Source organism: Pseudorhodoferax sp. LjRoot39, from assembly GCF_964253035.1.
Taxonomy (GTDB): Bacteria; Pseudomonadota; Gammaproteobacteria; order Burkholderiales; family Burkholderiaceae_C; genus Pseudorhodoferax.
The window spans coordinates 6,610,507-6,666,629 of sequence record NZ_CAXUQL020000001.1; the positions used below are offsets into that span (position 1 = coordinate 6,610,507).

The 56,123-nt window shown below is 68.1% G+C and carries 48 protein-coding genes (2 of these 48 only partly in view); 21 read left to right on the forward strand and 27 right to left on the reverse strand.

The genetic code is table 11. The features are described 5' to 3' along the window. Positions 1-333, forward strand: partial view of a DMT family transporter gene (locus ACSQ4M_RS30875; protein ID WP_436193181.1) — the end only. It extends 585 nt beyond the left edge of the window; the window shows 333 of its 918 coding nt (coding positions 586-918); its start codon lies off the left edge, out of view; it ends in the stop codon at positions 331-333. A 3-nt stretch (positions 334-336) separates the two neighbouring features. Here ACSQ4M_RS30875 and ACSQ4M_RS30880 read toward each other — a convergent pair whose 3' ends face one another. From ACSQ4M_RS30880 to ACSQ4M_RS30905, 6 genes are all read right to left on the reverse strand, one after another. After that, entirely contained in the window at positions 337-1,134 is a 798-nt protein-coding gene (locus ACSQ4M_RS30880) for an SDR family oxidoreductase (RefSeq protein WP_145546265.1), read from the reverse strand. An 86-nt stretch (positions 1,135-1,220) separates the two neighbouring features. Further along, positions 1,221-2,732 (reverse strand): tripartite tricarboxylate transporter permease, encoded by a 1,512-nt coding sequence (locus ACSQ4M_RS30885; protein ID WP_436193182.1) that lies wholly within the window; start codon positions 2,730-2,732, stop codon positions 1,221-1,223. Between the two features lie 10 nt (positions 2,733-2,742). Continuing rightward, complete coding sequence (locus ACSQ4M_RS30890; RefSeq protein ID WP_436193183.1) at positions 2,743-3,231, reverse strand: tripartite tricarboxylate transporter TctB family protein; 489 nt, start codon at positions 3,229-3,231, stop codon at positions 2,743-2,745. Positions 3,232-3,369: 138 nt separating this feature from the next. Beyond that, on the reverse strand, positions 3,370-5,148 hold the full coding sequence (locus tag ACSQ4M_RS30895; RefSeq protein WP_436193184.1) for a GspE/PulE family protein: 1,779 nt from the start codon (positions 5,146-5,148) through the stop codon (positions 3,370-3,372). Beyond that, positions 5,145-5,927 (reverse strand): spermidine synthase, encoded by a 783-nt coding sequence (locus ACSQ4M_RS30900; protein ID WP_436193185.1) that lies wholly within the window; start codon positions 5,925-5,927, stop codon positions 5,145-5,147. Before ACSQ4M_RS30900 ends, ACSQ4M_RS30895 begins: the two co-directional genes overlap by 4 nt. Further along, the gene (locus ACSQ4M_RS30905) at positions 5,911-6,798 is read right to left on the reverse strand and encodes a TatD family hydrolase (protein ID WP_436193186.1); all 888 of its coding nucleotides are present in this window, start codon (positions 6,796-6,798) and stop codon (positions 5,911-5,913) included. Before ACSQ4M_RS30905 ends, ACSQ4M_RS30900 begins: the two co-directional genes overlap by 17 nt. A gap of 161 nt (positions 6,799-6,959) precedes the next feature. On the opposite strand from ACSQ4M_RS30905, the gene ACSQ4M_RS30910 reads away from it, so the two are divergent. From ACSQ4M_RS30910 to ACSQ4M_RS30925, 4 genes are read left to right on the forward strand one after another with little or no spacing between them, the layout of a single operon-like run. Then, complete coding sequence (locus tag ACSQ4M_RS30910; protein ID WP_436193187.1) at positions 6,960-7,874, forward strand: S1C family serine protease; 915 nt, start codon at positions 6,960-6,962, stop codon at positions 7,872-7,874. A gap of 19 nt (positions 7,875-7,893) precedes the next feature. Then, positions 7,894-8,901: an AAA family ATPase gene (locus ACSQ4M_RS30915; protein WP_436193188.1), complete on the forward strand. Its 1,008-nt coding sequence runs from the start codon at positions 7,894-7,896 to the stop codon at positions 8,899-8,901. Continuing rightward, the gene (locus tag ACSQ4M_RS30920; RefSeq protein WP_436193189.1) at positions 8,882-9,859 is read left to right on the forward strand and encodes a DUF58 domain-containing protein; all 978 of its coding nucleotides are present in this window, start codon (positions 8,882-8,884) and stop codon (positions 9,857-9,859) included. Before ACSQ4M_RS30915 ends, ACSQ4M_RS30920 begins: the two co-directional genes overlap by 20 nt. A gap of 26 nt (positions 9,860-9,885) precedes the next feature. Further along, positions 9,886-10,944, forward strand: a complete 1,059-nt coding sequence (locus ACSQ4M_RS30925) for a VWA domain-containing protein (protein WP_436193190.1) — start codon at positions 9,886-9,888, stop codon at positions 10,942-10,944. Here ACSQ4M_RS30925 and ACSQ4M_RS30930 read toward each other — a convergent pair. From ACSQ4M_RS30930 to ugpB, 8 genes are all read right to left on the reverse strand, one after another. After that, complete coding sequence (locus tag ACSQ4M_RS30930) at positions 10,928-11,632, reverse strand: TVP38/TMEM64 family protein (RefSeq protein ID WP_436193191.1); 705 nt, start codon at positions 11,630-11,632, stop codon at positions 10,928-10,930. The genes ACSQ4M_RS30925 and ACSQ4M_RS30930 overlap by 17 nt on opposite strands. Further along, positions 11,629-15,495 carry a non-ribosomal peptide synthetase gene (locus ACSQ4M_RS30935; RefSeq protein ID WP_436193192.1) on the reverse strand — a complete coding sequence of 1,289 codons (3,867 nt, stop codon included), beginning with the start codon at positions 15,493-15,495 and terminating at the stop codon, positions 11,629-11,631. Before ACSQ4M_RS30935 ends, ACSQ4M_RS30930 begins: the two co-directional genes overlap by 4 nt. Then, entirely contained in the window at positions 15,480-17,255 is a 1,776-nt protein-coding gene (locus ACSQ4M_RS30940; protein ID WP_436193193.1) for a patatin-like phospholipase family protein, read from the reverse strand. Before ACSQ4M_RS30940 ends, ACSQ4M_RS30935 begins: the two co-directional genes overlap by 16 nt. A 175-nt stretch (positions 17,256-17,430) precedes the next feature. Then, on the reverse strand, positions 17,431-18,171 hold the full coding sequence (ugpQ, locus tag ACSQ4M_RS30945) for a glycerophosphodiester phosphodiesterase (protein WP_436193194.1): 741 nt from the start codon (positions 18,169-18,171) through the stop codon (positions 17,431-17,433). Continuing rightward, positions 18,171-19,232: a sn-glycerol-3-phosphate import ATP-binding protein UgpC gene (locus tag ACSQ4M_RS30950; protein WP_436193195.1), complete on the reverse strand. Its 1,062-nt coding sequence runs from the start codon at positions 19,230-19,232 to the stop codon at positions 18,171-18,173. The genes ugpQ and ACSQ4M_RS30950 overlap by 1 nt, the downstream gene beginning before the upstream one ends. A gap of 6 nt (positions 19,233-19,238) precedes the next feature. Beyond that, entirely contained in the window at positions 19,239-20,090 is an 852-nt protein-coding gene (gene ugpE, locus ACSQ4M_RS30955) for a sn-glycerol-3-phosphate ABC transporter permease UgpE (protein WP_326533284.1), read from the reverse strand. 1 nt (position 20,091) lies between these two features. Then, a complete protein-coding gene (gene ugpA / locus ACSQ4M_RS30960; protein ID WP_436193196.1) occupies positions 20,092-20,973 on the reverse strand; it encodes a sn-glycerol-3-phosphate ABC transporter permease UgpA in 882 nt (293 codons plus the stop codon). A gap of 75 nt (positions 20,974-21,048) precedes the next feature. Further along, the gene (gene ugpB, locus ACSQ4M_RS30965; protein WP_436193197.1) at positions 21,049-22,356 is read right to left on the reverse strand and encodes a sn-glycerol-3-phosphate ABC transporter substrate-binding protein UgpB; all 1,308 of its coding nucleotides are present in this window, start codon (positions 22,354-22,356) and stop codon (positions 21,049-21,051) included. A 191-nt stretch (positions 22,357-22,547) separates the two neighbouring features. On the opposite strand from ugpB, the gene ACSQ4M_RS30970 reads away from it, so the two are divergent. The 10 genes from ACSQ4M_RS30970 to aspS all read left to right on the forward strand — a co-directional run bounded on the left by ACSQ4M_RS30970 (position 22,548) and on the right by aspS (position 35,307). Continuing rightward, complete coding sequence (locus tag ACSQ4M_RS30970; RefSeq protein ID WP_436193198.1) at positions 22,548-26,399, forward strand: DUF3683 domain-containing protein; 3,852 nt, start codon at positions 22,548-22,550, stop codon at positions 26,397-26,399. Positions 26,400-26,409: 10 nt separating this feature from the next. After that, on the forward strand, positions 26,410-26,823 hold the full coding sequence (locus ACSQ4M_RS30975) for a gamma-butyrobetaine hydroxylase-like domain-containing protein (protein ID WP_436193199.1): 414 nt from the start codon (positions 26,410-26,412) through the stop codon (positions 26,821-26,823). Between the two features lie 110 nt (positions 26,824-26,933). Further along, positions 26,934-27,665 (forward strand): bifunctional demethylmenaquinone methyltransferase/2-methoxy-6-polyprenyl-1,4-benzoquinol methylase UbiE, encoded by a 732-nt coding sequence (ubiE, locus tag ACSQ4M_RS30980; RefSeq protein WP_436193200.1) that lies wholly within the window; start codon positions 26,934-26,936, stop codon positions 27,663-27,665. A 36-nt stretch (positions 27,666-27,701) separates the two neighbouring features. Further along, positions 27,702-28,706 carry a Tim44 domain-containing protein gene (locus ACSQ4M_RS30985; protein ID WP_436193201.1) on the forward strand — a complete coding sequence of 335 codons (1,005 nt, stop codon included), beginning with the start codon at positions 27,702-27,704 and terminating at the stop codon, positions 28,704-28,706. Between the two features lie 48 nt (positions 28,707-28,754). After that, positions 28,755-29,300, forward strand: a complete 546-nt coding sequence (locus ACSQ4M_RS30990; protein WP_436193202.1) for a ubiquinone biosynthesis accessory factor UbiJ — start codon at positions 28,755-28,757, stop codon at positions 29,298-29,300. 34 nt (positions 29,301-29,334) lie between these two features. Beyond that, positions 29,335-30,906: a ubiquinone biosynthesis regulatory protein kinase UbiB gene (gene ubiB, locus ACSQ4M_RS30995; protein ID WP_436193203.1), complete on the forward strand. Its 1,572-nt coding sequence runs from the start codon at positions 29,335-29,337 to the stop codon at positions 30,904-30,906. A gap of 28 nt (positions 30,907-30,934) precedes the next feature. Beyond that, complete coding sequence (locus ACSQ4M_RS31000) at positions 30,935-32,380, forward strand: sodium:solute symporter family protein (RefSeq protein WP_436193204.1); 1,446 nt, start codon at positions 30,935-30,937, stop codon at positions 32,378-32,380. Between the two features lie 67 nt (positions 32,381-32,447). After that, a complete protein-coding gene (locus ACSQ4M_RS31005) occupies positions 32,448-32,786 on the forward strand; it encodes an FmdB family zinc ribbon protein (RefSeq protein ID WP_436193205.1) in 339 nt (112 codons plus the stop codon). 10 nt (positions 32,787-32,796) lie between these two features. Then, on the forward strand, positions 32,797-33,426 hold the full coding sequence (locus ACSQ4M_RS31010) for a DUF502 domain-containing protein (protein WP_436193206.1): 630 nt from the start codon (positions 32,797-32,799) through the stop codon (positions 33,424-33,426). Between the two features lie 78 nt (positions 33,427-33,504). Further along, complete coding sequence (aspS, locus tag ACSQ4M_RS31015) at positions 33,505-35,307, forward strand: aspartate--tRNA ligase (protein ID WP_436193207.1); 1,803 nt, start codon at positions 33,505-33,507, stop codon at positions 35,305-35,307. Between the two features lie 18 nt (positions 35,308-35,325). Here aspS and ACSQ4M_RS31020 read toward each other — a convergent pair whose 3' ends face one another. The 7 genes from ACSQ4M_RS31020 to orn form a co-directional block, all read right to left on the reverse strand. Further along, positions 35,326-36,111: a S1C family serine protease gene (locus ACSQ4M_RS31020; RefSeq protein WP_436193208.1), complete on the reverse strand. Its 786-nt coding sequence runs from the start codon at positions 36,109-36,111 to the stop codon at positions 35,326-35,328. Next, positions 36,111-38,882: an XrtA/PEP-CTERM system TPR-repeat protein PrsT gene (gene prsT / locus ACSQ4M_RS31025; protein ID WP_436193209.1), complete on the reverse strand. Its 2,772-nt coding sequence runs from the start codon at positions 38,880-38,882 to the stop codon at positions 36,111-36,113. The genes ACSQ4M_RS31020 and prsT overlap by 1 nt, the downstream gene beginning before the upstream one ends. 40 nt (positions 38,883-38,922) lie before the next feature. Next, positions 38,923-40,287, reverse strand: coding sequence for a PEP-CTERM-box response regulator transcription factor (gene prsR / locus ACSQ4M_RS31030; RefSeq protein WP_436193210.1), 1,365 nt, complete (start codon positions 40,285-40,287; stop codon positions 38,923-38,925). Continuing rightward, a complete protein-coding gene (gene prsK, locus ACSQ4M_RS31035; protein ID WP_436193211.1) occupies positions 40,284-42,395 on the reverse strand; it encodes an XrtA/PEP-CTERM system histidine kinase PrsK in 2,112 nt (703 codons plus the stop codon). The genes prsR and prsK overlap by 4 nt, the downstream gene beginning before the upstream one ends. A 55-nt stretch (positions 42,396-42,450) precedes the next feature. Beyond that, the gene (locus tag ACSQ4M_RS31040) at positions 42,451-43,827 is read right to left on the reverse strand and encodes a TIGR03013 family XrtA/PEP-CTERM system glycosyltransferase (RefSeq protein WP_436193212.1); all 1,377 of its coding nucleotides are present in this window, start codon (positions 43,825-43,827) and stop codon (positions 42,451-42,453) included. 279 nt (positions 43,828-44,106) lie between these two features. Then, positions 44,107-45,750: a DEAD/DEAH box helicase gene (locus ACSQ4M_RS31045; protein ID WP_436193213.1), complete on the reverse strand. Its 1,644-nt coding sequence runs from the start codon at positions 45,748-45,750 to the stop codon at positions 44,107-44,109. A gap of 216 nt (positions 45,751-45,966) precedes the next feature. Next, positions 45,967-46,551 (reverse strand): oligoribonuclease, encoded by a 585-nt coding sequence (orn, locus tag ACSQ4M_RS31050; RefSeq protein WP_056656580.1) that lies wholly within the window; start codon positions 46,549-46,551, stop codon positions 45,967-45,969. Positions 46,552-46,587: 36 nt separating this feature from the next. Here orn and ACSQ4M_RS31055 point away from each other — a divergent pair, with 36 nt between their 5' ends. Genes ACSQ4M_RS31055 through fghA form a run of 6 tightly spaced genes read left to right on the forward strand, consistent with a single transcriptional unit; the run spans position 46,588 to position 51,414 of the window. Continuing rightward, entirely contained in the window at positions 46,588-47,883 is a 1,296-nt protein-coding gene (locus ACSQ4M_RS31055; RefSeq protein ID WP_436193214.1) for a M48 family metallopeptidase, read from the forward strand. 10 nt (positions 47,884-47,893) lie between these two features. Next, positions 47,894-48,229: a 4a-hydroxytetrahydrobiopterin dehydratase gene (locus tag ACSQ4M_RS31060; RefSeq protein ID WP_056656583.1), complete on the forward strand. Its 336-nt coding sequence runs from the start codon at positions 47,894-47,896 to the stop codon at positions 48,227-48,229. Between the two features lie 3 nt (positions 48,230-48,232). Continuing rightward, positions 48,233-49,141, forward strand: a complete 909-nt coding sequence (gene rsgA / locus ACSQ4M_RS31065) for a ribosome small subunit-dependent GTPase A (RefSeq protein WP_436193215.1) — start codon at positions 48,233-48,235, stop codon at positions 49,139-49,141. A gap of 32 nt (positions 49,142-49,173) precedes the next feature. Further along, on the forward strand, positions 49,174-49,449 hold the full coding sequence (gene frmR, locus ACSQ4M_RS31070) for a formaldehyde-responsive transcriptional repressor FrmR (RefSeq protein ID WP_436193216.1): 276 nt from the start codon (positions 49,174-49,176) through the stop codon (positions 49,447-49,449). A gap of 22 nt (positions 49,450-49,471) precedes the next feature. Beyond that, complete coding sequence (locus tag ACSQ4M_RS31075; protein ID WP_436193217.1) at positions 49,472-50,581, forward strand: S-(hydroxymethyl)glutathione dehydrogenase/class III alcohol dehydrogenase; 1,110 nt, start codon at positions 49,472-49,474, stop codon at positions 50,579-50,581. Beyond that, positions 50,581-51,414, forward strand: a complete 834-nt coding sequence (gene fghA / locus ACSQ4M_RS31080) for an S-formylglutathione hydrolase (RefSeq protein WP_436193218.1) — start codon at positions 50,581-50,583, stop codon at positions 51,412-51,414. The genes ACSQ4M_RS31075 and fghA overlap by 1 nt, the downstream gene beginning before the upstream one ends. 4 nt (positions 51,415-51,418) lie before the next feature. Here fghA and hisC read toward each other — a convergent pair whose 3' ends face one another. The 6 genes from hisC to rimM all read right to left on the reverse strand — a co-directional run. Further along, positions 51,419-52,492: a histidinol-phosphate transaminase gene (hisC, locus tag ACSQ4M_RS31085; protein WP_436193219.1), complete on the reverse strand. Its 1,074-nt coding sequence runs from the start codon at positions 52,490-52,492 to the stop codon at positions 51,419-51,421. Continuing rightward, a complete protein-coding gene (locus ACSQ4M_RS31090) occupies positions 52,489-53,478 on the reverse strand; it encodes a CobD/CbiB family protein (protein WP_436193220.1) in 990 nt (329 codons plus the stop codon). The genes hisC and ACSQ4M_RS31090 overlap by 4 nt, the downstream gene beginning before the upstream one ends. 33 nt (positions 53,479-53,511) lie before the next feature. Next, complete coding sequence (locus tag ACSQ4M_RS31095) at positions 53,512-54,213, reverse strand: CoA pyrophosphatase (RefSeq protein WP_436193221.1); 702 nt, start codon at positions 54,211-54,213, stop codon at positions 53,512-53,514. Positions 54,214-54,310: 97 nt separating this feature from the next. Further along, positions 54,311-54,697 (reverse strand): 50S ribosomal protein L19, encoded by a 387-nt coding sequence (gene rplS / locus ACSQ4M_RS31100; RefSeq protein ID WP_056656603.1) that lies wholly within the window; start codon positions 54,695-54,697, stop codon positions 54,311-54,313. 126 nt (positions 54,698-54,823) lie between these two features. Continuing rightward, on the reverse strand, positions 54,824-55,582 hold the full coding sequence (gene trmD, locus ACSQ4M_RS31105) for a tRNA (guanosine(37)-N1)-methyltransferase TrmD (protein ID WP_436193222.1): 759 nt from the start codon (positions 55,580-55,582) through the stop codon (positions 54,824-54,826). Between the two features lie 20 nt (positions 55,583-55,602). Then, a protein-coding gene (gene rimM / locus ACSQ4M_RS31110) for a ribosome maturation factor RimM (RefSeq protein ID WP_436193223.1) crosses the window boundary here: on the reverse strand, positions 55,603-56,123 show its 3' portion. Its footprint extends 49 nt past the window's final position; only the last 521 of its 570 coding nucleotides appear in the window; its start codon lies off the right edge, out of view; its stop codon occupies positions 55,603-55,605.

Genomic DNA, 56,123 nt, shown 5'->3' on the forward strand with positions numbered 1-56,123 from the left:
GTGGTGTTCGGCCTGCCCTGGGCCGGCGCCTTCGCGCTGGGCGAGGCCCTCTGGATGGACCCTGTGGCCACGGCCTGGGGCTGGCCGCTGGCCGGTGCGCTGCTGTACATCGCGCTCGGCCCCTCGCTGACCGCCTACCTGTGCTGGGGCGCGGGCGTGCGCCGCGTGGGGCCCAGCACGGCGGGCTTCTTCGCCAACCTCACGCCGCTGTTCGCGGTGCTGCTGTCCGGCCTGGTGCTGCGCGAACCGCCTCGGCTGTACCACGGCCTTGCCTTCGCGCTGATCGTGGGCGGCATCGTCGTGTCCTCGCGCAGGTCCGAGGCCGCCCGCTGAGGTTCAGTGGGTGCCGGGGTAGGCGCCGCCGTCCGGCAGGATGTTCTGGCCCGTGATGTAGCTGGCGTGCTGGCTGCACAGGAAGGCGCAGATCGCGCCGAACTCGGCCGGCGTGCCCAGGCGCCGCGCCGGGATGTTGTTCTTGCGCGCGGCGACGATGTCCTCGACCGGCTTGCCGGTCTTGGCGGCCTGGCCGGCCACGGTGGCGCGGATGCGGTCGGTGTCGAACACGCCGGGCAGCAGGTTGTTGATGGTCACGTTGGCCGAGGCCAGCTTCGTGGTGCGCGCCACGCCGGCGACGAAGCCCGTGAGGCCGCTGCGCGCGCCATTGGACAGGCCCAGCACGTCGATCGGCGCCTTCACCGAGCTCGAGGTGATGTTGACGATGCGACCGAAGCCGCGCGCCGCCATGCCGTCGACGGCGCCCTTGATCAGCTCGATCGGCGTCAGCATGTTGGCGTCCAACGCCTTGACCCAGTCCTCGCGGTCCCAGTCGCGGAAGTCGCCGGGTGGCGGGCCGCCGGCATTGGTCACGATGATGTCGAACTCGGGCCGCACGGCGAACACGGCCGCACGGCCAGCCGGCGTCGTGATGTCGGCCGCCACGTGGCGGACCTCGGCGGCGGCCGGGCGCTGCGGGTCGTCCAGCAGCGTGCGCTCGGCCGCCTGCAGCGCCTCGGCACCGCGCGCCACGATCAGCACGTTCACGCCTTCGCGCACCAGCGCCTGCGCGCAGCCGAAGCCCAAGCCCTTGCTCGCGCCGCACACCAGTGCCCACTTGCCTGCAATACCCAGATCCATCACGTTCTCCGTTGTTGGCCAAAGCGGCCGATCATAGAAAAAACGGCGCCCGAGGGCGCCGTCCATGGGAAAGGCCGCGAGCGACGTCAGTCTTCGACGAAGGCCTCTTCGCGCTTGTTCTTGACCGCCGGCAGCAGCACGATGATCACGAGGATGGCAGCGGCGATCAGCAGGCCTGCCGAGATCGGGCGCGTGACGAACACGCTCCAGTCGCCACGCGAGAGCAGCAGTGCGCGGCGCAGGTTCTCCTCCATCATCGGCCCCAGGATGAAGCCCAGCAGCAGCGGCGCGGGTTCGCATCCGAGCTTGGCGAACAGGTAGCCGATGAAGCCGAAGGCGCCCACCATCCAGATGTCCCAGGTGTTGTTGTTCGTGGAGTACACGCCGATCGCGCAGAACAGCACGATGGACGGAAACAGGAACTTGTAGGGCACGGTCAAGAGCTTGATCCACATACCGATCAGCGGCAGGTTCAAGATCACCAGCATGGCGTTGCCCAGCCACATCGAGGCGATCAGGCCCCAGAACAGCTCGGGGTTGCTGGTCATGACCTGCGGGCCCGGCTGGATGTTGTGGATGGTCATGGCACCGACCATCAAGGCCATCACGGCGTTGGGCGGGATGCCCAGCGTCAGCAGCGGGATGAAGGAGGTCTGCGCACCGGCGTTGTTGGCCGACTCGGGCGCGGCAACACCGCGGATGTTGCCCTTGCCGAACGGCACCTCGCCCGGATGCAGCTTGGTCTTCTTCTCGATGGTGTAGGCCGCGAAGGCCGCCAGCAGCGCACCGCCGCCGGGCAGGATGCCCAGGGCCGCACCCAGCGCCGTGCCGCGCAGCACGGCCGGCAGCATGCGCCGGAAGTCTTCCGCCGTCGGGAACAGGCCCTTGACCTTGCCCGTGAACACTTCGCGCTCGTCCGCGGGCTTGGACAGATTGGTGATGATTTCACCGTAACCGAACACGCCCATGGCGATGGCCACGAAGCCGATGCCGTCGGTCAGTTCCGGCACATCGAAGCTGAAGCGGGCCACGCCCGAGTTCACGTCGGTGCCGACCAGGCCCAGCAGCAGACCCAGCACGATCATCGCGATGGCCTTGAGCAGCGAGCCCGAGGCCAGCACCACGGCGCCGATCAGGCCCAGGATCATCAGCGAGAAGTACTCGGCGGGGCCGAACTTGAACGCGACTTCGGTCAGCGGCGGCGCGAACGCAGCCAGGATCAGCGTACCGACCGAGCCTGCGAAGAACGAGCCCAGGCCGGCAGCAGCCAGTGCCGGCCCTGCGCGCCCCTTGCGCGCCATCTGGTAGCCGTCGATCACGGTCACCACCGAGGAGGACTCGCCCGGCAGATTGACCAGGATGGCGGTGGTGGAGCCGCCGTACTGCGCGCCGTAATAGATGCCGGCCAGCATGATGAGGGCGGACACCGGCGGCAGCGCGTAGGTGGCGGGCAGCAGCATGGCGATGGTCGCCACCGGACCGATGCCGGGCAGCACGCCGATCAGCGTGCCCAAGATACAGCCGACCAGGCAGTACAGCAGGTTGGTCAGCGTGAAGGCGACGCCGAAACCAATCGAGAGGTTGTGAATCAGATCCATGGTGTGTGACTCAGCCCGTGATGAAGGTCGGCCAGACCTGGATCTGGAGCTTCAGGGCCCAGATGAATGCGAAGTAGCTGCCGATGGCCAGCACCGTGGCCAGGATCAGCACCGATTTGATGTTGAACTCGTGGCCGGCCAGGCTGGCGATGATGGTCAGCGCATAGATGGCGGCGATCAGGCCCATGGCCGGGACACCCAGGCTGGGCAGGCCGCCCAGCAGGACGCCGAACGCCAGGTTGGCGCCCAGAATGAAGAACACCTGCTTCCACGCCCACTTGCCGATCTTGTCGCCGTCCGGCGTCTCGGTCACCAAGGCGGTGAAGGTGATGATCATGCCGATGATGGCCATGACGATGCCCAGCATGAGCGGGAAGTAGCCCGGTCCCATGCGGGCGCCGTTGCCCACCGTGTAGGTCGTCGCGCCCCAGGCGAACGCGACACCGACGACGGTGAACATGAGCCCGGAGAAAAAGTCTTTCTGACTTTTGATGTTCACAAAAATGCCTCCTCAAACTGCAAAGGTGGCGCATTGTGGGGGCATTCAAACGGCCGAAAGATGTGGATTCCACCTACATGCTTGCTGACGTCCGCCTGACCCTTGGAGGCGCTGCGATGGCCGTTCTGTGAACGATGGTCACGCCGTCGGCGGCGCCTCCAGCGGTGGCGTGGCGCTGAGCACCTCGGCCATGGTGGTCAGCCCTTCGGCCACACGCAGCGCACCCGCCAGGCGCAACGGCCGCATGCCGTCCACCAGCGCCTGGCGGCGCAGTGCCGACGGCTGGCCACCGGCCTGGGCAAGTTTGTCCTTGAAGCTCTCGCTGACGGTCAGCAGCTCGTACAGGCCCATGCGGCCCATGAAGCCGGTCATGCGGCATTCCAGGCAGCCGACCGGCTTGTACGGCGTGCAGGCGCCGTTGATGCGCCAGGGCTGGATCACGCGGTTCAAGGTCTCGGCCGTGGTGCTCTCGTCGGGCGCGCGGCAGTGCCGGCACAGCACGCGCACCAGGCGCTGCGCGAGCACGCCCAGCACCGTGGCGTTGAGCAGGTAGGCCGGCACGCCCAGCTCCATGAGCCGCGTCAGCGCAGCCGGCGCGTCGTTGGTGTGCAGCGTGGAGAACACCAGGTGGCCCGTCAGCGCCGACTGGATCGCCATCTCCGCCGTCTGCAGGTCGCGGATCTCGCCGACCATGATCACGTCCGGATCCTGGCGCATGAGTGCACGCAGGCCCTCGGCGAAATCGAAGTCCAGCTGGGGCTGCACCTGGGTCTGGTTGAAGGCCGGCTCGATCATCTCGATCGGGTCTTCGATGGTGCTGACGTTCAGCGCCTCGGTCGCCACGCGCTTGAGCGTGGAGTACAGCGTGGTGGTCTTGCCCGAGCCGGTCGGGCCGGTGACGAGGATGACGCCGTGCGGCTGGCGCACCAGCGCCTCCCAGCGCTGGGCATCGTGCGGCGAGAAGCCCAGCGCGTCCAGGTCCTTGACGGCGGTGTCGGGGTCGAAGATGCGCATCACCATCTTCTCGCCAAAGGCCGTGGGCAGCGTGGACAAGCGCATCTCGATCTCGTCGCCACGCGGGTTGCGGGTCTTGATGCGGCCGTCCTGCGGCCGGCGCTTTTCCACCACGTCCATGCGGCCCAGCAGCTTGACACGTGCGACCACCGCATTCATGACGCCCATGGGCATCTGGTACACCGGATGCAGCACGCCATCGATGCGGAAACGGATCACGCCCTGCTCGCGCCGCGGCTCCAGGTGGATGTCGCTGGCGCGCTGGTTGAAGGCGTACTGCCAGAGCCAGTCCACGAGTTGCACCACGCCCTGGTCGTTGGCATCCAGCGTCTTGTTGGATTTGCCGAGCTCGACCAGTTGCTCGAAGCTGGCCAGGCCCGCGCTGCCGCCAGCCTTCTGCGCCGCGCGCACCGACCTGGCCAGCGCGAAGAACTCGGCCGTGTAGCGCTGGATGTCCAGCGGGTTGGCGACCACCCGGCGCACGCTGCGGCGCGACTGGCGCTCGACCTCGGGCACCCAGTCGCTGACGAAGGGCTCGGCCGTGGCCACCACCACCTCGCTCGCGCCGACCTGCAGCGGCAGCACCTTGTGGCGCTCGGCGTAGACCGCGCTCATGGTGTCGGCCACCTTGCCCACGTCGACCTTGAGCGGGTCGATGCGCTGGTACGGCAGGCCGGCGCGGCCGGCCAGCCATTCGGCCAGCATCTCGATGTCCAGCGGCTTGCCATCGCGCGCGCGCGCCATCGCCACGCTGGCCAGCCGCACCAGGGCCGGCTGCGCGCTCTCGGCCTGCGCGCAGCGTGCCACGGTGCGGCGGTGTTCGTCGGCCGAGATCACGCCGTCAGCAGCCAGCCAGTCGACCAGCAGGCGCCAGGTCAGCGGGCCGGCGTACGAAGCGGTCATGGCGCAATTGCACCGAACACGCGCAGCCACTTGCGCGCGGGCAGGCCCCAGCGCGATTCGATCTCGGCCGCGCGGGCCAGCAAGTCAGCGCGCTCGGGCCGGCTGGCCTCGCGCTGAGCCAGCACCACGGTGTTGCCCTCGCGCGTGGGCCGGAAGGCCCAGACCGCGCGCTCGCCGAAGGCCTCGGCGATGCGCGCCAGGCTGGCCTCGTAGCTGGACGAGCGGCCGAACAGGTTGACCGTCATGGCGCCCTCCTCGGTCAGCAGGCGGCGGCAGTCGGCGTAGAAATCGGCACTGTCGAGCACGGGCGAGGCGGCCTCCTGGTCGTACAGGTCGACCTGCAGCGCGTCCACCGTGCCGTGCAGCGTGGCGTCCAGCACCGCCAGGCCTGCATCGGCCAGGCGCACCTGCAGACGCGTGTCGTCCGGCGGCAGCTTGAACCAGCCGCGGCAGGCGGCGATCACCTGCGGGTTGAGCTCGATCACCGTGGTGCGCAGGCGCAGCTTCTTGTGGCAGAACTTGGTCAGCGCACCGGCCCCCAGGCCCAGCTGCATGGCGTGGCGCTTGGTGATCCCGTCCGCGGGCACGAACAGCAGCCAGGCCATCATGCGCTGCACGTACTCGAGTTCGATGTCGTAGGGCTTGTCGATCAGCATCGAGCCCTGCACCCATTCGGTGCCCAGGTGCAGCGTGCGCACCACGCCGTCGTCGGCGAACTGCACCTCGGGCAGCGTGGGCTGGGCGCGCCGTGCCTGGGTGGATTTAGTGGCTTTGGTCATCGCCCGCGATTGTGGCCTGCTCCCGCCACAGCGCCCGCAGGCGCGGCAGCGCCACCAGCGCGTTGGCCGTGGTGGCCGCCTCGATGGCAGCCAGTGGCCGGCCGCGCAGCGCCGCCAGTGTCTCGGCGATGCGCGGCAGCTCGGCCGGCGTGTTCAGGCCCTGGGGCCGGCCGGCCGCGCGCTCGGACTGGCGCACATAGAGCCACTGCGGCGGGATGTCGGGCGCGTCGGTCTCCAGGACGATGGACTCCAGCGGCAGCTCGGTGGCCAGCTGGCGCAGCTGGCGCGCGGTGTCGAAGGTCATGGCGCCGCCGAAGCCGAGCTTGAGGCCCTGGGCCAGCACGGCCTGCGCCTGCTGCAGGCTGCCGTTGAAGGCATGGGCGATGCCCTCCCAGCGCCCGCCCGCGCCGACCTCGCGCAGCTGGCGCAGGACCTGGTCGACGCTGCGCCGCGTGTGCACGATGACGGGCAGGCCGTGCCGCCGCGCCAGTTGCAGCTGCTTGCGAAAGAAATGCAGCTGGCGCGCGCGCATGGCCGGCTCGGTCAGTTCGGGCACGAAGAAGTCCAGCCCGATCTCGCCCACCGCCACCAGGCGCGGATCGCCGGCATGGGCCGCCAGGGCCGCGTCCAGGCGTTCCAGGTCGCCATCGTCGGCGCGCGGCACCAGCAGCGGGTGGATACCCAGCGCATAGGCGTCGCCGGTGCGGTGGGCGAAGGCGCGCACGGTGTCGAAGTCGAACACGCCGACAGCCGGCAGCACGCACAGCACCACGCCGCGCTCGGCCGCCTGGGCGCGCGCGGCCAGCGCGCGCCAGTGGTCCCGGCCGAACTCGGGCGCGTCCAGGTGGCAATGGGTGTCGATCCAGGGCATGGCACCACTGTAGCGCGCGGCCCTGGGGACGCCGCACGCCGCTGGCGCCCCATCGCCGTACGTCACCAGGGGGATGCCATCCGGCCAGGGATGCGCCCTGGAATGAACCGTGGTACTGTAATTGCGTAGATCCAGCACAACGTCCCATCAGGTGATCACCAATGCGCAGGCCGGCTCTTTACAGCAGTGCATCCCGTGCCCGACCGGAGCCGCCGGATGCCGACGCTGCCCCCTCCCCTCCCCAGCCCCCTGAAGCCGTGCCCATGGCACAGCCGGCCGCGCGCAAACGCTGGTGGAGCGATCCGCGCCTGCTCTGGACCACCATCGTGCTGCTGGCTGCAGCGGCGCTGGGTGCCGGCACGCTCGCCCTGCGTCCCGGCACGCGAACCTTGACCCAGAAAGACATCGACGCGGCCGTCATGCGCACGCTGGAGACCAATGTTCTGCCCTCGCCGGCTGCCAAGGCCTACGCCGCCATCATCCCCTCGGTGGTGCGCGTGATGGGCTTCGTCAAGAGCAAGGACGGCAAGCAGGACGTGGAGCAAGGCGTGGGCACCGGCGTGGTGATCGTCGACAAGGGCATCATCCTGACCAACCTGCACGTGGTCGCAGGCGCGCAGTCCATCAAGGTCACCTTCTCCGACGGCCTGGAGAGCACGGCGAGCGTGACCGGCACCCAGCCCGAGAACGACCTGGCGGTGCTGCAGGCCCACAAGATCCCGGACGACATGATCGCGGCGACCATGCGCTCCACGGCCGACCTGATGCCGGGCGACCAGGTCGTCGCGGTGGGCTTTCCGTTCGGCATCGGCCCCTCCACGTCCGCGGGCGTGGTCTCGGGCCTGGGCCGCTCGTTCCGCTCGCCAGAAGGCAAGCATGTGCTGACCAACCTGATCCAGTTCGACGCCGCGGCCAATCCCGGGAACTCCGGCGGTCCCCTGGTCACCATGGACGGGCAGGTGGTCGGCATCGTCACCGCCATCCTGAACCCCTCGCAGCAGCGCACCTTCGTGGGCATCGGCTTCGCCGTGCCGATCGAGAACGCCGCTTCCGCGGTCGGCCTGCACCCCTTCTGACAACCCGAGGACCCTGTCCATGAGCGACGCCAGCACCCAGAGCCCAGACACCGCCCAGCTGATGGAGCAGATCCTCTACGAGGTCAAGCGCGTCGTCGTGGGGCAGGACCGTTTCCTCGAGCGGGTGATGGTGGCCATGCTGGCCCAGGGCCATCTGCTGGTGGAGGGCGTGCCGGGCCTGGCCAAGACGCTGACGGTCAAGACCCTGGCCGAGACCATCCAGGGCCAGTTCAAGCGCATCCAGTTCACGCCCGACCTGGTGCCGGCCGACCTGGTCGGCACGCGCATCTACAACCAGAAGACCGGCGACTTCGCCACCGCACTGGGCCCGGTGTTCACCAATCTGTTGCTGGCCGACGAGATCAACCGCGCACCGGCCAAGGTGCAGAGCGCACTGCTCGAAGTCATGCAGGAGCGCCAGGTGACGATCGCGGGCGAAACGCACCACGTGCCCAAGCCCTTCCTCGTGATGGCCACGCAGAACCCGATCGAGACCGAAGGCACCTACCCGCTGCCCGAGGCCCAGGTCGACCGCTTCATGATGAAGGTGCTGGTCGACTACCCGACCGACGAGGAAGAGTTCGTGATCGTCACGCGCGTGACCGGCCCGGCCGTGCAGGTGGCGCCCGTTGCCACGGTCGAGCAGCTCGCCGCACTGCAGAAGGAGTGCCGGCGCATCTACGTCGATCCCTCGCTCGTGCAGTACGCCGTCAAGCTGGTTTCGGCCACGCGCAAGCCCGAGGCGCACGGGCTCAAGGAGCTGGCGCGCTTCATCACCTTCGGCGCCAGCCCGCGCGCCACCATCAACCTGACCGAGGGCGCGCGTGCGCTGGCCATGCTGCGTGGGCGCAGCTACGCGCTGCCCGAGGACATGAGCGACCTGGTGCCCGACGTGCTGCGCCACCGTGTGGCGCTGTCGTACGAGGCGCTCTCCGAAGGCGTGTCGGCCGACGCGCTGGTCGGCAAGATCATGGCCCGCATCCCGGCACCGCCCAAGCCGTTGGAACATGAGAAGCTCGCCGCCTGAACCCAAGGCCGCGCCGCCCGCGCAGGCCGAGCACCTGCTGCGCCGGCTCGAGTGGACGGTGCTGCGCCGGCTCGACGGCCTGTTGCAGGGCGACTACCGCACGCTGATGCGCGGCACCGGCATGGACCTGGCCGACCTGCGCGAGTACCAGCACCACGACGACGTGCGCCACATCGACTGGAACGTCACGGCCCGGCTGCAGCAGCCCCATGTACGCGTGTTCACCGAGGACCGTGAGATGGCGGCCTGGTTCCTGCTCGACCTCTCGCCCTCGGTCGATTTCGGCTCGGGCGAGCAGAAGAAGCGCGAGGTCTCCGCCGCCTTCGTGGCTGTGCTGGCCCGGCTGCTCACCCGCCACGGCAACCGCGTCGGCGCCATGCTCTACGGCGCCGGGCTCGACCAGGTGCTGCAGCCGCGCGCCAGCCGCCTGCACGTGCTGGATCTCCTGCACCGCATGCTCCCCAAGGACGGCCAGCCGACCGAGCCCGGCCGCGTAACGCACCTACACGAGCTGCTGCAGGCCGCCGGTGGCCTCATGCGCCGGCGCTCCACCGTGTTCGTGGTGTCCGACTTCATCAGCGCGCCGGGCTGGGAGAAGCCGCTGGCCCAGCTCGCCCAGCGCCACGAGGTGCTGGCCGTGCGCCTGCTCGATCCGCTGGAGCTGGAACTGCCCGACCTGGGCCTGATCCCGATCCGCGACGCCGAGACCGGCGAGCAACTGCTGGTCGACACCTCGGACGCCGGTTTCCGCAAGCGCTTCGCGCGCATCGCCGCACAGCGCGAGGCCGAGTTGCGCCAGGCGCTCGGCGAGGCTGGCGTGGACACGCTGGAACTGTCCACCGACGACGATCTCGCGGCCGCCATCCTGCGCTTCGCCGAACTGCGCCGCCGGCGCAGCCGGCTGTCCGGCGCCGGCGGCGGCCTGCCCACCCATCTGCGGCCGCTCGCGGCCGCCTGACACGCCCCAGCACGAGGAGAACGCCCATGAACTTCCTCTGGCCCCAGTTCCTCTGGCTGCTGCTGCTCACACCATTGCTGGTGCTGCTCTACGTCTGGCTGCTGCGCCGACGCAAGAAGACCGCGCTGCGCTATGCCAGCCTGTCCATCGTGCGCGAGGCCATGGGCGTGCGCCAGGGCCTCAAGCGCCATGTGCCGCCCTTGCTGTTCCTGCTTGCGCTGTGCGCCCTGATCGTGGCCGCGGCCCGGCCCATGGCCGTGATCAGCCTGCCCTCGCAGCAGGAAACCATCATCCTGGCCATGGACGTGTCGGGCAGCATGCGCGCCACCGACGTGCAGCCCAACCGGCTGGTGGCGGCGCAGAACGCCGCCAAGGCCTTCATCGCCGACCTGCCGCGCCATGTGCGCGTGGGCATCGTGGCCTTCGCCGGCACGGCCCAGGTGGTGCAGCCGGCCACGCTCTCGCGCGAGGACTTGGTGGTGGCCATCGACAAGTTCCAGCTGCAGCGCGCCACGGCCATCGGCAGCGCCATCGTGGTGTCGCTGGCCGAGCTGTTCCCCGATGCAGGCATCGACGTGGGCGCCATGACCTACGGCCGCGAGCGCCCGCGCGGCCAGTCTCTGGACAAGCTGGACAAAGACATCGCAGCCAAGGGCGAGGTCAAGGAGTTCACGCCGGTGGCGCCCGGCTCCTACGACTCGGCCGCCATCATCCTGTTGACCGATGGCCAGCGCACCACGGGCGTGGACACGCTGGAGGCCGCCAAGATGGCGGCCGACCGCGGCGTGCGCGTCTACACCGTGGGCATCGGCACGGTGGACGGCGAGACCATCGGCTTCGAAGGCTGGTCCATGCGCGTGCGGCTGGACGAGGAGACGCTCAAGGCCGTGGCCACGCGCACCCAGGCCGAGTACTTCTACGCCGGCTCGGCCGAAAACCTGCGCAAGGTCTACCAGACGCTGAGCTCGCGCCTGACCGTGGAGAAGAAGGAAACCGAGATCTCCGCGCTGCTGGCGCTGGCCGGCGCGCTGCTGGCGCTGGTCTCGGCCGGCCTGTCGCTGGCCTGGTTCAACCGGGTTCTCTGACGCCGCGCTGCGCCTCCACATGGCGCACCCAGCGCTTGGCACCAAAGCCGGCGCCGACGATGAGCAGCAAGGTGCCCGCGATCAGGGCATAGGTCAGCGGACCGGGGTTGCGCAGGGCCGCGACGATCTGGTCGACGAAGAAGGCCATCACCAGCGTGCCGGGCGCCATGCCGAGGAAGGTGCCCAGCAGCATGTGGCGCAGGCTGATGTGCGAGGCGCCGGCCACCATGTTGACGATGGCGAACGGTGCCACCGGCACCATGCGGATCGCGATCACGGCCAGCAGGCCATGGTCGGCCAGGCGCTGGCTCACGGCGTTCACGCGCGGCCCGCCCAGGCGCTGCACCACCTCGCGGCCCAGCAGCGCCCCGAGGCCGTGGCTGGCGGCGGCGCCGACCAGGGCGCCGGCCATGCAGGTGACGAAGCCAGTCCAGGGCCCGAAGGCCACCAGCGTCACCAGCGTCAGGAAGGTCAGCGGCACGGCCAGCACCAGGGCCAGGCTCAGGCCGGCCACCGCGGCCACGGGGCCGAAGGACGCGCCGAGTTCCTGCAGGCCGTCCACGATGCGGTCCACATCCAGCCATTCGCGCATGGGCGACCAGGTCCAGGCCACGGCCAGGCCGATCAGCACGGCCAGCACCAGCACCAAGGCCCAGAGCCGACCACGCAATCCTCCCGCCGCGCTCACGCACCCTGCTCCATGCTGTCGCGCAGCGCTGCGGCGAGCTCGGCCACATGCCGCTCGTCGAACATCGTGCCATGCATGCCGGCGATCTCCACCTCGCGCAGCTTGCGCCCCATGAGCCGGCGCCAGGGCTTGAACAGCCAGCGGTCCCAGGTGCGCAGGCCGGAGGTGCGCACCAGCAATGTCGGCCCATCGTAGGCCTCGGGCTTGTAGCCGCGCAGCGCCATGACCTGGCTCACGAGGCCGGGGTCGTTGAACATGGCGTCGAGCCGCCGGCCGTTCATGGTCAGGTCCTGGATGTGGAAGTGCCGCACCATCCAGCCGGCCGCGCGCCAGGCCCGGGTGCCACCCAGCACCGAGCTGGGGTAGGTGGTGTCCAGCAGCACCAGGCCGCGCACCGGCCAGCCTCGCTCACGCAGCAGCCGCGCGGTTTCCAGCGCGGCCATGCCGGCCACCGAGAAGCCGGCCACCCAGCCACCGTCGAAGCCCTCGGCCAGCGCCTGGGCCTGGATGCGGTCGGCGTACATGGTGGCGAGTTCGGCGATGGTGCCGATCGGCTGGTCCGGCGGCGGCTGCAGCATGTACAGGCTGCAGGCCTCGCCCATGGCCGGGCCCAGGTTCTGCAGCCGCAGCAGGTCGCCATGGCCCGAGGCGGCCAGGTACAGCGGCACCCGGCCGGTGCCGCCCAGCGGCAGCAGCAGGCCCGGCGTGCTGCTGTGCTGCTGCAGCGCCGCGGCCAGGCTCTCCACCGTAGGATGCTCGGTGATCAGGTACAGCGGCACCTGCCGGCCCACGAGCTTTTCCAGCCCGCTCATCATGTTGACCGCCGCGAGCGAGTCGCCGCCCAGGTCGAAGAAGTTGTCCTGTACACCGAGGGCCGGGACCTTGAGCACGTCCTTCCAGAGTTCCAGCAGCGCCCGCTCGGTGTCGTTGGCCGGGGCACGCGTTCCACCGCTGGGCAGCGCCACCGGGTCCGGCAACTGCTTGTAGTCGATCTTGCCGGTGCCGCTGGAGGGCAGCTCGGGCAGCAGCGTGATGCTGGCCGGCAGCATGTAGTCGGGCAGGCGCGCGCGCAGCAGCGCGTGCAGGCGCTCGGCGCTCTGGCCAGGCGCCTGGGCCCAGGCATGGATGGCGGGCTTGCCGCGCAGCTCGCGCAGCGCAGCGGCGGCCTGCACCACGCCGTCGATGGCCAGCAGCGCGGACTCGATCTCGCCCAGCTCGATGCGGTAGCCGCGCAGCTTGACCTGGCGGTCCAGCCGGCCGACGAAGTGCAGGTGGCCGTCGCTGGCCAGCCAGCCACGGTCGCCGGTGCGGTACATGCGCTCGCCGGCGTGGAACGGGTCGGCCACGAAGGCCTGCAGGTCCAGTTCGGGCCGGTGCAGGTAGCCGCGCGCCACGGCCGCGCCGCCGATGAAGATTTCGCCGGCCACACCCAGCGGCAAGGGGCGCAGGCCCGCGTCCAGCACGTAGATGCGGGTGTCGTCGATGGGCCGGCCGATCGGCAACGCCGCATGGCTGCGCTGGGCCTCGCATTCCCAGGCGGTGGCGAAGATGGTGGCCTCGGTCGGCCCGTAGACGTTGAACAACCGCCCGCCCGTCACGCTGATGAAGCGGCTGGCCAGTTCGGGCGGCAGCACCTCGCCGCCGCAGCAGGCCACGCGGAGCTTGAGACCGGGGCGGCCGGCCGCGGCGTCGAGGAAGCGCGCCAGCGTGGACGGCACGAAGGCCATGAAGGTCACGCCATGGCGCAGCGCGAAATCGGCCAGCATTTCGGGCAGCAACCGTCCCGGCGGCGGCAGCGCCACGCTGGCGCCGTGGATCAGCGGCAGCAGCAGTTCGATCAGCGAAGGGTCGAAAGTGGCCTGGGTGCCCTGGCCGGAGCGGTCGCGCGCGTCCACCGCCCAGGCGCGCGACAGCCACATGAGCCGGCGCGACAGCATGCCGTGCTCGATGGCCACACCCTTGGGCCGCCCGGTGGAGCCGGAGGTAAACAGCACGTAGGCCATGTCCGAGGCGGCCGGCCGGCGTGGCGGCAGGTCGGTCGCATTGACGTCGAACAGTTCGTCGCCCAGCGGGTCCAGCACCAGCGTGTTGCCGTGCAGGCCGCCGAGCCGGTCGGCATGGCGCGGCTGGATCACCAGGACCGCCGCCCCGCTCTCCTGCAGGATGGCCGCGAGGCGGGCCAGCGGTGCATCCACGTCCAGCGGCAGGAAGGCCGCGCCAGCCTTGGCGATGGCCAGCAGCGTGACCACCAGCTCCGGCGAACGTTCCAGCGCCATGGCAACGACGACGTCGCGGCCCGCGCCCCGCTCGACCAGTTGGCGCGCCAGGCGGTTGGCATGGCGGTCCAGCGCCAGATAGTCCAGGCTGCCACCATCCCAGACCAGGGCCACGGCCTCGGGCCGCAGCGCCGCCTGGTACTCGAACAGGTTCACGAAGGGCAACACCACCTGGTGCCAGGCCACGTCCTTGTGCTGGCCCGAGACCACGTGCCAGCGCTCCTCGGGCGGCAGCAGTTCGATGTCGTCGACGCTGCCGCCGGGCGGTGTGGCCATGATGGCCTCGACCAGGTGCCACAGCCGCCGGCCCAGCAGCTCGGTCTCGCCGGCCGAGAAGCAGGCGGCGCTGGCCTCCAGCGCGAGTTCCACGTCCTGGGTCGGGTGGAATTCGCAGACCGTCACGCCCAGCGGGAACCGGGCCACGCCAGAGAACAGCTGGCGCGACTCGACCAGCTGGGCCGCGCCGAAGGAGACGGCGTAGTCCTGCCGCTCGAACGACAGCAGCACGTCGAACAGTCCGTCGCGGTTGGCGCGGATCATCTGCAGCTCGCGGCCGAGCTCGCTGATCGGGTAGCGCGGATGGCGCAGCGCCGCACGCATGGACGCGCCGACGTTGGCGATCAGCTCGGCCACCGGCATCTGCGGCGTGATCTCGATGCGGATCGGCACCACGCCGACGAACATGCCCAGCGTGTCGGTGTAGCGGCGCCCGCCCCGGTTCAGGCTGGGCACGCCGACGATCACGTCGCTGCGCTCGCAGATCCGCGCGAAGTACAGCACCAGCGCGGCCAGCACCAGGTTGAACACGGTCTGGCCCTGCTCCGTCGCATGGCGGCGCAGGCGCTCGTAGTCGGCCCGCGGCACGCGGTGGAAGGCCAGGCTGGCCGGCGGCAGCGTGTCGGGCCGGGCCTGGCTGAAGCGCCGTTCGATCAGCGGCGTGGGCAGCTCCGGGATGCGCTCGCGCCAGTAGCGCTTGTCGCGCTCGAAGCCCTCCGAGCTGCGGTAGGCGTTGGACTCGGCGATGAAGGTGCTGTAGTGCGGCACCGACGACATCGGCGGCGGCTCGCCGGCCAGCAGCGCATTGTGGATTTCGGCCCAGCGGCGCATGACCTGCGAGGTGCCCCAGCCGTCCATCACCAGGTGGTGGAACTGGATGGTCAGCCCATGCAGCTGGTCCGATGCGCGCAGCAGCGCGAAGCGCCAGGGCGAGCGGCCATCCAGTACGAAGGGCTCGGTCATGCGCTGTTGCCACCAGCGGCGCATGGCCTCCTTGGGATCGTCGGCGTCGCTCAGATCCACCACCTCTAGCGCCGGCTCCTCGGTCGGCGCCAGCAGGTGCTGGCGGCCGTCGGGCAGCGGCGCCAGACGCAGGGCTTCGTTCTCGGCGACCAGGTGCGCCAGGGCGCGGCGGAACACCGTCAGATCGAGCAGGCCGACCAGGAAGGCGCCGCCGCCGATGTTCAGGTGGGCGCTGCCGGGCCAGGCGCGCTGGTCGAGCCAGACCTCGCGCTGGCTCAGGGACAGCGCCAGCCCGTCGTTCAGTTCGCTGCCGGCACTCGGTTCGACATGGGCTACAGGCGCGTCCATTGCGCAATCCTCTCCACGGCATAGCGGTAGCCTGCTTCGACGATCTCCGGCGCGCGCTTGTGGTCCATCATGGAATAGTCGGCCACGGGCGGCTCCAGGTAGTGGTCGGCCTGCGCCACGGTCGCGGCGCGCTTGTGCAGGCCGCCGATGTGGCCGGCCCGGTACAGGATTTCGACGATGCCGGGCTGCGTGGGATTGCGGGCCAGCATGCCCTTGAGCGCGCTGCGGCGCGACAGGCGGGCCAGGTCCTGTGCCACGGCCAGGTCTTCCTGCACGTCCACGTCGATGGCGATGATGGTGCCGTTGCCGCGCCGACGCTCCAGCGGGGTGCCCAGGCGCATGCGCATGGCATCCACGGGCACGTTCTCCAGGATGGCGCCGTCCACGAGCAGGTCGCCCTTGTGCAGCACGGGCGGGAACAACCCGGCCGGCGAGTTGCTGGCCAGCACCGCCTTCCAGAGCGGGCCGGTGTCCTGCACCGTGGTGTGGCCCTTGGACAGGTTGCAGGCCGCTGCGAAGAAGGGCCGCCACAGGCTGTCGACGCTGCGCTCGCCGAACATCTTGCGCAGGTCGCGTTCGACCCGGAAGCCCGAGACCAGCGAGATCAGCGGCAGGGTCAGCCGCTCGCCGCCGGCCGCGAAGGCCTGGGTGTTGCGCATGATCTCGTCCAGCGACAGGTCGCAGGCGTATTGCGCGCCAACCAGTGCGCCCATGCTGTTGCCGCCCACCATGTCGATCGGGATGCCGGCCTCGTGCAGCGCGCGCAGGATGCCCAGATGGGCGTAGCCCCGCGCACCGCCGCCGCCCAGCACCACACCGACCGCGGTACCGGTCAGGAAGCGCGCGAGCCGCGCGAAATCCTCGACATGGTCGGCGCGCAGCGGATAGACGCGCTCGCAGGCACGCCCGGCCAGCCAGCGCCGCACCTCATGGGGCGACTGCGCATCGGCCGGGTGCATGACGACCAGGTGCTTGCGCTTGAGCGCATAGCCCGGCTCGCGGGCCAGCTGCTGCTCCAGTTCGCTGACGGCCAGGGCGCCATCGGCACGGGCCACGTAGATCACCTGGTCGGCCTGGCGGAAAGCGCGGCGCGTCCACTCCGTGGCCTGGGCCTCGGCCTCGTAGACCAGGTGGTCGAACTGCTCGTCGAGCGCATCGCCCGGGCCCTCGTCGCCCATGCCCTGTGCCGGTGGCGCCAGGTGCCGTGCGCGCCCGGTCTTGGCAAAGGCGGCGGTCAGGGCCCGCGCCACGGCATCGGCCTGCGCGTCCAGGTGCAGGGGCACCACCACGAAGGACTGGGCGAAATGGCGCTGCGTGACCTGCGCGCCGTGGCGCAGGTGGTTGTAGATCGCCTGGGAGAAGACGCGGTTGACGGCCAGCGGCCGCAGTTGGAGCAGGGCCTCGAAATCGCTGCTGTGCAGCACGGCCAGCGTGGAATCGCGCACCGCCGTCACGTCGGCCGTGCGCGGCTGCTGCAGGATCATGCCGGTCTCGCCCACGCCCTCGCCCACGCTGATCTCGTTGTAGAGCAAGAGGCTGCCGTCGGGGTTGGTGCGCGACACCCGCAGGCGGCCGCTCAGCAGGATCAGCATGCTGTCCGAAGGGGCGCCCTCGCGCAGCACCTGGTGGCCGCCGGGCACGTCCTGCCGCACCAGGAAGCGCGCCAGGTCGTGCAGCACCTCTTCGTCAAGCTGGCCGAAGATGCGGCTGCTCCGCAACACCTGCAGTGCGCGCGCCTGAAACTTCTCTGCTGCGACCATGCGCGGGAACCCTTTCCTCTGCGGAGCGCATGCGAACGGAAGAGATCCCGATCTGTCGATGCGCCAGTACACACTCCTGCACCCGCGCACTACGATAACAAATTAGAACGTTCTTTGGCATGAAAAGTGCGCTATTTATCACGCACTTCTTCACCGTTACACGTACGCCTGCGCTTTAGCGCGATGGGGCGAACAGATCGACGCGATCGGTGATGACGGTGTGCTCGCCGAGTGCGCGCAAGCGTTGCGCCTCGGCCTCGTCGTTGACGGTGTAGCTGGCCATCCGCAGCCCCAGCGCCTGCGCCTGCTGCACCAGGCCGGCCGTCCACAGGCTGTGCCGGCAGACGAGCACCTGGCAGGCCAGGCCGTGCGCGGCCTGCTCCCACCCGGTCGACAACGCGTCCAGCAACAGGCCGCGCGGCAACGCCGGCTGCGCAGCCTGGGCCGCTTGCAACGCATCGACCTCGAACGAGGTCAGCAAGGGCGGCACGGGCTGGCCGGCCCACAGCGCGGCTGCGGCATCGGCCACGGCCGCGCCTGTCGCGGCCGCTGTGCCTGGCGTGGGCTTGATCTCGATGTTGAGCAGCAGGCCATTGGCCTGGCAGAAGCGCGCGATGCCGGCCAGCGTGGCCAGCGGTTCGCCCGCGTAGGCGCGCGAGTGCCAGCCGCCGGCGTCCAGTTGCGCGAGCTCGCCCCAGGGCTTGTCGCCCGCGGGGCCACGGCCGTTGGTGGTGCGCTCCAGCGTCGCGTCGTGCAGCAGGAAGGGCACGCCGTCGGCGCTGAGCTTCACGTCGCACTCGAACATGCGGTAGCCGTGCGCTGCGCCCAGGCGGAAGGCGGCCAGCGTGTTCTCGGGCGCCAGCTTGCCGGCGCCGCGGTGGGCCACCCAGGCGGGGTAAGGCCAGGGCGCGGCCATCACAGCCGCTGCCGGGTCTCGGCGTCGAACCAGTGCAGCTGCGCGGCGGGCACGCCGATGGCCACGGTGTCGCCGATGCGCGGCGCTTCCAGCATCGCGTCCTGTCGCACGGTGAACAGACTCTGGCCGACGCGGCCGTAGACCAGGCGCTCGGCGCCCAGCATCTCGACCGCCTCGACCACCAGCTGCCAGGCGCCGTCGGCGCGCAGCTCGGCATGTTCGGGGCGCAGCCCCAGCACCAGCGTGCCGTCGCGCGGCGCCGCCAGCGGCAAGGCCAGGCGCTGCTCGCCGACGATGAAGCGCGTGCCTTCTGCCCGGCCTTCGATGAGGTTCATGGGCGGCGAGCCGATGAAGCTGGCCACGAAGGTGGTGGCGGGCCGGTGGTAGACCTCTTCCGGCGTGCCGAACTGCTCCATGCGGCCGGCGTTCATGACCATCATGCGCTGGGCCAGCGTCATGGCCTCGACCTGGTCGTGCGTGACGAACAGCGAGGTGATGCCCAGCTCGTTGTGCAGCTTCTGGATCTCCAGCCGGGTCTGCGCGCGCAGCTTGGCGTCCAGGTTGGACAGCGGCTCGTCGAACAGGAAGACCTGCGGCTGGCGCACGATGGCGCGGCCCATGGCGACGCGCTGGCGCTGACCGCCCGAGAGTTGGCGCGGCTTGCGGTCCAGCAGGTGGGTGAGCTCCAGGATCTTGGCGGCCTTGTCCACGCGCTGGCGGATCTCTTCCTTGGGCACCTTGGCGATCTTCAAGCCATAGGCCATGTTCTCGAAGTTCGTCATGTGCGGGTACAGCGCGTAGTTCTGGAACACCATGGCGATGTCGCGCTCGGCGGGTTCCACGTCGTTGACCACGCGCGGGCCGATCGCGATCTCGCCCTCGCTGACCTCTTCCAGGCCGGCCACCATGCGCAGCAGCGTGGACTTGCCGCAGCCCGAGGGGCCGACGATGACGACGAACTCGCCATCCTTGATCTCGGCGTCGACGCCGTGGATGACTTGCAGCGCCTTGGCGCCATGGCCATAGCGCTTGATGAGCTTGCGGATGGAAATGGACGCCATGTGTTCTTACTTCTCGGTGTCGACCAGGCCCTTGACGAACCACTTCTGCATGAGCACCACGACCAGCGCCGGCGGCAGCATGGCCAGGATGGCCGTGGCCATGATGATGTTCCAGTCGGTGGCCGCGTCGCCGCTGGCGATCATGCGCTTGATGCCGATGACGATGGGGTACATGTCCTCCGTCGTCGTGGCCAAGAGCGGCCACAGGTACTGGTTCCAGCCGTAGATGAACTGGATCACGAACAGCGCCGCGATGGAGGTCTGCGACAGCGGCACCAGCACGTCCTTGAAGAAGCGCATGGGGCCGGCGCCGTCGATGCGCGCGGCCTCGACCAGTTCGTCGGGCACGGTCAGGAAGAACTGCCGGAACAGGAAGGTGGCCGTGGCCGAGGCGATCAGCGGTACCGTGAGCCCGGCATAGGTGTTCAGCATGTTCAGGTCCGACAGGACCTTGTAGGTGGGCAGGATGCGCACCTCCACCGGCAGCATCAAGGTGATGAAGATCATCCAGAAGACGAGCTTCTTGAACGGGAAGCGGAAGTAGACGATGGCGAAGGCCGACAGCAGCGAGATCGCGATCTTGCCGAGGCTGATGACCAGCGCCGTGACCAGGCTGACCCACATCATGCGGCCGACCGGCGCGGCCGAGCCCTGGGTGGAGCCGGTGCCGGTCAGCGCCGCGGTGTAGTTCTCCACCATGTGGCTGCCGGGCGTGATCGGCATGGGCACCTGCACGATCTCGTCGCGCGTGTGGGTGGAGGCCACGAAGGCCAGGTAGATCGGGAAGGCGACGATCAGGATGCCCAGCACCAGGACCAGGTGGGACAACAGCGTCAGCAGGGGGCGGCGTTCCACCATGTCAGTAGTTCACTTTCTTTTCGACGTAGCGGAACTGGATGACGGTGAGCACCACGACGATGGCCATCAGCACCACCGACTGCGCGGCCGAGCCACCCAGGTCCAGCGCCTTGAAGCCGTCGTGCCAGACCTTGTAGACGAGGATGGAGGTGTCGCGGCCGGGCCCGCCCTCGGTCGTCGCGTGCACGATCGCGAAGGTGTCGAAGAAGGCATAGACCACGTTGATGACCAGCAGGAAGAACGTGGTGGGCGACAGCAGCGGCAGCTGGATGGAGAGGAAGCGGCGCACCGGGCCCGCGCCGTCGATGGCGGCGGCCTCGATCAGCGCCTTGGGAATGGACTGCAGCCCCGCCAGGAAGAACAGGAAGTTGTAGGAGATCTGCTTCCAGACCGCGGCCACGACGATCAGCGTGAGCGCATTGCCCGAATTGAGCAGATGGTTCCAGTCGTAGCCCAGGCCGCGCAGGCCGTAGGCCACGATGCCGATGCTCGGGGAGAACATGAACACCCACAGCACGCCGGCCACGGCGGGCGCCACGGCGTAGGGGATGATCAGGAAGGTCTTGTAGACCAGGGAGCCACGCAGGATGCGGTCGGCGAACACGGCCAGCACCAGCGACACCGCGATGCCCAGCCCCGCCACGAGCACCGAGAACAGCGCGGTGACCTTGAAGGATTCGAGATAGGCCGCGTCCTCGAACAGCGCGACGAAATTGTCCAGCCCGACCCAGACCGTGGACGTGCCGAAGGCGTCCTCGGTCTGCAGTGACTGCACGATGGCCTGGCTGGCCGGCCAGAAGAAGAACACCAGCACGACCGCCATCTGCGGCGCCACCAGCAGCCAGGGCAGCCAGGCCGAGCGGAACAGCACGCGTTTTTCCATCTTGTGATCGTCCTGGTCCGGTTGCAGCGGCGCGCTCCCAGGCGCCGCGGCGGGCGAGTGTACCTAGTGGCGCGCTCAGCCCTTGTTCGCTTTCTGGAAGCGCTCGAGCTGCTCGTTGCCGCGCTTGACGGCGTTGTCCAGCGCCTGCTTGGCACTTTGCTTGCCGCTCCAGATCTGTTCGGCTTCCTCGTCCACGATGGTGCGGATCTGCAGGAAGTTTCCGAGGCGGATGCCGCGCGACTTGTCGGTGGTCTTGCGGATCATCTGCGTGACGGCCACGTCGGTGCCCGGGTTCTGCTTGTAGAAGCCCGACTTCTCGGTCAGCTCGTAGGCGGCCATGGTGACCGGCAGGTAGCCCGTGCGCTTGTGGCTGGCGGACTGCACTTCCGCGTTGGACAGGAAGCTGAAGAACGCGGCCACACCCTTGTACTCGGCCGGCTTCTTGCCGCCGATGGCCCACAGGCTGGCGCCGCCGATCACGGTGTTCTGCGGTGCGCCGGCCACGTCCGGGTAGTAGGGCAGCGCGCCGATGCCGTAGGCGAACTTGGCGTCCTTGGCCACGCGCGCGTACAGGCCCGAGGAGCCGGTCATCATCGCGCACTCGCCCGAGGGGAAGGAGGCGTCGGGCGTGTTGTTGCGGCCCTTGTAGACGAACAGGCCCTGCTGCGACATGTTGGCCAGGTTCTCGAAATGGCGCACGTGCAGCGGCGAGTTGAAGGCCAGGCGCGTGGCCGTGCCGCCGAAGCCGTTGTTGAGCGTGGCGTACAGCGTGTTGTGCCAGGCCGAGAAGCTCTCCAGCTGCGTCCAGCTGACCCAGCTGGTCGTGAACGGGCACTTGTGGCCACTGGCCTTGAGCTTGGCCGCGGCGGCCACGACCTCGGGCCAGGTCGTCGGCGCCTTGTTCGGGTCCAGGCCCGCAGCCTTGAAGGCGTCCTTGTTGTAATAGAAGATGGTCGTGGAGCTGTTGAACGGGAAGCTCAGCATCTGACCGTTGGGCGCCGTGTAGTAGCCGGCGACGGCAGAGATGTAGGCGCTCTGGTCGAACTTGGCACCCGACTCCTTCATGATCTCGCCGACCGGCTTGATGACGCCCTTGGAGGCCATCATGGTCGCGGTGCCCACCTCGAACACCTGCAGGATGTGCGGCGCATTGCCGGCACGGAAGGCGGCGACGCCGGCCGTCAGCGTCTCGTCGTACTGGCCCTTGTAGGTGGGCACGACCTTGAACTCGCTCTGGCTGGCGTTGAACTGCTTGGCCAGGTCGTTGACCCACTCGCCCAGCGGCCCGCTCATCGCGTGCCACCACTGGATCTCGGTCTGGGCATGGGCCGGCAGCGCGAACGCGGCGGCGGCCAGCGCCGCCAGGGCAAAGGTCTTCTTCATGGATGCTCCGGTAAGAAAGAAAGGCGGCAGGGTAGTGCCGCCATGTGACAGAACGATTTAAGCGCAGTGACTGTCACGCGTGCATGCGGGCTTTCCATGGGCTGGACGGATCGCGGCGTCGATTGTTGCGCTGCGGTAACATCCACCCCCGCCTGCGCAGGGCCGGCGGGCCCCAGCACGCCTCCCCCCCGATGAATGCCCCGAACACCCTGAACCAGCTGCTCGCGCCAGCAGAAGACACGCAGCGCCTGCGCGAGATTCCCTACAACTACACCTCGTTCTCCGACCGCGAGATCGTGGTGCGCTTGCTGGGTGCGCGCGCCTGGGAGCTGGTGCAGACCCTGCGTGGCGAGCGCCGCACGGGCCGCTCCGCCCGCATGCTGTACGAGGTGCTGGGTGACATCTGGGTCGTGCAGCGCAACCCCTACCTGCAGGACGACCTGCTGGACAACCCAAAGCGCCGGGCCCTGCTGGTGCAGGCCCTGCAGCACCGGCTGGCTGCGGCCGAGGAACGCCGCACGCCGCAATCCGACCTCGGCCGCGATGCATTGGTCGGCGAGCTGCTGGAGGCCGCGCGCCAGGCCGTGGCCCGCTTCGATGCCGATTTCGCCGAGATCGCGGTGCTGCGCAAGCGTGCGCGCCGCACGCTGCAGCGGCTCACGGCCAAGGACAACATCAAGTTCGACGGCATGTCACGGGTCTCCCACGTGACGGACGCCACCGATTGGCGCGTGGAGTACCCCTTCGTGGTGCTGACGCCGGACACCGAGGCCGAGATGGCCGGCATGGTCGCCGCCTGCATCGAGCTGGGCCTGACCATCATCCCGCGCGGCGGCGGCACCGGCTACACGGGCGGCGCGATCCCTTTGAGCTGGAAGAGCGCGGTCATCAACACCGAGAAGCTCGAGGCCATGACCGAGGTCGAGCTCATCACCCTGCCCGGCGTGGCGCAGCCCGTGGCCACGATCTGGACCGGCGCCGGCGTGGTCACCCAGCGCGTGGCCGATGCGGCCGAGCGCGGCGGCTATGTGTTCGCGGTCGACCCGACCTCGGCCGAGGCCTCCTGCATCGGCGGCAACGTGGCCATGAACGCAGGCGGCAAGAAGGCCGTGCTGTGGGGCACGGCGCTGGACAACCTGGCCTCCTGGCGCATGGTCACGCCGCAGGCGCAGTGGCTGGAGGTCACGCGGCTCAACCACAACCTGGGCAAGATCCACGACGTGGAGGTGGCGAGCTTCCAGCTCGACTACTTCGAGGCCGACGGCAAGACTCCCGTGCGCAGCGAACGCCTGGACATCCCGGGCCGCGTGTTCCGCAAGGAAGGCCTGGGCAAGGACGTGACCGACAAGTTCCTGTCGGGCCTGCCAGGCATCCAGAAGGAAGGCTGCGACGGCCTGATCACGAGCGCGCGCTGGATCGTGCACCGCATGCCGGCGCATACGCGCACCGTGTGCCTGGAGTTCTTCGGCAACGCCAAGGACGCGGTGCCCTCCATCGTCGAGATCAAGGACTTCATGTTCGCCGAGCAGAAGCGCTCGGGTGTGCTGCTGGCCGGCCTGGAGCACCTGGACGACCGGTACCTGAAGGCCGTGGGCTACGCCACCAAGTCCAAGAGCCATGGCGCGGGCCTGCCCAAGATGGTGCTGTTCGGCGACATCGCGGGCGACGACGCCGACGCTGTGGCGCGTGTCACCTCCGAGGTGGTGCGCATCGCCAACTCGCGTAGCGGTGAGGGCTTCATCGCCATCAGCGCCGAGGCGCGCAAGAAGTTCTGGCTGGACCGCAAGCGCACGGCCGCCATCAGCCGCCACACCAACGCCTTCAAGATCAACGAAGACGTGGTGATCCCGCTGCCGCGCATGGCCGAGTACACCGATGGCATCGAGCGCATCAACATCGAGCTGTCGCTGCGCAACAAGCTGGAGCTGGCCGACGCGCTGATCGCCTTCTTCGGCGCCGGCAAGCTGCCGCTGGGCAAGGAGGACGATGCCTCCGAGATCGCCTCGGCCGAGCTGCTGGAAGACCGCGTGGCCCAGGCGCTCGCGCTGCTGCGCGAGGTGCGCATGCAGTGGCAGGGCTGGCTGCACGATGTCGATGCGCTGTTTCCGCAACTGCAGGACCACCGCCTGCGCGCGAGCTGGAGGACGCAGATCCGCGCACCGCTGCAGACCCTGTTCCCGGGTGCGGCCTTCCGCCCGCTGCTGGCCGAGTGTGAGGCGATCCACAAGCGTGTGCTCAAGGGCCGCGTCTGGGTCGCACTGCACATGCACGCGGGCGATGGCAACGTGCACACCAACATCCCGGTCAACAGCGACAACTACGCCATGCTGCAGACCGCGCACGAGGCCGTGGCGCGCATCATGGTGCTGGCGCGTTCGCTGGACGGCGTGATCTCGGGCGAGCACGGCATCGGCATCACCAAGCTGGAGTTCCTGACCGAAGCCGAAGTCGCGCCGTTCGCCGACTACAAGCGCCGCGTCGACCCCGAGGGCCGCTTCAACAAGGGCAAGCTGCTGCGCGACCCGGCCTTGCCGGCCGACCTGACCAACGCCTACACCCCCAGCTTCGGGCTCATGGGCCACGAGTCGCTGATCCTGCAGCAGTCCGACATCGGCGCGATTGCCGACAGCGTCAAGGATTGCCTGCGCTGCGGCAAGTGCAAGCCGGTCTGCGCCACGCACGTGCCGCGCGCCAACCTGCTCTACAGCCCGCGCAACAAGATTCTGGCCACCTCGCTCCTGATCGAGGCCTTCCTGTACGAAGAGCAAACGCGCCGCGGCGTGTCGATCAAGCACTGGGCCGAGTTCGAGGACGTGGCCGACCATTGCACGGTCTGCCACAAGTGCCTGACGCCCTGCCCGGTCAAGATCGACTTCGGCGACGTGACCATGAACATGCGCAACCTCTTGCGCAAGATGGGCAAGAAGAGCTTCCGGCCCGGCAACGCGGCCGCCATGCTGATGCTCAATGCGACCAATCCGCAGACCATCAATCTGATGCGCACGGCCATGGTCGACGTGGGCTTCAAGGCCCAGCGCCTGGCCAGCAACGTGCTGCGCGGTTTGTCGAAGAAGCAGACCGCCGCGCCGCCGGCCACGGTGGGCACCGCGCCGATCAAGGAGCAGGTGGTCCACTTCGTGAACAAGAAGATGCCGGCGGGACTGCCCAAGCGCAGCGCGCGCGCGCTGCTGGACATCGAGGACAAGGACTACGTGCCCATCATCCGCAATCCGCAGGCCACGAGCACGGATTCGGAAGCGGTGTTCTATTTCCCGGGCTGCGGCTCGGAGCGCTTGTTCAGCCAGGTGGGCCTCGCGACCCAGGCCATGCTCTGGCATGCCGGCGTGCAGACCGTGCTGCCGCCGGGCTACCTGTGCTGCGGCTACCCGCAGCGCGGCTCGGGCCAGTTCGACAAGGCCGAGAAGATCATCACCGACAACCGGGTGCTGTTCCACCGCGTGGCCAACACGCTGAACTACCTGGACATCAAGACCGTGGTGGTCAGCTGTGGCACCTGCTTCGACCAGTTGCAGGGCTACCAGTTCGACAAGATCTTCCCGGGCTGCCGCATCATCGACATCCACGAGTTCCTGCTCGAAAAGGGCATCACGCTGGGCGAGGCCGGGGCCTATCTGTACCACGACCCCTGCCACACGCCCATGAAACAGCAGGAGCCGATGAAGACCGTCAAGGCGCTGCTGGGCGACGGCGTGACCAAGAGCGAACGCTGCTGTGGCGAGTCCGGCACGCTGGGCGTGACCCGGCCCGACATCTCCACGCAGATCCGCTTCCGCAAGGAGGAAGAGCTGCGCAAGAACGAGACGGCGCTGCGGGCCCAGGGCGCGCAGGGCGACCTCAAGATCCTGACCAGCTGCCCGAGCTGCCTGCAAGGCCTGTCGCGCTACCAGGACGACCTGCAGAGCGGCCTGCTCGAAGCGGACTACATCGTGGTCGAGATGGCGCGCAAGATCCTGGGCGAGGACTGGATGCAGACCTATGTGGCCGACGCCAACCGCGGCGGCATCGAGCGCGTGCTCGTCTGAGAAAGTTTCCATGGCCGGCCTGACCCCCACCACCCCGCAGCCCGAAGACATCACCGTGCACGGCCAGTCGCGCGTGCTGGAGATCGCGTTTTCCGACGGGGCCCGCTTTCGCATCCCGTTCGAGCTGATGCGCGTGTACTCGCCCTCGGCCGAAGTGCAGGGCCACGGCCCGGGCCAGGAGGTGCTGCAGACCGGCAAGCGCGAGGTCACGCTGCTCGGGCTGGAGCCCGTCGGCAACTACGCCGTGCAGCCCGGGTTCTCGGACGGCCACAGCTCGGGCATCTTCACCTGGGAGTACCTGTATTTCCTGGGCAAGCAAGAGCAGCAGCTGTGGGCCGACTACCAGCGCCGCCTGGCCGAGGCCGGCGTCGACCGCGACGCACCCATGGCGCCGCCGGCCGGTCACGGCTGCGCCAGCCACTGACGCCTGCGCGCCGCAGCGCGCCGCCACTGTGGCGCAAACCGCCACACAATCCCCGATCTGGTGCAGGGATGTGAGTCCCTGCACACCTCTTGTGTCCTAGGATCCGCCCCATGTCTTCCACCCATTTCGGTTTCCAGTCCGTCGACGAGACGGAAAAGGCCAGCCGCGTGCGGGAGGTGTTCGATTCGGTCGCCCCCAAGTACGACCTCATGAACGACCTCATGTCCGCCGGGCTGCACCGCGTCTGGAAGCGCTACACCACGCTGGTGGCCAATGTGCGCGAAGGCCAGCACGTGCTGGACATCGCTGCCGGCACTGGCGACCTCACGCGCAGCTTCGCCAGGAGCGCAGGCCGTAGCGGGCTGGTGGTGCACACCGACATCAACGAAGCCATGCTGCGCACCGGCCGCGACCGCCTGCTCGACGAAGGCGTGGTGGTGCCCAGCATGGTCTGCGACGCCGAAGCCCTGCCCTTCGCCGACGCCAGCTTCGACCTCGTCAGCGTGGCCTTCGGCCTGCGCAACATGACGCACAAGGACAAGGCCATCGCCGAGATGTGCCGCGTGCTCAAGCCGCGCGGCAAGCTGCTGGTGCTGGAGTTCTCCAAGGTGGCCAAGCCGCTGGAGAAGGCCTACGACTGGTATTCCTTCAAGGTACTGCCGCAGATCGGCAAGATGGTGGCCGGCGACGACGCCAGCTACCGCTACCTGGCCGAATCGATCCGCATGCACCCCGACCAGCAGGCCCTCAAAAGCCTCATGCAGGCGCAGGGATTCGGTCACGTGGACTATCACAACATGACCGGTGGCATGGTGGCCCTGCACGTGGGCATCAAGTGCTGAACCTTTTTTTGATTTGAAGACGACGAGGAGACCTCGATGAAGATCCTGACCGTGATTCTGGCCGGCGCACTGATGTTGACGCTGGGAACCGACGCCGACGCCCAGCGCCGCATGGGCGGGGGCAAGTCCTTCGGCAAGCAGTCGAACAACGTGACGCAGCGCGAGGCCGCGCCGCAGGCGCCTGCTGCGCCCGCGCAGTCGGCCAACAACACCGTGCCGGGCAAGGCTGCGGCCGCGCCCGCCGCTGCTGCGGCACCGAAGCGCCCCTGGGGCGCCATGCTGGGCGGCCTGGCCGCCGGCCTGGGCCTGGCCTGGCTGGCATCCTCACTGGGCCTGGGTGAAGCCTTCGGTCAGTTCATGCTGATCGCACTGCTGGTGCTGGTGGCCATGGTGGTCATCGGGGCCGTGATGCGGGCACGCCGTGGCGCGCAACCGCAGCAGGCCAACCGCAGCCCCTTCGCCTTCCAGGGCGCGGGCCCGGCCTCGCCGCAGGAGCCGCTGACACCGCGCAGCTACCGGCCCGAAAACGTCGGTAACGACGCCTCGGCGCGCCCCTGGGAGCGCAACACGACCGCGTTCGATGCAGGCACTGCTGGTGTGGGCAGCACCGGCATCGTGATCGGCTCGGGCCTGTCGGGTTCGCAAACCTGGGGCATTCCAGCCGACTTCGACACCGATGGCTTCCTGGTCGCGGCCAAGCGCAACTTCGTGACGCTGCAATCGGCCTGGGACCGTGCCGACATCTCCTCGCTGCGCGCCATGATGACCGACACCATGCTGGGTGAGATCCAGGCCCAGCTCAAAGAGCGCGAGGCCCACACGGGCGGCCAGTCCAACACCACCGAAGTGGTGATGCTGGACGCCAAGCTGCTCGGCATCGAGGACACGGGCGAGGACTACATGGCCAGTGTGGAGTTCTCCGGCATGATCCGCGAGGAGCCCTCGGCCGGCCCGAGCCCGTTCCGCGAAGTCTGGAACATGACCAAGCCCAAGAGCGGCCATGCCGGCTGGCTGGTGGCTGGTGTCCAGGCACTGCAATAAAGCCGATGCGCCGCGGAATGCGGCGCAAACGCGGAAATAATCGGGGACATGGCCACATCGTCCCCTTTTTCTTTTCTGGGCAAGCTGCTCGACCGCGTCGGCAACTCGCTGCAGCCGCCGGCCTGGGCCGTGGAAGAGTTCCACCGCCGCCTGGTGCTGCTGCTGAACCACGTGCTGATGCAGGAGGAGCAGGCCATGGAGCGCCTGCTGCGCCACCAGGGCCGCGCCGTGCGCTTCCAGTGGCGCCACTTCACGCTGTTCCTCAAGGCCACGCCCGCCGGTCTGCTGGACCTGGCGGACGCGCTGACGCCGGCCGACCTGACGTTGACCGTGACCGAGGACTCCCCGGCCGCGCTGGCCCAGACACTGCTGCGCGGTGACAAGCCCGGCATCCGCATCGAGGGCGATGTGCAGCTGGCGGCCGACGTGAACTGGCTCATCGAGCATGTGCGCTGGGATCTCGAGGAAGACCTGTCGCGCCTGATCGGTGACGCACCGGCCCACACGCTGGGCCAGATCGGCCGGGCCGCGTCCGCCGCGCTCAAGAAGTTCGTGACCCTCGCCAGCGGCGCGCGCGGCAAGAACGCAGCATGAGCGTCGACATGACGGCCTGCAGGAAGGCCGCACCGTGAGGCAACTCGCCCGCGGCGCCTACATCTCCTGGATCGCGCTGCGCTACGGCCTGGACGAGCTGGTGCTCTCCAGCTTCCGCCAGCCCTGGCTGCGCGGGCTCACGCGCGTGCTCTCGGTCGGCCGCGACCTCAGCGCGCCGCGTGGCCAGCGCCTGCGCGAGGCGCTGGAAAAGCTGGGCCCGCTGTTCGTGAAGTTTGGTCAGGTGCTGTCCACGCGGCGCGACCTGCTGCCGCCCGACATCGCCGACGAGCTCGCGCGCTTGCAGGACCGCGTGCCGCCCTTCCCCTCCAAGATCGCGGTGGAGACCATCGAGCGCGCCTTCCGCAAGCCGCTGGACGAAATCTTCATCCAGTTCGACCGCACGCCGATCGCCAGCGCCTCCATCGCGCAGGTGCACTTCGCGGTGCTGCGCACCCGCAAGGGCGAGCAGCGCGAGGTGGCCGTCAAGGTGCTGCGCCCCGGCATGCTGGCCACCATCGAGAACGACCTGGCGCTCATGCGCATGCTGGCCGGCTGGGTGCAGCGTGCCTCCAACGAGGCCAAGCGGCTCAAGCCGCTGGAGGTGGTGGGCGAGTTCGACAAGTACCTGCACGACGAGCTGGACCTGCTGCGCGAAGCCTCCAGCGCAGCCCAGCTGCGCCGCAACATGGTCGATCTGGACCTGGTGCTGATCCCCGAGATGTTCTGGGACTATTGCGCGCCGGACGTGATCGTCATGGAGCGCATGAACGGCGTGCCCATCGGCCAGACTGCGCGCCTGCGCGAGGCCGGTGTCGACATGCACCGGCTGGCGCGCGACGGCGTGACCATCTTCTTCACGCAGGTGTTCCGCGACGGCTTCTTCCACGCCGACATGCACCCCGGCAACATCCAGGTCAGCCTGGACCCAGCCACCTTCGGGCGCTACATCTCGCTGGACTTTGGCATCGTCGGCACGCTGACGGAGTTCGACAAGGAATACCTGGCGCAGAACTTCACGGCCTTCTTCCGGCGCGACTACAAGCGCGTGGCCGAGCTGCACATCGAATCGGGCTGGGTGCCGGCCAGCACACGTGTAGACGAGCTGGAGGCCGCCATCCGCGCCGTTTGCGAGCCCTACTTCGACCGGCCGCTCAAGGAGATCTCGCTGGGCATGGTGCTGATGCGGTTGTTCCAGACTTCGCGCCGCTTCCATGTGGAGATCCAGCCGCAGCTGGTGCTGCTGCAAAAGACGCTGCTCAACATCGAGGGCCTGGGCCGCGAGCTCGATCCTGACCTGGACCTGTGGGCCACTGCCAAGCCCTTCCTGGAGAAATGGATGATGCAGCAGATCGGCCCGCAGGCCCTGCTGCGCCAGTTGCGCGACGAGGCGCCGCGCTACGCCAAGCTGCTGCCCGAAATGCCGCGCCTCCTGGTGGACTACCTGCGCCGCGGCGGCGCGTCCGTGCAGCACGACCGCCAGCTGCAGCAGTTGCTGGCCGAGCAGCGCCGCACCAACCGGCTGCTGCAGGCCATCATCTATGGCGGCATCGGTCTTGCCTTGGGTCTGCTGGCCATGCAGCTGTGGGTGCGCGTGCAGCTGTTCTAAACAATGAAATGATGGGAGAACCGGGATCGTGCTGCTGACACTGGTGTTCGTCTACCTGCTCGCCACCGTGGGCGTCGGCCTGTGGGCCGCGCGCAGGGTGAAAACCACGGCCGACTTCGCAGTCGCCGGCAAGAACCTGCCGCTGATCATGATCGTGACGACCACGTTCGCGACCTGGTTCGGTTCGGAGACCGTGATGGGCATCCCGGCCAAGTTCGTCCAGGGCGGACTCAACGGTGTGGTGGAAGACCCGTTCGGCGCAGGCTTCTGCCTGATCCTGGTCGGTGTGTTCTTCGCCGCCAAGCTCTACAGGATGGACCTGCTGACCATCAGCGACTACTACCGCGAGCGCTACGGCCGCGTGGTCGAGGTCGGCTGCTCGCTGATCATCATGTTGAGCTATCTGGGCTGGGTCTCGGCCCAGGTCACGGCCCTGGGCCTGGTGTTCCACCTGTTGTCGGGTGGTGCCATCGGGGTGCCCATGGGCATGGTGATCGGCGTGGTGTCCATCCTGGCCTACACGCTGTTCGGCGGCATGTGGTCGGTGGCTGTGACCGACTTCATCCAGATGATCATCCTCGTGGCCGGGCTGGCCATCCTCGCGGTGTTCGCCGGCCAGATGGCCGGCGGCGCCGACAAGGTGATCGACCTGGCCGTGGGCCGCGACCTGTTCAAGTTCTGGCCCGAGCCCAGCCTGCACGACATGCTGTTCTTCTTCGCCGCGGCCATCACCATGATGCTGGGCTCGATCCCGCAGCAGGACGTGTTCCAGCGCGTGATGTCGGCCCACAGCGTCTCGGCCGCGACCAAGGGGCCTGTGATCGGCGGCACGCTGTACATCCTGTTCGCCTTCGTGCCCATGTTCCTCGTGGCCAGCGCGCTGATCATCATGCCCGAGCAGACCCAGGCGCTGCTGGCCGACGACCCGCAGAAGATCCTGCCCACGCTGGTCATGGAGAAGATGCCCTTGGCGATGCAGGTGCTGTTCTTCGGCGCGCTGCTGTCGGCCATCAAGTCCACCGCCTCGGCCACGCTGCTGGCGCCCTCGGTCACGTTCACCGAGAACATCTGGCGCCAGTTCGTGCCGCGGACCAGCGACCGCCAGGAACTGCTGACCATGCGCATCACGGTGCTGGTGTTCAGTGCCTGCGTGCTGGCCTACTCCATCGCGATGGAAGGCACGTCGATCTACGAACTCGTGTCGGGCGCCTACCAGGTGCCCCTGGTCGGTGCTTTCGCGCCACTGGTGTTCGGCCTGTATTGGAAGCGCGCCAGCACCCAGGGCGCCATCGCGGCCGTGATCGCCGGCATCGGCACCTGGCTGGTGGTCATGTACACGCCCTGGGCCGAGGTGTTCCCGGCGCAGTTGGCCGGCGTGCTGGCATCGATGGCCGGCATGGTGATCGGCTCGCTGGCGCCGCAGTGGATCGCCAACCGGCACGCCAGCCACCACCCGCTGGTGCGCAGCGCCTGATGGGCGCCGCGGGCGGGGCCGCGGCCTATAATCGAGGGTTTTTTTGAGCCCTCCGTCCGCCCACGCCATGCCTATCTACGCCTACCGTTGCGAGTCCTGCGGCCATGCCAAGGATGTTCTGCAGAAGATCTCCGACGCACCGCTGACCCAGTGCCCGCAGTGCGGCGCCGATGCGTTCCGCAAGCAGGTGACGGCGGCCGGCTTTCAGCTCAAGGGCTCGGGCTGGTATGTGACCGACTTCCGCAACAACGGCAGCGCGCCCGCCAGCGCCCCGGCGGCCAAGCCCGGCGAGAGCGCGCCCGCACCTGCGCCAGCCAGCGATGCGGCGGCCAGCCCCGCACCTGCTCCGGCCGCAGCGCCCGCCGCCAGCCCCGCCCCGCCCACCTCGTCGACCGGCAGCACCTGAGCGCCCACCGATGAACGCCTTGCGCAAATGGCTGGCCACAGGCCTGCTTGTCGTGGTGCCCGCGGTGATCACCGCCTGGGTGCTCGAGTGGGTCATCAGCGCGCTCGACCAGACGCTGCTGATCCTGCCGTCCGCATGGCATCCGGACCGCCTGCTGGGCTTTCACGTGCCCGGCTTCGGCGTGCTGCTGGCGCTGGCGATCCTGCTGTCGGTCGGCGCCGTGGCCAGCAACTTCCTGGGCCGCAAGCTGGTCGACTGGTGGAACAACCTGCTGCACCGCATCCCGATCGTGCGTTCGATCTACTCGGGCGTGAAGCAGGTGTCGGACACGGTGTTCTCCGAGAACGGCAACGCCTTTCGCACCGCGGTGCTGGTGCAGTGGCCGCACGCCGGCATGTGGACCATCGCCTTCGTGACCGGCACGCCGCGCGGTGACACGGCCAACCACCTGCCGCCGCAGGACTACCTGAGCGTCTACGTGCCGACCACGCCGAACCCGACCGGCGGCTACTTCGTGCTGGTCAAGGCCAGCGACTGCGTCGAGTTGCGCATGAGTGTCGATGAGGCGCTCAAATACATTGTTTCGATGGGTGTGGTGGCTCCGGTGACGCCGCCCAACCCGAATCCGACCTTGCGCTGAGCCTGCGGGCTGCGGCGCTTGCCCTCCACCGGCGCCGGCACAGGCGCCAAGACCACCGAGCTGGATATGGAATCTCAAATGCGTACCACCTACTGCGGCCTCGTCAGCGAAGCGCTGATGGGCCAGACCGTGACCCTGTGCGGTTGGGTCAATCGCCGCCGCGACCATGGCGGCGTGATCTTCGTGGACCTGCGCGACCGCGAAGGCTATGTGCAGGTGGTCTGCGACCCCGACCGCCCCGAGATGTTCAAGGCCGCCGAAGGCCTGCGCAACGAGTTCTGCATCCAAATTAAGGGCCTGGTGCGCGCGCGCCCCGAGGGCACGACCAACGACACGATCCGGAGCGGCAAGATCGAGGTGCTGTGCCAGGAACTGACGGTGCTGAACCCCTCGGTCACGCCGCCGTTCCAGCTGGACGATGAGAACCTCAGCGAGACCACGCGCCTCACGCACCGCGTGCTGGATCTGCGCCGCCCCTACATGCAGAAGAACCTCATGCTGCGCTACCGCGTGGCCATGGAGGTGCGCAAGTTCCTGGACGCCCAGGGCTTCATCGACATCGAGACGCCCATGCTGGGCAAGTCCACGCCCGAAGGCGCGCGCGACTACTTGGTGCCCAGCCGCGTGCACGATGGCCACTTCTTCGCGCTGCCCCAGTCGCCCCAGCTGTTCAAGCAATTGCTGATGGTGGCGGGCTACGACCGCTACTACCAGATCACCAAGTGCTTCCGCGACGAGGACCTTCGCGCCGACCGCCAGCCCGAGTTCACGCAGATCGACATCGAGACCTCGTTCCTCACGGAAGAAGACATCCGCGCCATGTTCCAGGACATGATCGTGACGGTGTTCAAGAACACGCTGGGCGTGGACCTGGGCGAGTTCCCGGTCATGACCTACCAGGAGGCCGCGCGCCGCTTCGGCTCGGACAAGCCGGACCTGCGCGTGAAGCTGGAGTTCACCGAACTCACCGACGTCATGGGCGACGTGGACTTCAAGGTCTTCTCAGCCGCAGCCAACGCCAAGGGCGGCCGCGTGGTCGCGCTGCGCGTGCCGGGCGGAGCCAGGGAAGGCAGCGGCCTGTCGCGCGGCGAGATCGATGGCTACACCGAGTTCGTCAAGATCTACGGCGCCAAGGGCCTGGCCTACATCAAGGTCAACGAGCGGGCCTTGGGCCGCGACGGCCTGCAGTCGCCCATCGTGAAGAACATCCACGACAAGGCCCTGCAGGAGGTGCTGACCCGCACCGGCGCGCAGGACGGTGACTTGCTGTTCTTCGGTGCCGACAAGGAAAAGATCGTCAACGACGCGATCGGCGCGCTGCGCATCAAGATCGGCCACAGCGAGTTCGGCAAGAAAAGCGGCCTGTTCGAAAGCCGCTGGGCTCCGCTGTGGGTGGTGGACTTCCCGATGTTCGAGTTCGACGAGGAAGCCCAGCGCTACACCGCCGTACACCACCCGTTCACGGCGCCCAAGGACGGGCACGAGGACTGGATGGTCACCGCGCCGGAGAAGTGCATCTCCAAGGGCTACGACATGGTGCTGAACGGCTGGGAAATGGGCGGCGGCTCGGTCCGCATCCACCGCGCCGACGTGCAGCAGAAGGTCTTCGACGCGCTCAAGATCAGCGCCGAGGAAGCCCAGCAGAAGTTCGGCTTCCTGCTGGACGCGCTGCAGTACGGCGCGCCCCCACACGGCGGCCTGGCCTTCGGCCTGGACCGCATCGTCACGCTGATGACGGGTGCCGAGTCGATCCGCGACGTGATCGCCTTCCCCAAGACGCAACGCGCCCAAGACCTACTGACCCAGGCCCCCGCCCCCGTCGACGAGAAGCAGCTGCGCGAACTGCACATCCGTCTGCGCAACTCCGCCGCTGCCGCCTGAGGCAGCGCCCTGCCAGGGTCAGCGCGGCTGGCCCTGGTGGCGCTGCAGCAGCGGCACGATGAAGTTGGCGGGAATCGCGTAGGTGATGCCGGATGGCTGCGAGAGCGCGCTTTCGCGCGTCCCGCGCACGTAGACCATGTTGATCACGGCGATGACGGCACCGCTCGCGGGATCGAATACCGGCCCGCCGCTGTTGCCCGGGTAGGCGGTGCCGTCGAGCTGGAAGATGTCGAAGCTGCCGTCGCGCGCACTGCGAATGGAGCGCGCCGAGAGGCGCTGGTCATTCGCTGCCGGCAGCACGATGGGCGTGATCGACGACACCATGCCGCGGTGCGTCACCGGCGAGAAGCCCAGTGCGCCACCGATCGGAAAGCCGGTGTAGGCGATGGTCTGCCCCTCCTTCACCGCATCGGAGTCGGCCAGCGCCAAGGCCGGCGCCGGATCACCTGAGAAGCGCAGCAGGGCCAGGTCACGCAGCCGGTCGATCTCCAGCACGGTGACCGTGCGCATCTGCAGTTCGCGGCCCCGGCGCACCTGCACCACCAGATCAGCCCCATCGGAGGGCTCGCCCGACGTGGGCAGCACATGGGCATTGGTGATCGCCAGGTTGCCGTCGCCCACCACGAAACCCGTTCCGCGCAGGTTGAAGCGCGGGCTGTTGGTGGCCTTGTAGGTCCCGACGATCAGGATCGAGGGCTTGGTCCTCTCGATCAATTCGACGAACTGCGCCCACGCGGGCGCAGCGGCCAGGCACCAGGCTGCGGCCCCGCAGCCCGCGAGCCAGCGGCGGCGCGTGCTGGCCATCAGAGCGTGGCGCGCAGCTTCTCGACCTCGGCCTGGCCGGCGAACTTGTCGCCCTGCTTGGCGAGTTCATCCAGCAGTTGGCGCGCCTCGGTCTTCTGCCCGGCCTTGGCGTAGATCTTGGCCATGTTGAGCTTGAACAGCAGGTTGTTGGCCTGCAGGCCCATTGCCTTGGTCTGCAGCTCGATGGCCTTCTTGTAGTCCTGCTTGTCCGCCAGCAGCATCGCCAGCGTGTCGATGAAGGCCGGCTGGTCGGGCGCCAGTTCGTTGGCCTTCTCGGCATACGCGATGGCGTTGTCGCGCTTGAGTTCGGACGACACCCAGGCCAGGTTGTTGTAGGCCACGGCGTTGCTGGGCTGCGCCTTGATCACGTCCTTGTATAGCTTTTCGGCGTCGGCCAGCCGCTTGTCGGACATCGCGGTCTCGGCCAGGAACATGGGCACCACCATGTCCTTGGGCTGGCTCTGGCGCCAGGAACTGGCCTGACGCTCGGCATCTGCGTTGCGGCCGGTGCTGCGCAGGTTGCTCAGCACGCGCACCATCAATTCCGGCGCGGGAGCGATCTTGAGCCCGGCCTGGTAGGCCGTCAGCGCATTGGCGGGATCCTTGCCGGCCATCCGCGCGTCGCCTTCCAGCAGGAAGCCGATGGGCTCGGTGGGGCGCTGCTTCTGGACCGTGCGCGCGAGCGCGACGGCGTCGGCCATGCGCCCCTGCTCGTTGCGCAAGGCGATGATCCGTCGCTGCGCCTCGATGAGGTTGGGCTGCAGGTCGAGCGCCTTGCGCAGCGTCTGCTCGGCCGCCACCGCGTCCTTGGTCACCATCTGGGCATCGGCCAGGCGCACCAGCGGCACCGTGGACTGGGGCTGCAGCGCCACGACGCGCGCCAGCGTCGTGAGGCCCTGGTTCGTGTCGCCGGCCGCCATCTGGGCGCGGCCCGCCGCATCGAGCATGGCTGCGTTGTCCGGCAGCGCGGCCACGCCGGCCTGGGCCACGGAGACCGCCTGCTTCATGTCCTGCTGCCGCAGCAGGTGGTCCACCAGCATCACGCGTGGCGCCACCTCGGTCGGATCCGCCTGCACCGCGCGCGCCAGCAGGTCTCCGATCTGCTTGGCGTGGTCGCCCGGCTGCCGGGCATAGGCCTCGGCCAGCGCCAGCATGGCGCGCGAGTTCTTGGGCTCGCGCGCGAGCAGGTCCTCGAAGCGCTTGCGCGCCTGCTCGGGCTTCTTGTCGGCCAGGTCCAGCACGGCGAGGCCGGCCACGGAAGGGAAGAAGTTGGGATTGATCGCCAGCGACGCCTCGTAGCTCTTGCGCGCGCCCGCCAGATCGTTCTTGGCCATCAGCACGCCGGCGCGCAGCTGCCCGGTCAGCGGAACGTTGGGGGTCTTCTTCTCCAGCCGGTCGATCGCGGCCAGTGCCTTGTCGAGCTCGTTGCGGCGCACCAGGGTGCTGATCAGCGCCATGTCGGCGGACGTGCCCTGGTCCGTGGCCGCGATGTCCTGCAGTTGCTCCAGGCCGGCTTCCAGCTTGCCGCTGGCCATCTGCGTCATGGCCAGCGCCGTGCGCTTGCGGCCATCGCTGGGATCAAGCTTGCTGGCCCGCGCGAAATACTCCTCGGCCTTGCGGGCGTCGCCGCTCATCAGCTGGATTTCACCCGCCAGCGACAGCAGCGTTGCATCGTTGGTGCTGTCGTTGACCACGGGCGCCAGCGTGGCCTGCGCCTTGGCGGCCTGGCCGGAGCGCAGGTAGGTCATGGCCAGCCACCGGCGCGCCATCTCCAGGGAGCCGTCAGCTTGCACGGCCTTGGCGAGGTGTTCCTCGGCGGTGACCAGCGCATTGCGTTGCAGGTCGATGCCGCCGGCGAGTTCCAGCGCCCGGGCATTGGTGGGGACGACGCGCAGCAGGTCCTGCGCCAGCTGTCGGGCCTTGGGAAAGTCCTTCTTCGCATAGGCCAGCTGCGCATCCAGGTAGATGGCCTCGGGGTGCTTGGGCGCCAGCTTGCGCAGGGTCGCCATCTCCTTCTCGGCATCGTCCAGCTTGGCCTGCCGGGTCAGCATGCCCACCAGCCCAAAATAGCCACGCACATCGCCGGGCTGGGCTTCGATGGACTTGCGGTAGGAAGCCGCGGCATCGTCAGGCACCCGCAGCACATACTGCTGGATATCACCCTTGATGCGCCAGGCATCCGCGTTCTTGGCGTTGCGCTGCAATACACCGTCCAGCACCGCGATCGCACCCTCCGTATCACGTGCGGCCAACTTGCTGCGGGCCTGCAACAGCAGCGCGCCCTGGTTCTGCGGATCGGCGGCCAGCGCCTTCTCCAGTGCCTGCGCGGACGCGGCCTGGTTGCGCTCGGCCGAATAGGCGCTCGCCAGCGCGGTCTGCAGCTCCGAGATGGCGTCGGGAGACGACAGCTGCGTATTGGCGAAATCCTCGATCAGCTTCTTGTTCTTGCCCTGCATCAGCAGCGCCTGCGCCAGCTTGGGCAGGACCTGGTCGGGCGGCTGCTTGAGATCGCGCGCCTTGCTCAGCTCGATTTCCGCGGCCGATGCATCGCCACCGGCCAGCAGCGCCAGACCGAGCAGGCGGCGGGCCTCACCCGAATCGGGCTGCTTCTGCAGCACGTTCTTGATCTGGATGGTGGCCGCCTTGTAGTCGTTCTTGGCCATGTAGTCCTTGGCGGAGGACAGCAAGGCCTCGGGACTGTCGCCGCAGCCCGCAAGCAGCAGGGCCGCTGCAATGGCGATCGTGGCGAATGAGGTTTTGTGGTGCGGCATGGGGCGGCTCTCTGAGATGTCTTGACGGGGGAAGGCAGGCTTACTTCAAGCCCAGGCGGTGCATGAGGTCGTACAGCGTGGGCCGGCTCACACCGAGGAGCTCCGCGGCCTTGACGATGTTGCCGTTGACCCGGCCCAGCGCCGCGATGATGGCGGTCCGCTCGGCGGCATCGCGCACGGCGCGCAGGTCCAGCGCAGGATCCAGGCCATCCGGAGCATCCGGCGCCGCCAGGCCGATGTCCTCACGCACGATCTGGTTGCCGTCGGCCATGATGACGGCGCGCTTGATGCAATTTTCGAGTTCGCGGATGTTGCCGGGCCAGGTGTGTGCCTCGATGGCTCGGATGGCCTCCTCGCCAAGGCTCACCGTGCCGCGGTTCTGCTCCTGCGCGAAGCGGCGCACGAAGGCATGGGCCAGCAGCGCGGCGTCGCCGACACGGGCGCGCAGCGGCGGTATGTTGACCACGATCTCCGCGAGCCGGTAATACAGGTCTTCGCGAAAGCGGCTTTCCTTGCTCAGCGCCTTGAGGTCCTGGTGGGTGGCGCAGACGATGCGCACATCGACAGGAATCTCCTGGCGCCCACCCACGCGCTCGATGGTCCGCTCCTGCAGGAAGCGCAGCAGCTTGGCCTGCAGGCTGAACGGCAGGTCGCCAATCTCGTCGAGCATCAACGTGCCGCCATTGGCGGTCTCGATCTTGCCGACGGTGGTTTTGGCCGCGCCAGTGAAGGCGCCCTTCTCGTAGCCGAAAAGTTCGCTCTCGAGCAGGTTCTCCGGGATCGCGGCGCAGTTGATGGCGACGAACTTGCCATTGCGGCGCGGCGATGCCTGGTGCACCCCCTTGGCCAGCACCTCCTTGCCGGTGCCGCTTTCGCCCAGCAGCATGACAGTCGCCGTGCTGTTGGCCACCTTCTCGATGGTGCGGCAGATGCGCAGCATCTCCGGGTCGCGCGTGATCAGGCCGCCGAGCGCATCGGGCTGCTGCATGGAGCGCAGCCGGCGGTTCTCCTTCTGCAACTCGAACAGGCGGAAGGCCCGGTCGACCGTCAGGTTCAGCACGTCCGGATCGAACGGCTTGGGCATGAAGTCGTAGGCGCCCATGGCCACGGCGCGCAGCGCATTGGCCTGGTCGTTCTGGCCCGTCAGGACGATGACCTTGGTGTCGGGCTCGACGGCCAGGATCTGCTCAAGCAGCTTGAAGCCCTCGCTGACCGAGTCCGAGTCCGGCGGCAGCCCCAGGTCCATGGTGACGACCGCCGGTGTGTGGCGGCGCATCTGCACCAGCGCGGATTCACGGTCCAGCGCCGTCACCGACTCGAAGCGGTCCAGCGACCACTTGATCTGCTTCTGCAGCGCCGGGTCGTCTTCGACGATCAACAGCGCGCGCATTTTTTCCGAGCTCATGCGTTCTCCAAGGGCTGCAGGACGGATGTCGAATGGGCGTCGAACAGCGGCAACAGCATCTTGATCACCGTTCCGCGGCCAAGTTCGCTGTCCACCCGGATTTTCCCGCCCAACTCCTGCACATATTGATAACTCTCGTAGGCGCCGATGCCCATGCCCGCCTGCTTCGTGGTCTGGAAGGGCTTGAAGAGGCGCTCGCGAACGAACTCCTCGGACATGCCGCGCCCGGTATCCCCGACCTCGACCAACGCCATCCCAGCTTCGCGGCCAAGCCGGAGCCAGACGCGGCCCGGGGGGTCGGTGGCATCGAAGGCGTTCTGAACCATGTGGCCGATGATGCGTTCCAGCCGCTCGTCCTGGCCCCGCGCCACCGGCTCGTCGGCCAGGTCAAGCTCCAGTTGTCGGCCGCGGCTGTCAGCCACGCGGGCGATGCGCTGCGCAATGCCGGCCAGGGCGACACCGTGCACGGTACCGGTCGGCTTGGCACCCTCGCGCAATTGAAGCATCAGCTGTCGCATCTTGTCCAAGGAATTTTCAACAGTCATGAGCATGTCCTGCTGAAACTCCGGGTTGCCCTGCAAGCGCTTGGCGTTCTTCATCATCAAGGACAACTGGGTCACGATGTTCTTGAGGTCGTGCACCACGAAGGCCGACATCTTGTTGAAGGCATCGAACTTGCGCACTTCCAGCAAGGCTTCGGTGGCCTGCATCTGGGCCAGGAAGCTGGCGGCCTGCCGTCCGGCCGTCTTCAGCAGGTCATTGACTTCCCAGTTGACATCCACATCGGCACGTGCGCTGGCCAGCACGACAAAGCCCGTCAGTTCCTCGCCCACGGTCAGCGGCACGATGAGCCAGGCCTGCCGCACCTCGTGCAGCCAGAGCGGCAGCGCCAGATCGCCGTAGCGCTGCGGAAACGAGCGGTACTCCTGCAGGTTGATGACCCAGCCACTTTGCAGCAGGAAGCGGCAGAACGCGGAGTCAGCCTCCTCCTTGTCCTTGGACGCAGGCATGTTCCAGGTCGACGCGCAGCGCAGCGAGTCTTCGCCCGGACCGCGCAGCCACAGCAAGCCGGCCGGACTTTCCAGCATGTCGGCCAGCCCGCGGATCACACGCTGGCCCACAGCCAGCGGCGAGCGGTCGTTCGACAGGGTCTGGGTGAAGCGCAGCCACTCTTCACGGTAGTCGTAGCGGTAGCGAAAGAAGTGCTTGCCCAGCGTGACGCGCAGACGCGAGCGCACGGTGCCCGACATCAGCAGCACCATCATGCCCACCGAAGCCACGGACACAAGCGCCAATTGCAGCGCCCGGCCCCAGTCGCCGCCGAAGTAGCGCACGTAGTAGCCGACGGCGGAGATGAAGATCAGGTAGGCTCCGGCCAACACCAGCGTGGCCGAATGGAAGATGGCCGTGCGCGAAACGCGCACCTTGCCGACCCAGTCGCTGCGCCCGCTCATCGACAACCACATGAGTGGCGCCAACACCGCGTGCAACAGGCCGCGCACGCTCATCGCGTCCAGGTCCGGCCGGTTGAACAAGACTGCCTGAGAGAACACGTACAGGTCGAACAGGAAGGTGCCTGCCAAACCCAGGCACAGGGGCTTGAGGCTCCAGCGCACGTCGTCGGCGACGTTGCGGTACACCTGCTCCAGCAAGAACAGCGCGAAGACCGGCAGGGCCATCGCGTTCAGCAACTGCCATTGGCCCACCGCGGCCGCTGCATTGCTGTCCAGCAGGTTGCTCACCCGCACCACCACCGTGCCGCCGATCAAGAGCGCCGCGACCACGCCTGCCCAGCCGAAACGTTGGACCAGCCAACCGGGGCGCTCGGGCCGCCACAGCAGCAGCAGGAACCCGATCCAGCATGCGTAGCGCAGGCAATCGGCGAGCAGGCTGAGATCGAGCAACCAGGAGGACGCGCTCAGCAGGGCAGCCAGCACAAGAAAGCCCCACACCGTCGAGGCGATGACCGCCCCGAGCAGCAGTCCGGGAGAGACCTCGCGCGCCGACCACAGGGCGCGCTGCCGCGCCAGCGCCACGGCGAATGCCGCAAAGGCCAGCCCGGTGAAGGCATACCCCCAGACGCTCAGCAGGATGTTGGGACTGTCCACGCGCCTCCCTACTCCGGGCGCGGGCAGTTCCGCGCCACACCAGGCGCCGGCATGCTCAGCGCGCGCCCTTGGCCATCAATACCACCCCGACGGTCTCGAACAGGATCACGAGGTCCAGGAACAAGGAGTGGTTCTTGACATAGTACAGGTCGTACTGCAGCTTCTCCGCCGAGTCTTCCAGCGAAGCGCCGTAGTGGTAGCGCACCTGGGCCCAGCCGGTCACGCCCGGCTTGACGCTCTGGCGCACGGCATAGTAAGGAATCTCGCGGGTCAATTGGTCGACGAAGAACGGCCGTTCGGGGCGGGGTCCCACCAGGCTCATGTCGCCATTCAAGACGGAGAACAACTGCGGCAACTCGTCGATGCGCACCTTGCGGATGAAGCCCCCCACGCGCGTCACGCGGCTGTCTTTCGCGGCGGCGAACTGCGGCCCATCCTTTTCCGCATCGGTGCGCATGCTGCGGAACTTGACGACGTTGAACAGCCGGCCATTGAAACCTACGCGCTCCTGGCGGTAGAACACCGGGCCACGGCTTTCCAGCTTGATGATGAGCGCGGTGACCAGCATCACGGGCGCGGTGATGCCGATCAAGAGCAGCGCGCAGGCGATGTCGAATATGCGCTTGACCACCGTGCGCAGCCCGCCCTGGCTGAAACCATCGCCAAAGACCAACCAGCCGGCCGACACCGAATCGAGCCGGATCTGGCCCTTGGTCTTCTCGAAGTGCGTGGCCATGTCGGTCACGCGCACGCCGTGCAGCTTGCAGTCCAGCAGTTCGCGCAAGGGCATGCTGCCGCCACGGCGTTCGACCAGCGCCACGACGATCTCGTCGACCTCGAGCTCCAGCGCCGTGTCGGTCAGCGACTTGTTCTTGGAGAGGATGCCCCAGGCCGAAACCTCGGCCTCGGATTCGTTGGGACTGGCGTAGTAGCCCACCACGTCGACATGCGGATCGTCCTTCTTGAGCGCCCGGCCCACCAACGCGGCGCGGGGACCGGTACCGAACACCAGCACGCGGTGCCGAAGAGCAGACTGCGCGCCGGAATGGGCTGCGTCGACGCGGTGCGCCAGCACCACCAGCAAGCCGACCATGGCGGCCAGGGCCAGCGACTGGCGCCCCTCGATGCCCAAGGGCACCGAGCCGAAAACAGCATAGGTCACGGGCACCGCCAGCAGCAGCGCCAGCGCCGCGCGCGCGCGCGATTGATTCAGCGAACGACCGTGTACACGTTGGTAAAAACCCATGCTGCCATTGATGACCAGCATGCCAGTGGCGAGCAGCGCGGTGTAGCCCAGCACCGGCACCATGGTTGGCCACTCCGCGCGGCGCCACAGCAATTCGGCGAACACCGCGGCCAGGATCAGCATGAAATCGAGAACCACCTGCAACACCGTACGCCGATGCAGGTAGTGGTTGAACAACTTGATCATGCGCCGCGACCCTCGGCCCAAGCGCCAGATGCAATCAGGGAGCAGCCCCCCTCGGTGTTGTTACGTCGAAGTCGAATCATCCGATGCCGTTCCCGGTAAAAGACAGAGCCCGCCAACCACAACTGTACGTGCCAACAGATGCAGGGCAGCCCCGATCCAGCCACGGGCGCCACGATCGCTCCTCCATTTGAGCGAAATCTGCGCAAAAACCCACAAATCTTCGGACGATTGTAGAAGGCCGGCATGGCATCACACGCGGCCTGCCCCGTCCGCGTCGGCCTAGCGCGACGCTTTGTGCGGACGCCTCTTGGCGTCGAAGGGTACGAACACTTTGCCGCCGCCGGCAGGGCGCGCGCCGCCTGCGCGGACGCCGTCAGCACGCGGCGCAGGCCGCGCCTGGCTGCCGAAACCACCGTGGTCGCCGCCTTGCCAGGCACCGAACCCGGCGCGGTCATGCTGACCGCCACGCGGCCCGCCAAAACCCCGGTTGCGCGGCTCGCCGCCACGCGGAGCGCCGCGGCCAAAGGCCGGCTTGCGCGGCTCGGGCAGGCGCTCGCGCGGCTCCATGCCAGGAATGACTTCGGCGTTGAACGGCTGGCGCGTGAAGTGCTCGATGTCCTGGATGCGGCGGCGGTCGCGGAACTCGGCGAAGGTCACGGCCAGGCCGTCACGCCCTGCGCGGCCGGTGCGGCCGATGCGGTGCGTGTAATCCTCGGCCTTCATCGGCAGGCCGAAATTGAACACGTGCGTGATGGCCGGCACGTCGATGCCGCGTGCCGCCACATCGGTGGCCACCAGGATCTGCACCTGGCCCTGGCGCAATGCCATCAGGCGGCGGTTGCGCAGCCCCTGGCTCAGAGCGCCATGCAATGCCACGGCCGAAAAGCCCGCCTGCTGCAGATCGTTGGCCAAGCCGTCGCACTCGATCTGGGTGCTGGCGAAGACGATGGCTTGCTCGATGCTGGCGTCGCGCAGCCAGTGGTCCAGCAGCGCGCGCTTGTGCTGCGCGTTGTCGGCCCAGAACAGCACCTGACGGATGTTCTGGTGCTTCTCATGCGGCGTGGCGATCTGGATGCGCTTGGGCTCGCGCATCACGCGCAGGGCCAGTTGCTGGATGCGCGGCGCGAAGGTGGCGCTGAACATCATGGTCTGCTGGCGCTGGGCCGTCAGGCCATGGATGTCGGCCAGATCGTCGGCAAAGCCCAGGTCGAGCATGCGGTCGGCTTCATCGACGACAAGGAAGCGCACCTTGTCCAGCTTCAGCTGCATGGAGCGCTGCAGATCCAGCAGGCGGCCTGGCGTGGCCACGACCAGGTTGGCATTCTGCAGCTTGGCGAGTTGCAGCGCGTAGGGCATGCCGCCCACGACGTTGGCGACGCGCAGGCCGCGGCAATGCTTGACCAGCTCGATCGCGTCATGTGCGACCTGCTGCGCCAGTTCGCGCGTGGGGCAGAGCACCAGCGCACCCGGCTCGGCCGGCTTGAAGTGGCGCGGATTGGTCGGGTCCTTCCGGCGCGCCTTCTTCGGAGCGGGCTCGCCACGCGCAATGGCTTCGGCCGCCAGGCGTTCGCGCTCGGCACGCTCGGCGGCCTCGGCGGCTTCCTGCTGGCGGATCAGCGTGTGCAGCACGGGCAGCAGGAAGGCTGCCGTCTTGCCACTGCCGGTCTGGCTGGAAACCATCAGGTCGTTGAAACCCGAGGTATCACCCATGGCCATGGGCACGGCCTGCTGTTGCACGGCCGTGGGCTGGGTGAAACCCAGGTCGGCGACAGCGCGCAGCAGCGGCTCTGCCAGGCCCAGGGCGGCAAAGGCCGAGACATCGGCAGGCGCGGCCTCGCCAACGGGGGAAACATCGCTCTCGACGAAAGCGTTGTCGTGGGCGGGCATGGGCAAAGCTGCCCGGTCTTCAAAAGAGTCGGTCATGGATTTCTCACACGTGCAATGCGCCGCGCTGCTCGGCGGTGCAAAGCTCGTCATCGGTGGAACAAACATCCACCTTCAAACGAAACAACGCTGCGCGTTGGCGGCCCGTTGCGGATTCGCGGATTCGAGAATCCAGAGCCGAGAGTGTGAGGGGAGATGCAAAGGAACGAAGAAGTCGCACGACTTCTCCGCAGCCCGCCATTATGACACGCGTCGTCAATCCATGCGCAGAAAGTGCGTGCGATAGTGCACCAATTCGTCGATGGACTCGTGCACGTCGGCCAGCGCCGTGTGCTTCTGCGCCTTCTTGAAGCTGCTGTAGACCGCTGGCTTCCAGCGCTTGGCCAGCTCCTTGAGGGTGCTGACGTCCAGGTTGCGGTAGTGGAAGAAGGCTTCCAGCTTGGGCATGTACTTGACCAGGAAGCGCCGGTCCTGTCCGATGCTGTTGCCACACATGGGCACCACGTTCTTCGGCACGTAGCGCGCGAGGAAGGCCAGCAGTTCCGCTTCGGCCTGGGCTTCGGTCACGGTGGACGCCCGCACCTTGTCGATCAGGCCGCTGCGGCCGTGCGTGCCCTTGTTCCAGGCATCCATCTTGTCCAGTTGCTCATCCGACTGGTGGATCACCAGCACCGGCCCTTCCACGCGCGGCTGCAGATCCGGGCCCGTCACCACCACGGCGATCTCGATCAGGCGCTCGACCTCGGGGTCCAGACCGGTCATCTCGCAATCCAGCCAGACCAGGTTCTTGTCGGATTTTCCCAGCGGGACGGGGGTGGAAATGGTGTTCGTCGGGTCCATGCGGGCATTCTCGCCGATGGCCTACACTGACCGGCTATGCCCCCCGATCTGTCCGCTGCGGACCTTTTCACCGCGGCATTCGCCGTGGCCCTCGTGCTTGGCCTGCTGGTCAAGTTCTGGCTGGCCAGCCGCCAGATCCGCCATGTGGCGCGGCACCGCGACGCAGTGCCCGCAGCGTTCGCCGGCACCATCACGCCCGAGGCGCACCGCAAGGCCGCCGACTACACCATCGCCAAGGCCCGCTTCGGCCTGCTGGAGATGGCACTCGGCGCGGCCGTGCTGCTGGGCTGGACCTTGCTGGGCGGCCTGAACCTGCTGAACGAGCTGCTGCTGCGCGCCCTGGGCCCCGGCATGCAGCAGCAGCTGGCACTGCTGGCCGCCTTCGCGCTGATCGGCGGTCTGCTGGAATTGCCGTTCTCGCTGTACCAGACCTTCGGCATCGAGCAACGCTTCGGCTTCAACAAGATGACTGGCCGGCTCTGGCTGGCCGACCTGCTCAAGTCGACGCTGGTCGGCGCCCTGATCGGCCTGCCGATTGCAGCGCTGATCCTGTGGCTCATGGGCACGGCTGGCCAGCGCTGGTGGCTGTGGGCCTGGGCGGCCTGGATGGGCTTGAATCTCGTGCTGCTGATGGTCTACCCGACCTTCATCGCGCCGCTCTTCAACCAATTCAAGCCGCTCGAGGACGAGAGCCTGAAGGCTAGCGTCACCGCGCTCATGCAGCGCTGCGGCTTTGCCGCCAAGGGCTTGTACGTGATGGATGGCAGCCGCCGAAGCGCGCACGGCAACGCCTACTTCACCGGTTTCGGCGCGGCCAAGCGCGTGGTCTTCTACGACACGCTGCTGGCCCGGCTGTCGCAGCGCCAGGTCGATGCCGTGCTCGCGCACGAGCTCGGCCACTTCAAGCACAGGCACATCGTGCAGCGCATCGGCGCGATGTTCGCACTGAGCCTGGCCGGCTTCGCGCTGCTGGGCTGGTTGTCCAGCCAGACCTGGTTCTACACCGGCCTGGGCGTGCATCCGTTCATGGCCCTGCTGCCCGACGGCAGCCCTGCCCCCAACGATGCGCTGGCACTGCTGCTGTTCATGCTGGCCATGCCGGTGTTCAGTTTTTTCGTGGCGCCGCTGTCGGCCCAGTTGTCGCGCCACCATGAGTTCCAGGCCGACGCCTTCGCCGTGGCACAGACCAGCGGCGCCGACCTGTCGGCCGCGCTGCTCAAGCTGTACGAAGACAACGCCAGCACGCTGACGCCCGACCCCGTGTTCGTGAAGTTCTACTACTCCCACCCACCAGCCTCGGAACGGCTGGCCCGACTGCAGCCCGCCGCCTGAGGAGCACCACATGAACACCTTGCCAAAGAAGGACTGGGCCACGACGCCGCGCCGCGCGCTCAAGCCCACGGACGTCGTGACCCGGCTGGCCCAACTCCAAGGCTGGACGCTGCGCGGCGACGGCGAGAACGTAGCGATCGAGAAGACCTACCGCTTCGCCAACTACCACGAGACCATGGCCTTCGTGAACGCCGTGGCTTTCGTCGCCCACGTACAGGACCACCACCCCGAGTTGCTGGTGCGCTACGACCATTGCGTGGTGGCACTGAACACGCATGACGTGCACGGCATTTCCGAAACCGACTTCGACTGCGCGACGCGCTTCGATGCGCTGCTGCAAGGCTGAAGCTTGAGCGCACTGCCCACCGGTCTGGTCGTCGCCGCGCACGGCCGCCACTGTCTTGTCGAAGCCGACGACGGCAGCCGGCGCATCTGCCACCCACGCGGCAAGAAGAGCCAGGCCGTGGTCGGCGACCGTGTGCGCTGGCTGGCGCCGCCGCCCGGCCAGGGTGACGAGGGCAGCATCGAAGCCGTCGAGCCGCGCCGCAATCTGCTGTACCGGCAGGACGAGATCCGCACCAAGTCCTTCGCGGCCAATATCGACCAGGTACTGGTGCTGATCGCGGCCGAACCCGAGCCCTCCGAGCACCAACTCGCGCGCGTGCTGATCGCGGCCGAGGCCGAGCACATTACCCCGCTGGTCGTGCTCAACAAGCGCGACCTGCCCGAACCCTTCGCGCGCGCCTGGCAGCGCCTGGCGCCCTACCGTGCCATGGGCTACGCCGTGCACACGGCCAGCCTGCGCGCCGAGGGGGCCGGTGAACTCGCGCCACTGCTGCAGGGCAAGGCCACGCTGGTGCTGGGGCCCTCGGGCGCCGGCAAGAGCACGCTGATCAACCAGCTCGTGCCCGGCGCCACGGTGCTGACGCAAGAGATCTCGTACGCGCTCAAGTCCGGCAAGCACACCACCACCAGCACCACCTGGTACTGGACCGACACCACGCGCAGCACGGCCGTGATCGACTCCCCGGGCTTCCAGGAGTTCGGCCTGCACCAGATCGCGCCGCGCCAGCTCGCCGCGCTGATGCCCGACATCGCCGCGCGTGCAGACCAGTGCCGCTTCTACAACTGCACGCACCTGCACGAACCCGGCTGCGCCGTGCTGGCCGCCGTGGGCGAGGATGGCAGCATCGCGCCGCGCCGCCATGCCATCTATGCCGACCTGTTCGCCGAGCTGAGCCAGCCGCCGCGCTACTGAGCCAATACTCCCCTGGGGTATAGTGCGGCGCCATGCCGCACTCCCCCGCCGAGAAGAAGAAAGCCCTGCTGCGCGTGCGCCGCATCCGCGGCCAGGCCGATGCGCTCGAACGCGCGCTCGAAGCCGGCGCCGACTGCGGCCCCGTGCTGCAGCAGTTGGCTGCCATCCGCGGCGCCGTGAACGGCCTCATGGCCGAGGTGCTGGAATCGCACATCCGCGAGGAGTTCGGCACGCCCGACGCAGGCGACGACCGCCACGCCCAGCGCGTGCAGGACATGACCACGCTGGTGCGCACGTACCTCCGCTAACCCCCATCCAGGAGAACCATCCATGAAATCCCGCGCCGCCGTCGCCTTCAAGGCCGGAGAACCGCTGCAGATCGTCGAGATCGACGTCGCCCCGCCGCAAAAGGGCGAGGTGCTGGTCAGGATCACCCACACCGGCGTCTGCCACACCGATGCCTTCACACTGTCGGGCGACGACCCGGAAGGCCTGTTCCCCGCCGTACTGGGCCACGAGGGCGCTGGCATCGTGGTCGAGGTCGGCGAAGGCGTCACCAGCGTGCAGCCCGGCGACCACGTGATCCCGCTGTACACGGCCGAATGCGGCGAATGCCTGTTCTGCAAGAGCGGCAAGACCAACCTGTGCGTGTCCGTGCGCGCCACGCAAGGCAAGGGCGTGATGCCCGACGGCACCACGCGCTTCTCGTACAACGGCCAGCCCATCTACCACTACATGGGCTGCTCCACCTTCAGCGAATACACCGTGGTTGCCGCCGTCTCGCTGGCCAAGATCAACCCGCAGGCCAACCCCGAGCAGGTCTGCCTGCTGGGCTGCGGCGTGACGACCGGCCTGGGCGCGGTCTGGAACACGGCCAAGGTGCAGGACGGCGACACGGTCGCCGTGTTCGGCCTGGGCGGCATCGGCCTGGCCGTGGTGCAGGGCGCGCGGAAGGCCAAGGCCGGCCGCATCATCGCGGTCGACACCAATCCCTCCAAGTTCGATCTGGCCAGGACCTTCGGTGCCACCGACTGCGTGAATCCCAAGGACTTCGACAAGCCCATCCAGCAGGTCATCGTCGAGATGACGGGCTGGGGCGTGGACCATTCCTTCGAGTGCATCGGCAACACCCATGTGATGCGCGCGGCACTGGAATGCGCGCACCGCGGCTGGGGCCAGTCCGTCATCATCGGCGTGGCGGGTGCGGGCCAGGAGATTTCCACGCGGCCGTTCCAACTGGTCACGGGCCGCAAGTGGCTGGGCACGGCCTTCGGCGGCGTCAAGGGCCGCAGCCAATTGCCGGGCATGGTCGAGGACGCGATGAAGGGCGACATCCAGTTGGCCCCGTTCGTCACGCACACCATGCCGCTCACGGGCATCAACGAGGCCTTCGACCTCATGCACGAAGGCAAGTCGATCCGCTCGGTGGTGCACTACTGATGGAACGGGTCGAGAGCCACGCCAGCTTCGGCGGCCGACAGGAGGTCTGGAAGCACGCCTCCACCAGCACCGGCACCGAGATGCGCTTCGGCATCTACCTGCCCGCACAGGCCCTGGCCGGCGAGAAATGCTCCGTGCTGTACTGGCTCTCGGGTCTGACCTGTACCGAGCAGAACTTCATCACCAAGGCCGGCGCGCAGGAACATGCCGCGCGCCATGGCCTGATCGTCGTCGTGCCCGACACCAGCCCGCGCGGCGAGGCCGTGGCCAACGACCCGGCCTACGACCTGGGCCAGGGCGCGGGCTTCTACCTCAACGCCACGCAGGAACCCTGGGCGGCGCACTACCGCATGCAGGACTACGTGGCGCAGGAACTGCCAGCGCTGGTCGAGCAGCATTTCCCCGCCAGCGCGGCGCGCGGCATCTCCGGTCACTCCATGGGCGGCCACGGCGCGCTGGTCACGGCGCTGCGCCATCCAGGCCGCTACAAAAGCGTCTCGGCCTTCTCGCCCATCGTCGCCCCCTCGCAAGTGCCCTGGGGCCAGAAGGCGCTCACGGCCTACCTGGGTTCGGACCGCGCCAGTTGGGCCGCCTGGGACACGGTCGAACTGGTCAAAGGCGCTAGCGAACGGCTGCCGCTGCTCATCGACCAGGGCGACGCCGACGAGTTCCTGGCGGGACAGCTGCAGCCCCAGTTGCTGCAGGCCGCCTGCGGTACGGCCGGTCACCCGCTCCTGCTGCGGCTGCAGCCAGGCTACGACCACAGCTACTACTTCATTGCAAGCTTTTTGGGCGAGCATTTCACCCACCACGCGCAGGCGCTGCGCGACTGAACCTTCAGCCCAGCAGGCAGGCGGCCAGTGCCTGCAGCAGCTGCTCGCACTGCCGCGGCGTGCCCACGCTGATGCGCAGGTACTGGTCGATGCGTGGCTGCGCGAAATGCCGCACCAGCACCTTGCGCGCCCGCAGCGCCGCCGCCAGCTGCGCGGCCTCGTGCGCAGAATGGCGCGCGAACACGAAGTTGGCCTGCGAGGGCAGCACCGCAAAGCCCAGGTCTTCCAGCTGCAGCAACAAGCCTTCGCGGCAATGCACCACTGCATCGCGCTGGCGCTCGAAATACGCCTGGTCCTCGAAGGCCGCGATGGCTCCGGCCTGCACCAATCGGTCCAGCGGGTAGGCGTTGAAGCTGTTCTTCACGCGCGTGAGCGCATCGACCAACGGCGCCTGGCCGATGGCCCAACCCACGCGCAGGCCTGCCAGCGCGCGCGACTTGGACAGCGTCTGCACCACGAGCACGTTCGGATGACGCGCCACCAGCGCCGTGGCGGACTCCGCCCCGAAGTCCACATAGGCCTCGTCGACCAGCAGCACGCGCTGCGGATGGATCTGCGCCAGCCGCTCCAGCGCGTGGAGCGGCAGCGCGATGCCGGTTGGCGCGTTTGGATTGGCGATGACCATGCCGGCCACCGCCTCGCCGCGCGTGGCCTCGAAAGCGGCCAGCTCCACGCGCAGGCCTTCGTCCAGCGGCACCTGGCGCACGGCCACGTCCAGCCAGCGGCAGACCGATTGGTAGAAGCTGTAGCTCACGTCGGGCAGCAGCAGCGGCTGGCCGGCGTGGCAAAAGAAGGCGTCGAAGGCCAGCGCCAGCACCTCGTCCGAGCCGTTGCCCACGAACACCTGCTCGGGCGCTACACCGTGGTGGCGCGCGATCACGGCGCGCAATGCGCGCGACTCTGGGTCAGGATACAGCTGCAACCCCGCGCGCGCCGCGCCTTCGATCGCGGCCACGACGCGCGGCGACGGCGGATACGGGTTCTCGTTGGTGTTGAGCTTGACCAGGCCTTCGATGGCCGGCTGCTCGCCTGGCGTGTAGGGCGCCAGTGCAGCCAGGTGCGGGCTCGTGAAGCTCATCCCAGCAGGCGCGCCAAAGTCAGCAGCGCCAGCAAGCCCAGCAGCAGCACGACGGTGCGCCACACCAGGCCGACGACGCTGCGCAGGTGCGCCAGTTCCGGCTCACGGCCGGGCGTGGATGCCGAGTCCTGTGGCGGCTGCAGCCCCGCCTCGAATGGCTGCAGCGCGCTGGACACCGGCTTGGCCTTGAGCGCCTCGCCACCCAGCCGCACATTCACCGCACCGGAGGTGGCGGCCAGGATCACGCCGTCGTTGTCATTGGGGAACTGCTGAGCGTGGTGCCGCCAGCTGTCGATGGCGTCCTCGAAGCTGCCGACGATGGCAAAGCCCAGTGCCGTGGCACGGGCGGGCAGCCAGTCCACCACCGTCCAGGCAGCCCCCGCCACCTGTTGCAGGGCGGCGCTTGCCGATTGGTTCTGCGGATTGGCGCGGTAGCGCCAGTAGCGCGAGACGAACTCCGCCATCCGGTAGAACACCGCGCCAGCTGGCCCCAGGCCGAGCGCCGCCAGCACCGCGAACCAGACCAGCACGCCGAACACGTGGCGGTGCGCCGCCAGCACCGAATATTCGATCACGTGGCGCACGATCTCGCGGCGCGGCAACTCGCTCGCATCCACACGTTGCCAGGCAGCGAGGTGCTCGCGCGCCTGCAGTTCGTCGCCGGCCTCCAGCGCATTGCGGATTTCGGTGAAGTGGTGGCTGAACTGCCGAAAGCCCAGCGTGCCATACAGCACCACCACGTTCCACAGCACGGCCGCGGGCCAGCCGATCCAGTGCGCCAGCATCCAGTACACGCCGAGCGCCACGCAGGTGGGCAGCAGCACCGCCAGGGCCCAGCTGGTCCAGCCGTGCAGGGATTTGCCCGCGTCGAAGTTGTCGCTGCTCCAGCGCACCCAGGCGCGCAACCAGCCGTGGATGGCGTTGTCGCGGGCCAGCGGCCGCACCTGCTCGAGCAGCAGCGCACAGAAGATGGCGAAGAAGCTCATGGGGCGGCCATCATAGGCGACGGGCGCACGGGCTCACGCCGACAGGAAGCGGTACAGGTTGCGCAGCATGCCGGCCGTCGCGCCCCAGATGAAACGTTCGGTCTCACCGTCGCGAAACGGCATCGAGAACCACTCGCGCCGCGCGCCCTGCCACTCCAGCATGTGGCGGTGGTGGTTGGCCGGATCCATCAGAAAGGCCAACGGAACCTCGAAGGCCTCAGCCACTTCGCCGGCATTCAGAGCGAGGGCAAAACCCGGGCGCACCAGAGCCACCACCGGAGTCACGACGAAGGCCGTGCCCGTCACGTAGTTCGACAGCGCGCCGATGATCTCCACATGGGATCGGTCCAGCCCGACTTCCTCTTCGGCTTCGCGCAATGCGGCCGCGTTGGCATCGGCGTCGGTGGCGTCGATGCGCCCGCCGGGAAACGCGACCTGCCCGGAATGGTTGGCCAGTTGCAGCGAACGCTCGGTCAAGAGCAAGGTTGGCCCGGCCTCGCGCGCCACCACCGGCACCAGCACCGCGGCGCGGGCCGGCGCACGGTCGGTGAACCGCGGCTCGGCCCGCACCTCCGGCTCCCAGACCGGCGGCGAACGGAAGCGCTCGCGCAGGGCCTCTGCGCCCAGGCGCGCCAGCGGCACTGCAGGCAGGTGCACATCCGCGCCCAGCGACGGGGCGTGACGCGGATCGAAATTGGGGATCTTGGACAGCGGCGTCAGCGGCAGATCGGACACAGGCACTCGCAACAAGGAAGACCGACAGGAGCCAAAAAACAAAAAGCCGCCACGCGCGAAGCAGGTGGCGGCTTGACGGACCGAAAGGCCGTGCGGATTACTGGGCTGCTGCAGCGGCCTTGGGGGCCTTGAGCACCAGCTTTTCCTTGATGCGTGCCGACTTGCCGCTGCGCTCGCGCAGGTAGTACAGCTTGGCACGGCGCACGTCACCGCGGCGCTTGACTTCGATGCCGGCGATCAGCGGGCTGTAGGTCTGGAACGTGCGTTCCACGCCTTCGCCGCTGGAGATCTTGCGCACGGTGAAGCCGCTGTTCAGGCCACGGTTGCGCTTGGCGATGACCACGCCTTCGTAAGCCTGGACACGCTTGCGCGTGCCTTCGACCACGTTGACGCTGACGATCACGGTGTCGCCGGGTGCGAATTCAGGGATCTTCTTGCCCAGACGGGCAATTTCTTCCTGCTCGAGGATTTGGATGAGGTTCATGGTTCTTCCACAGGATCTTGCTCACGCTCGGGTGTCGCGCAGAAAGGCCAGAAAAAGCCATCGCCGGGACGGAGCCCCTTGCGACATTGCAAAAGGCAGCGGACAGAGGATCCGAAAAACCCGAGATTATAGCCCGCGCGATTCGGATTGCGCCAGTGCGGCCTCATCGGCGGCATCCAGGCGCCCGGCCGCACGTGCCGTGGCCAGCAGATCGGGCCGGCGCTCGGCCGTCAACCGCAGTTGCACATCGCGGCGCCAGCGGGCGATCCGGCTGTGGTGGCCCGACAGCAACACTTCCGGCACGGGCGCACCACGCCATTCCTCCGGCCGCGTGTAGTGCGGGCAATCGAGCAGCCCGTCCAGGGCCGGGTGAAAGCTGTCGAACTGGTGGCTCTCGGCGTCGTTGAGCACCCCAGGCTGCAGCCGCGCCACGGCGTCCAGCAGAGCCATCGCGGCAACCTCGCCGCCCGACAGCACGAAATCGCCCAGGCTGATGCTGTGCGTCACGTAGCGGTCGACCAGGCGCTGGTCGATGCCCTCGTAGCGACCGCACAGCAGCACGGCGCCCTCGCCTTCCGCCCAACCAGCCACGGCTGTGTGGTTGAGCGGCGCGCCCACGGGCGCGAACAGCACGACGGGCGTGCCCGCGCCGCGCTCTGCCAGGATCGCATCCAGGCAACGCGCCAGTGGCTCGGCCAGCATGACCATGCCCGGGCCGCCACCGAAGGCCTTGTCGTCCACGCGCTTGTAATTGCCCTCGGCCTGGTCGCGCGGATTCCACAACCGCACGTCGACCTGGCCCGAGGCGTAGGCGCGCCGCGTGACGCCGCTGGCCAGGAAGGGCGCGAACAGTTCGGGAAACAGCGTGATGACGTCGAAGCGCATGGCCTCTCCAGCAGACCCGATCAGTAGTCGGGCTGCCAGTCCACCGTGATGCAGCGGCCGGGCAGATCGACCTTGTCGACGAAGGCCGAGACGAAAGGAACCATGCGCTCGACAGGCTTCTCGCCCTCTGCGCCAGGCTGCTCCATGACCAGCACGGTCTGCGGGCCGGTGGACAGCAACTCGCGCACCTGGCCCAACGCCACGCCTTCGCGGTTCACCACGTCGAGGCCGATCAGATCGACCCAGTAGTACTCGTCCGTTGCGGCACTCGGGAAGCTGGAACGCGAAACGAAGATGCGCGCGCCCTTGAGCGCGTCGGCCACATCCTTGTCTGCGATGTCCTGCACCTGGGCCACCACAGCGCCGGAATGCTCGCGCGCCTCACGCACCTTCAGCAGCAGCGTGCCCTCGAAGGCCTTGGGGCCGCGCTCGGAGGCTTGCAGATACCAGCGCTTGGATGAAAAAAGCGCCTCGGGTTGGGCGCTATGGGGCAGCAGCTTGAGCCAGCCCTTGACACCCCAACCGCCAACGACGCGTGCCA

What these genes read in the sequence shown, in the direction of transcription:
- ACSQ4M_RS30880 (WP_145546265.1), bottom strand. Translation starts at nt 1,134, where the DNA reads ATGGATCTGGGTATTGCAGGCAAGTGGGCACTGGTGTGCGGCGCGAGC.
- ACSQ4M_RS30885 (WP_436193182.1), bottom strand. Translation starts at nt 2,732, where the DNA reads ATGGATCTGATTCACAACCTCTCGATTGGTTTCGGCGTCGCCTTCACG.
- ACSQ4M_RS30895 (WP_436193184.1), bottom strand. Translation starts at nt 5,148, where the DNA reads ATGACCGCTTCGTACGCCGGCCCGCTGACCTGGCGCCTGCTGGTCGAC.
- ACSQ4M_RS30900 (WP_436193185.1), bottom strand. Translation starts at nt 5,927, where the DNA reads ATGACCAAAGCCACTAAATCCACCCAGGCACGGCGCGCCCAGCCCACG.
- ACSQ4M_RS30905 (WP_436193186.1), bottom strand. Translation starts at nt 6,798, where the DNA reads ATGCCCTGGATCGACACCCATTGCCACCTGGACGCGCCCGAGTTCGGC.
- ACSQ4M_RS30910 (WP_436193187.1), top strand. Translation starts at nt 6,960, where the DNA reads ATGCGCAGGCCGGCTCTTTACAGCAGTGCATCCCGTGCCCGACCGGAG.
- ACSQ4M_RS30915 (WP_436193188.1), top strand. Translation starts at nt 7,894, where the DNA reads ATGAGCGACGCCAGCACCCAGAGCCCAGACACCGCCCAGCTGATGGAG.
- ACSQ4M_RS30920 (WP_436193189.1), top strand. Translation starts at nt 8,882, where the DNA reads ATGAGAAGCTCGCCGCCTGAACCCAAGGCCGCGCCGCCCGCGCAGGCC.
- ACSQ4M_RS30925 (WP_436193190.1), top strand. Translation starts at nt 9,886, where the DNA reads ATGAACTTCCTCTGGCCCCAGTTCCTCTGGCTGCTGCTGCTCACACCA.
- ACSQ4M_RS30935 (WP_436193192.1), bottom strand. Translation starts at nt 15,495, where the DNA reads ATGGACGCGCCTGTAGCCCATGTCGAACCGAGTGCCGGCAGCGAACTG.
- ACSQ4M_RS30940 (WP_436193193.1), bottom strand. Translation starts at nt 17,255, where the DNA reads ATGGTCGCAGCAGAGAAGTTTCAGGCGCGCGCACTGCAGGTGTTGCGG.
- ugpQ (WP_436193194.1), bottom strand. Translation starts at nt 18,171, where the DNA reads ATGGCCGCGCCCTGGCCTTACCCCGCCTGGGTGGCCCACCGCGGCGCC.
- ACSQ4M_RS30950 (WP_436193195.1), bottom strand. Translation starts at nt 19,232, where the DNA reads ATGGCGTCCATTTCCATCCGCAAGCTCATCAAGCGCTATGGCCATGGC.
- ugpE (WP_326533284.1), bottom strand. Translation starts at nt 20,090, where the DNA reads ATGGTGGAACGCCGCCCCCTGCTGACGCTGTTGTCCCACCTGGTCCTG.
- ugpA (WP_436193196.1), bottom strand. Translation starts at nt 20,973, where the DNA reads ATGGAAAAACGCGTGCTGTTCCGCTCGGCCTGGCTGCCCTGGCTGCTG.
- ugpB (WP_436193197.1), bottom strand. Translation starts at nt 22,356, where the DNA reads ATGAAGAAGACCTTTGCCCTGGCGGCGCTGGCCGCCGCCGCGTTCGCG.
- ACSQ4M_RS30970 (WP_436193198.1), top strand. Translation starts at nt 22,548, where the DNA reads ATGAATGCCCCGAACACCCTGAACCAGCTGCTCGCGCCAGCAGAAGAC.
- ACSQ4M_RS30975 (WP_436193199.1), top strand. Translation starts at nt 26,410, where the DNA reads ATGGCCGGCCTGACCCCCACCACCCCGCAGCCCGAAGACATCACCGTG.
- ubiE (WP_436193200.1), top strand. Translation starts at nt 26,934, where the DNA reads ATGTCTTCCACCCATTTCGGTTTCCAGTCCGTCGACGAGACGGAAAAG.
- ACSQ4M_RS30985 (WP_436193201.1), top strand. Translation starts at nt 27,702, where the DNA reads ATGAAGATCCTGACCGTGATTCTGGCCGGCGCACTGATGTTGACGCTG.
- ACSQ4M_RS30990 (WP_436193202.1), top strand. Translation starts at nt 28,755, where the DNA reads ATGGCCACATCGTCCCCTTTTTCTTTTCTGGGCAAGCTGCTCGACCGC.
- ACSQ4M_RS31005 (WP_436193205.1), top strand. Translation starts at nt 32,448, where the DNA reads ATGCCTATCTACGCCTACCGTTGCGAGTCCTGCGGCCATGCCAAGGAT.
- ACSQ4M_RS31010 (WP_436193206.1), top strand. Translation starts at nt 32,797, where the DNA reads ATGAACGCCTTGCGCAAATGGCTGGCCACAGGCCTGCTTGTCGTGGTG.
- aspS (WP_436193207.1), top strand. Translation starts at nt 33,505, where the DNA reads ATGCGTACCACCTACTGCGGCCTCGTCAGCGAAGCGCTGATGGGCCAG.
- ACSQ4M_RS31020 (WP_436193208.1), bottom strand. Translation starts at nt 36,111, where the DNA reads ATGGCCAGCACGCGCCGCCGCTGGCTCGCGGGCTGCGGGGCCGCAGCC.
- prsT (WP_436193209.1), bottom strand. Translation starts at nt 38,882, where the DNA reads ATGCCGCACCACAAAACCTCATTCGCCACGATCGCCATTGCAGCGGCC.
- prsR (WP_436193210.1), bottom strand. Translation starts at nt 40,287, where the DNA reads ATGAGCTCGGAAAAAATGCGCGCGCTGTTGATCGTCGAAGACGACCCG.
- ACSQ4M_RS31040 (WP_436193212.1), bottom strand. Translation starts at nt 43,827, where the DNA reads ATGATCAAGTTGTTCAACCACTACCTGCATCGGCGTACGGTGTTGCAG.
- ACSQ4M_RS31045 (WP_436193213.1), bottom strand. Translation starts at nt 45,750, where the DNA reads ATGACCGACTCTTTTGAAGACCGGGCAGCTTTGCCCATGCCCGCCCAC.
- orn (WP_056656580.1), bottom strand. Translation starts at nt 46,551, where the DNA reads ATGGACCCGACGAACACCATTTCCACCCCCGTCCCGCTGGGAAAATCC.
- ACSQ4M_RS31055 (WP_436193214.1), top strand. Translation starts at nt 46,588, where the DNA reads ATGCCCCCCGATCTGTCCGCTGCGGACCTTTTCACCGCGGCATTCGCC.
- ACSQ4M_RS31060 (WP_056656583.1), top strand. Translation starts at nt 47,894, where the DNA reads ATGAACACCTTGCCAAAGAAGGACTGGGCCACGACGCCGCGCCGCGCG.
- frmR (WP_436193216.1), top strand. Translation starts at nt 49,174, where the DNA reads ATGCCGCACTCCCCCGCCGAGAAGAAGAAAGCCCTGCTGCGCGTGCGC.
- ACSQ4M_RS31075 (WP_436193217.1), top strand. Translation starts at nt 49,472, where the DNA reads ATGAAATCCCGCGCCGCCGTCGCCTTCAAGGCCGGAGAACCGCTGCAG.
- fghA (WP_436193218.1), top strand. Translation starts at nt 50,581, where the DNA reads ATGGAACGGGTCGAGAGCCACGCCAGCTTCGGCGGCCGACAGGAGGTC.
- hisC (WP_436193219.1), bottom strand. Translation starts at nt 52,492, where the DNA reads ATGAGCTTCACGAGCCCGCACCTGGCTGCACTGGCGCCCTACACGCCA.
- ACSQ4M_RS31090 (WP_436193220.1), bottom strand. Translation starts at nt 53,478, where the DNA reads ATGAGCTTCTTCGCCATCTTCTGTGCGCTGCTGCTCGAGCAGGTGCGG.
- rplS (WP_056656603.1), bottom strand. Translation starts at nt 54,697, where the DNA reads ATGAACCTCATCCAAATCCTCGAGCAGGAAGAAATTGCCCGTCTGGGC.
- trmD (WP_436193222.1), bottom strand. Translation starts at nt 55,582, where the DNA reads ATGCGCTTCGACGTCATCACGCTGTTTCCCGAACTGTTCGCGCCCTTC.